Annotated in this window: 54 protein-coding genes (1 of these 54 cut by a window edge); 41 read left to right on the top strand and 13 right to left on the bottom strand. The window is 71.4% G+C overall.

Annotated elements, in window-relative coordinates; genetic code table 11:
- A protein-coding gene (locus tag ACIA47_RS27850) for an alkaline phosphatase D family protein (RefSeq protein ID WP_396711347.1) crosses the window boundary here: on the bottom strand, nucleotides 1–575 show its 5' end (the start). Its footprint begins 1153 nt before the window's first position; only the first 575 of its 1728 coding nucleotides appear in the window; its start codon is at nucleotides 573–575; the stop codon falls past the left edge of the window.
- A gap of 161 nt (nucleotides 576–736) precedes the next feature.
- On the opposite strand from ACIA47_RS27850, the gene ftsY reads away from it, so the two are divergent.
- From ftsY to ACIA47_RS27800, 10 genes are all read left to right on the top strand, one after another.
- A complete protein-coding gene (gene ftsY / locus ACIA47_RS27845) occupies nucleotides 737–1918 on the top strand; it encodes a signal recognition particle-docking protein FtsY (RefSeq protein ID WP_203125942.1) in 1182 nt (393 codons plus the stop codon).
- A gap of 6 nt (nucleotides 1919–1924) precedes the next feature.
- Complete coding sequence (locus tag ACIA47_RS27840; RefSeq protein ID WP_181539524.1) at nucleotides 1925–2788, top strand: aminoglycoside phosphotransferase family protein; 864 nt, start codon at nucleotides 1925–1927, stop codon at nucleotides 2786–2788.
- A gap of 275 nt (nucleotides 2789–3063) precedes the next feature.
- Complete coding sequence (locus tag ACIA47_RS27835; protein WP_396711346.1) at nucleotides 3064–4476, top strand: ammonium transporter; 1413 nt, start codon at nucleotides 3064–3066, stop codon at nucleotides 4474–4476.
- 25 nt (nucleotides 4477–4501) lie between these two features.
- A complete protein-coding gene (locus ACIA47_RS27830; protein WP_172862163.1) occupies nucleotides 4502–4840 on the top strand; it encodes a P-II family nitrogen regulator in 339 nt (112 codons plus the stop codon).
- Nucleotides 4841–4856: 16 nt separating this feature from the next.
- On the top strand, nucleotides 4857–7187 hold the full coding sequence (locus ACIA47_RS27825; protein ID WP_396711345.1) for a [protein-PII] uridylyltransferase: 2331 nt from the start codon (nucleotides 4857–4859) through the stop codon (nucleotides 7185–7187).
- Nucleotides 7188–7430: 243 nt separating this feature from the next.
- Entirely contained in the window at nucleotides 7431–8588 is a 1158-nt protein-coding gene (locus ACIA47_RS27820; RefSeq protein ID WP_396711344.1) for a sensor histidine kinase, read from the top strand.
- Nucleotides 8585–9241, top strand: a complete 657-nt coding sequence (locus ACIA47_RS27815) for a response regulator (RefSeq protein WP_396711343.1) — start codon at nucleotides 8585–8587, stop codon at nucleotides 9239–9241. Before ACIA47_RS27820 ends, ACIA47_RS27815 begins: the two co-directional genes overlap by 4 nt.
- Before the next feature lie 114 nt (nucleotides 9242–9355).
- Entirely contained in the window at nucleotides 9356–10915 is a 1560-nt protein-coding gene (ffh, locus tag ACIA47_RS27810) for a signal recognition particle protein (protein ID WP_396711342.1), read from the top strand.
- A gap of 68 nt (nucleotides 10916–10983) precedes the next feature.
- Nucleotides 10984–11562 carry a Uma2 family endonuclease gene (locus ACIA47_RS27805; RefSeq protein ID WP_396711341.1) on the top strand — a complete coding sequence of 193 codons (579 nt, stop codon included), beginning with the start codon at nucleotides 10984–10986 and terminating at the stop codon, nucleotides 11560–11562.
- Nucleotides 11563–11580: 18 nt separating this feature from the next.
- Complete coding sequence (locus ACIA47_RS27800) at nucleotides 11581–12660, top strand: amidohydrolase family protein (RefSeq protein WP_396711340.1); 1080 nt, start codon at nucleotides 11581–11583, stop codon at nucleotides 12658–12660.
- A 202-nt stretch (nucleotides 12661–12862) separates the two neighbouring features.
- On the opposite strand, the gene ACIA47_RS27795 is transcribed toward ACIA47_RS27800, so the two are convergent.
- Nucleotides 12863–13465, bottom strand: a complete 603-nt coding sequence (locus ACIA47_RS27795) for a TetR family transcriptional regulator (protein WP_396711339.1) — start codon at nucleotides 13463–13465, stop codon at nucleotides 12863–12865.
- A 220-nt stretch (nucleotides 13466–13685) separates the two neighbouring features.
- Here ACIA47_RS27795 and proS point away from each other — a divergent pair, with 220 nt between their 5' ends.
- The 12 genes from proS (at nucleotide 13686) to ACIA47_RS27735 (ending at nucleotide 21953) form a co-directional block, all read left to right on the top strand.
- Nucleotides 13686–15092 carry a proline--tRNA ligase gene (gene proS / locus ACIA47_RS27790; RefSeq protein WP_203126574.1) on the top strand — a complete coding sequence of 469 codons (1407 nt, stop codon included), beginning with the start codon at nucleotides 13686–13688 and terminating at the stop codon, nucleotides 15090–15092.
- A gap of 49 nt (nucleotides 15093–15141) precedes the next feature.
- Entirely contained in the window at nucleotides 15142–15762 is a 621-nt protein-coding gene (locus ACIA47_RS27785) for a DUF402 domain-containing protein (RefSeq protein ID WP_203126583.1), read from the top strand.
- A gap of 229 nt (nucleotides 15763–15991) precedes the next feature.
- Nucleotides 15992–16492: a 30S ribosomal protein S16 gene (gene rpsP / locus ACIA47_RS27780; RefSeq protein WP_112588420.1), complete on the top strand. Its 501-nt coding sequence runs from the start codon at nucleotides 15992–15994 to the stop codon at nucleotides 16490–16492.
- A complete protein-coding gene (locus tag ACIA47_RS27775; protein ID WP_172862164.1) occupies nucleotides 16467–16727 on the top strand; it encodes an RNA-binding protein in 261 nt (86 codons plus the stop codon). The genes rpsP and ACIA47_RS27775 overlap by 26 nt, the downstream gene beginning before the upstream one ends.
- Nucleotides 16727–17317 (top strand): ribosome maturation factor RimM, encoded by a 591-nt coding sequence (rimM, locus tag ACIA47_RS27770; protein WP_396711338.1) that lies wholly within the window; start codon nucleotides 16727–16729, stop codon nucleotides 17315–17317. Before ACIA47_RS27775 ends, rimM begins: the two co-directional genes overlap by 1 nt.
- A gap of 11 nt (nucleotides 17318–17328) precedes the next feature.
- Nucleotides 17329–18102 (top strand): tRNA (guanosine(37)-N1)-methyltransferase TrmD, encoded by a 774-nt coding sequence (gene trmD / locus ACIA47_RS27765; protein WP_112588424.1) that lies wholly within the window; start codon nucleotides 17329–17331, stop codon nucleotides 18100–18102.
- A gap of 143 nt (nucleotides 18103–18245) precedes the next feature.
- Entirely contained in the window at nucleotides 18246–18602 is a 357-nt protein-coding gene (gene rplS, locus ACIA47_RS27760) for a 50S ribosomal protein L19 (protein WP_030335223.1), read from the top strand.
- 182 nt (nucleotides 18603–18784) lie between these two features.
- A complete protein-coding gene (gene lepB, locus ACIA47_RS27755) occupies nucleotides 18785–19654 on the top strand; it encodes a signal peptidase I (RefSeq protein ID WP_203126576.1) in 870 nt (289 codons plus the stop codon).
- A gap of 10 nt (nucleotides 19655–19664) precedes the next feature.
- Nucleotides 19665–20300, top strand: a complete 636-nt coding sequence (lepB, locus tag ACIA47_RS27750; RefSeq protein WP_112588428.1) for a signal peptidase I — start codon at nucleotides 19665–19667, stop codon at nucleotides 20298–20300.
- An 11-nt stretch (nucleotides 20301–20311) separates the two neighbouring features.
- The gene (locus ACIA47_RS27745; protein ID WP_396711337.1) at nucleotides 20312–20827 is read left to right on the top strand and encodes an NUDIX hydrolase; all 516 of its coding nucleotides are present in this window, start codon (nucleotides 20312–20314) and stop codon (nucleotides 20825–20827) included.
- Nucleotides 20821–21633, top strand: a complete 813-nt coding sequence (locus tag ACIA47_RS27740) for a ribonuclease HII (protein WP_203126578.1) — start codon at nucleotides 20821–20823, stop codon at nucleotides 21631–21633. The genes ACIA47_RS27745 and ACIA47_RS27740 overlap by 7 nt, the downstream gene beginning before the upstream one ends.
- On the top strand, nucleotides 21630–21953 hold the full coding sequence (locus ACIA47_RS27735; protein WP_007075222.1) for a DUF2469 domain-containing protein: 324 nt from the start codon (nucleotides 21630–21632) through the stop codon (nucleotides 21951–21953). Before ACIA47_RS27740 ends, ACIA47_RS27735 begins: the two co-directional genes overlap by 4 nt.
- 62 nt (nucleotides 21954–22015) lie before the next feature.
- Here the strand turns inward: ACIA47_RS27735 and ACIA47_RS27730 are convergent, their stop codons facing one another.
- Nucleotides 22016–23158 carry a sulfite oxidase gene (locus ACIA47_RS27730; RefSeq protein ID WP_396711336.1) on the bottom strand — a complete coding sequence of 381 codons (1143 nt, stop codon included), beginning with the start codon at nucleotides 23156–23158 and terminating at the stop codon, nucleotides 22016–22018.
- Nucleotides 23159–23402: 244 nt separating this feature from the next.
- Between ACIA47_RS27730 and ACIA47_RS27725 the strand changes: the two genes are divergently transcribed.
- Nucleotides 23403–24092, top strand: coding sequence for a M23 family metallopeptidase (locus tag ACIA47_RS27725; protein WP_396711335.1), 690 nt, complete (start codon nucleotides 23403–23405; stop codon nucleotides 24090–24092).
- Here the strand turns inward: ACIA47_RS27725 and ACIA47_RS27720 are convergent.
- From ACIA47_RS27720 to ACIA47_RS27700, 5 genes are all read right to left on the bottom strand, one after another.
- Nucleotides 24026–25207 carry an aminotransferase class V-fold PLP-dependent enzyme gene (locus ACIA47_RS27720; protein WP_396711334.1) on the bottom strand — a complete coding sequence of 394 codons (1182 nt, stop codon included), beginning with the start codon at nucleotides 25205–25207 and terminating at the stop codon, nucleotides 24026–24028. The two genes, ACIA47_RS27725 and ACIA47_RS27720, sit on opposite strands and share 67 nt — an antisense overlap.
- Before the next feature lie 44 nt (nucleotides 25208–25251).
- On the bottom strand, nucleotides 25252–26247 hold the full coding sequence (locus ACIA47_RS27715) for a tyrosine recombinase XerC (RefSeq protein ID WP_396711333.1): 996 nt from the start codon (nucleotides 26245–26247) through the stop codon (nucleotides 25252–25254).
- A 340-nt stretch (nucleotides 26248–26587) separates the two neighbouring features.
- Complete coding sequence (dprA, locus tag ACIA47_RS27710; protein WP_396711332.1) at nucleotides 26588–27805, bottom strand: DNA-processing protein DprA; 1218 nt, start codon at nucleotides 27803–27805, stop codon at nucleotides 26588–26590.
- Nucleotides 27802–29322 carry a YifB family Mg chelatase-like AAA ATPase gene (locus ACIA47_RS27705; RefSeq protein WP_396711330.1) on the bottom strand — a complete coding sequence of 507 codons (1521 nt, stop codon included), beginning with the start codon at nucleotides 29320–29322 and terminating at the stop codon, nucleotides 27802–27804. Before ACIA47_RS27705 ends, dprA begins: the two co-directional genes overlap by 4 nt.
- A 30-nt stretch (nucleotides 29323–29352) precedes the next feature.
- A complete protein-coding gene (locus tag ACIA47_RS27700; protein WP_396711329.1) occupies nucleotides 29353–29712 on the bottom strand; it encodes a YraN family protein in 360 nt (119 codons plus the stop codon).
- Between the two features lie 204 nt (nucleotides 29713–29916).
- Here ACIA47_RS27700 and ACIA47_RS27695 point away from each other — a divergent pair, with 204 nt between their 5' ends.
- The 5 genes from ACIA47_RS27695 to frr all read left to right on the top strand — a co-directional run bounded on the left by ACIA47_RS27695 (nucleotide 29917) and on the right by frr (nucleotide 34816).
- The gene (locus tag ACIA47_RS27695; protein ID WP_396711328.1) at nucleotides 29917–30981 is read left to right on the top strand and encodes a hypothetical protein; all 1065 of its coding nucleotides are present in this window, start codon (nucleotides 29917–29919) and stop codon (nucleotides 30979–30981) included.
- Nucleotides 30982–31382: 401 nt separating this feature from the next.
- Entirely contained in the window at nucleotides 31383–32294 is a 912-nt protein-coding gene (gene rpsB, locus ACIA47_RS27690; protein WP_396711327.1) for a 30S ribosomal protein S2, read from the top strand.
- Nucleotides 32295–32428: 134 nt separating this feature from the next.
- A complete protein-coding gene (gene tsf, locus ACIA47_RS27685; protein WP_112588474.1) occupies nucleotides 32429–33256 on the top strand; it encodes a translation elongation factor Ts in 828 nt (275 codons plus the stop codon).
- 161 nt (nucleotides 33257–33417) lie between these two features.
- Complete coding sequence (gene pyrH / locus ACIA47_RS27680) at nucleotides 33418–34185, top strand: UMP kinase (protein WP_030487501.1); 768 nt, start codon at nucleotides 33418–33420, stop codon at nucleotides 34183–34185.
- A 73-nt stretch (nucleotides 34186–34258) separates the two neighbouring features.
- The gene (gene frr / locus ACIA47_RS27675; protein ID WP_088946658.1) at nucleotides 34259–34816 is read left to right on the top strand and encodes a ribosome recycling factor; all 558 of its coding nucleotides are present in this window, start codon (nucleotides 34259–34261) and stop codon (nucleotides 34814–34816) included.
- Between the two features lie 52 nt (nucleotides 34817–34868).
- Here the strand turns inward: frr and ACIA47_RS27670 are convergent, their stop codons facing one another.
- On the bottom strand, nucleotides 34869–35312 hold the full coding sequence (locus ACIA47_RS27670) for a hypothetical protein (protein WP_203122900.1): 444 nt from the start codon (nucleotides 35310–35312) through the stop codon (nucleotides 34869–34871).
- 382 nt (nucleotides 35313–35694) lie between these two features.
- Here ACIA47_RS27670 and ACIA47_RS27665 point away from each other — a divergent pair, with 382 nt between their 5' ends.
- The 3 genes from ACIA47_RS27665 (at nucleotide 35695) to ACIA47_RS27655 (ending at nucleotide 39384) form a co-directional block, all read left to right on the top strand.
- Nucleotides 35695–36927, top strand: a complete 1233-nt coding sequence (locus tag ACIA47_RS27665; protein ID WP_396711326.1) for a phosphatidate cytidylyltransferase — start codon at nucleotides 35695–35697, stop codon at nucleotides 36925–36927.
- Between the two features lie 104 nt (nucleotides 36928–37031).
- Complete coding sequence (gene rlmN / locus ACIA47_RS27660) at nucleotides 37032–38189, top strand: 23S rRNA (adenine(2503)-C(2))-methyltransferase RlmN (protein ID WP_091400305.1); 1158 nt, start codon at nucleotides 37032–37034, stop codon at nucleotides 38187–38189.
- Nucleotides 38190–38220: 31 nt separating this feature from the next.
- On the top strand, nucleotides 38221–39384 hold the full coding sequence (locus ACIA47_RS27655; protein ID WP_396711325.1) for a DivIVA domain-containing protein: 1164 nt from the start codon (nucleotides 38221–38223) through the stop codon (nucleotides 39382–39384).
- 87 nt (nucleotides 39385–39471) lie between these two features.
- On the opposite strand, the gene ACIA47_RS27650 is transcribed toward ACIA47_RS27655, so the two are convergent.
- Nucleotides 39472–39693: a DUF2631 domain-containing protein gene (locus ACIA47_RS27650; RefSeq protein ID WP_036412111.1), complete on the bottom strand. Its 222-nt coding sequence runs from the start codon at nucleotides 39691–39693 to the stop codon at nucleotides 39472–39474.
- 198 nt (nucleotides 39694–39891) lie between these two features.
- Between ACIA47_RS27650 and ACIA47_RS27645 the strand changes: the two genes are divergently transcribed.
- The gene (locus tag ACIA47_RS27645; RefSeq protein ID WP_396711324.1) at nucleotides 39892–41472 is read left to right on the top strand and encodes a Rieske 2Fe-2S domain-containing protein; all 1581 of its coding nucleotides are present in this window, start codon (nucleotides 39892–39894) and stop codon (nucleotides 41470–41472) included.
- A 118-nt stretch (nucleotides 41473–41590) separates the two neighbouring features.
- On the opposite strand, the gene ACIA47_RS27640 is transcribed toward ACIA47_RS27645, so the two are convergent.
- Entirely contained in the window at nucleotides 41591–43186 is a 1596-nt protein-coding gene (locus ACIA47_RS27640; protein ID WP_396711323.1) for a phytoene desaturase family protein, read from the bottom strand.
- Between the two features lie 47 nt (nucleotides 43187–43233).
- Nucleotides 43234–44097, bottom strand: a complete 864-nt coding sequence (locus ACIA47_RS27635) for a YhjD/YihY/BrkB family envelope integrity protein (RefSeq protein ID WP_396711322.1) — start codon at nucleotides 44095–44097, stop codon at nucleotides 43234–43236.
- 51 nt (nucleotides 44098–44148) lie between these two features.
- Here ACIA47_RS27635 and ACIA47_RS27630 point away from each other — a divergent pair, with 51 nt between their 5' ends.
- The 7 genes from ACIA47_RS27630 to ispG all read left to right on the top strand — a co-directional run bounded on the left by ACIA47_RS27630 (nucleotide 44149) and on the right by ispG (nucleotide 54113).
- A complete protein-coding gene (locus tag ACIA47_RS27630; RefSeq protein ID WP_396711321.1) occupies nucleotides 44149–44700 on the top strand; it encodes a GNAT family N-acetyltransferase in 552 nt (183 codons plus the stop codon).
- A gap of 449 nt (nucleotides 44701–45149) precedes the next feature.
- Complete coding sequence (locus ACIA47_RS27625; protein ID WP_396711320.1) at nucleotides 45150–48842, top strand: CARDB domain-containing protein; 3693 nt, start codon at nucleotides 45150–45152, stop codon at nucleotides 48840–48842.
- A 355-nt stretch (nucleotides 48843–49197) separates the two neighbouring features.
- Nucleotides 49198–49650 carry a hypothetical protein gene (locus ACIA47_RS27620; RefSeq protein WP_396711319.1) on the top strand — a complete coding sequence of 151 codons (453 nt, stop codon included), beginning with the start codon at nucleotides 49198–49200 and terminating at the stop codon, nucleotides 49648–49650.
- 128 nt (nucleotides 49651–49778) lie between these two features.
- Nucleotides 49779–50426, top strand: coding sequence for a Uma2 family endonuclease (locus ACIA47_RS27615; protein ID WP_396711318.1), 648 nt, complete (start codon nucleotides 49779–49781; stop codon nucleotides 50424–50426).
- A gap of 43 nt (nucleotides 50427–50469) precedes the next feature.
- Nucleotides 50470–51681 carry a 1-deoxy-D-xylulose-5-phosphate reductoisomerase gene (dxr, locus tag ACIA47_RS27610; protein ID WP_396711317.1) on the top strand — a complete coding sequence of 404 codons (1212 nt, stop codon included), beginning with the start codon at nucleotides 50470–50472 and terminating at the stop codon, nucleotides 51679–51681.
- Nucleotides 51681–52931, top strand: a complete 1251-nt coding sequence (locus ACIA47_RS27605; protein ID WP_203125912.1) for a site-2 protease family protein — start codon at nucleotides 51681–51683, stop codon at nucleotides 52929–52931. Before dxr ends, ACIA47_RS27605 begins: the two co-directional genes overlap by 1 nt.
- 9 nt (nucleotides 52932–52940) lie before the next feature.
- A complete protein-coding gene (ispG, locus tag ACIA47_RS27600) occupies nucleotides 52941–54113 on the top strand; it encodes a flavodoxin-dependent (E)-4-hydroxy-3-methylbut-2-enyl-diphosphate synthase (protein WP_278123724.1) in 1173 nt (390 codons plus the stop codon).
- Nucleotides 54114–54246: 133 nt separating this feature from the next.
- Here the strand turns inward: ispG and ACIA47_RS27595 are convergent, their stop codons facing one another.
- Entirely contained in the window at nucleotides 54247–54834 is a 588-nt protein-coding gene (locus ACIA47_RS27595) for a PadR family transcriptional regulator (protein ID WP_396711316.1), read from the bottom strand.
- Nucleotides 54835–54946: 112 nt separating this feature from the next.
- Here ACIA47_RS27595 and ACIA47_RS27590 point away from each other — a divergent pair, with 112 nt between their 5' ends.
- A complete protein-coding gene (locus tag ACIA47_RS27590; protein ID WP_396711315.1) occupies nucleotides 54947–56200 on the top strand; it encodes an MFS transporter in 1254 nt (417 codons plus the stop codon).
- Between the two features lie 5 nt (nucleotides 56201–56205).
- Nucleotides 56206–57045 carry a DUF4081 domain-containing GNAT family N-acetyltransferase gene (locus ACIA47_RS27585; protein ID WP_196921561.1) on the top strand — a complete coding sequence of 280 codons (840 nt, stop codon included), beginning with the start codon at nucleotides 56206–56208 and terminating at the stop codon, nucleotides 57043–57045.
- Nucleotides 57046–57208: the final 163 nt, after the last annotated feature.

Below are 57208 nucleotides of genomic sequence, written 5' to 3'. Positions count from 1 at the left end.
AGCTTGGTGTACTCGTCGAAGCTCACCACCTGGTCGGCCGGAGCGCCCTTCGGCCGCCGCCGCCGTCGGCGCAGCAGTCGGCGCACGGTGGGAGAGGTGACGTCGGCGTAGACCTGGTCGCCGAGCAGCACCAGCAGGTCGGGCAGCGGGTTTGACTCCGGGTCGGCCATCAACCGCCGGGCGTACGCGTCCAACGCGTCCGGTGGCAGCTTGCGGGTGGTGGCGTGCTGGGTGGTCTCGCGACACGAGCCGAAGATCAGATTTACCGGCTGGTCCCGATCGTCGGCGGCCCGGGTGCGGATCACGCTCGGCGGGAACCCGCTGCTCGGCACCGGCCAGACGATCTCGTCGTCGACCAGCACCTCGTAGGTGGTCTCGCTGTCCGGGCCAAGGCCCTCCACCACCACCAGGGCGTAGTGGTGGTCGTACGCCGAAAAGGTGGGCGCGGTGCCGGTGGCGCCGCTGGCGGTGCGGACGGTGACCACGGCGGGCGCCGCCGTCTCCACCCAGATCGTCGCCCGGGTGTCCACCACTCGCCGCAGAAGTGGGCCGATGAGGAGGTGTGCGGCGGGCATGCGGCCGAGCCTACCGCCGGTTCGCTGGTGCCGGCCGGCTGCGGTGGCTGAGGCTCCGAGCACCGCTCGGAGTCCGGTGCTGAGGCTCCGAGCACCGCTTCGGGCGCGGCTCGGGGTGCGGTGGCTGGGACGCCGCCGCCGGCATCTGACAGGATTCCGGCATGGCCGAATATCTCGTCCTCGCTCTGGTCCTGCTCGGTGTGCTGATCGCCGGCACAGTCGGGCTGGTCGTGCCGCGATTGCGGCGACGGCCCGAGCCCCCGCTGCCACGCACGGAGGTCGACACCAGGGCCGAGGAGGATCTCGCCGGCCCGCCGGTCGAGGCACCGGAGTCCGATCTGTCCACCGGCATCCTGGTCGAGCCGCCGCCGGTGCTCGAACCGCAGGTCGAGGTCCCCGAGCCGACCGCCGGGCGGCTGGTCCGGCTCCGCTCGCGGCTGTCCCGTTCACAGAACGTGTTCGGCAAGGGCCTGCTCGGCCTGCTCGCCCGCGACCACCTCGACGAGGACGTCTGGGAGGAGATCGAGGACAGCCTGATCACCGCCGACGTCGGCGTCGACGCCACCCGTGACATCGTCGACCGGCTCCGCGAGCGCACCCGGGTGCTCGGCACCCGCTCGGCCTCCGAGCTGCGGGCCTTGCTCGCCGCCGAGCTGGTCAACGCGCTCGACCCGAGCCTGGACCGCTCGTTGCGGACCGCACCCAAGGACGGCGTGCCGGCGGTGGTCCTGGTCGTCGGCGTCAACGGCGCCGGCAAGACCACCACCTGCGGCAAGATCGCCCGGGTGCTGGTGGCCGATGGTCGCAGCGTGCTACTCGGCGCGGCGGACACCTTCCGGGCCGCCGCGGCCGACCAACTGGAGACCTGGGGCTCGCGCGTCGGAGCGGAGACCGTGCGGGGGCCCGAGGCCGCCGACCCGGCCAGCGTCGCCTTCGACGCCGTCAAGCGCGGCATCGACACCGGCGTGGACACCGTGCTCATCGACACCGCCGGCCGCCTGCAGAACAAGGTCGGCCTGATGGACGAGCTGGGCAAGGTCAAGCGTGTGGTGGAGAAGCAGGGCCCGATCGACGAGACACTGCTCATCCTGGACGCCACCACCGGGCAGAACGGCCTGGAGCAGGCCCGGGTCTTCACCGAGGTGGTCAACGTGACCGGTGTGGTGCTGACCAAGCTCGACGGCACCGCCAAGGGCGGCATCGTGATCGCCGTGCAGCGCAAGCTCGGCATCCCGGTGAAGCTGGTCGGCCTCGGCGAAGGCAAGGACGACCTGGCCCCGTTCGACCCGGCGCAGTTCGTCGACGCGTTGCTGGGGACCGAGGCCACCGGCCGGGACGCGTAGTCTCGGGTGACCACTGACGATCGCGCGTACGCGGGCTGGCGCGACCCCGGCCATCCCTCGCAGCGCCTCGGGAGACCGTACGTGACTTCGCAGGAGATCCCGCTGCACGGCGGCAACGTGAGCACCGTTGTCCGCGTGGGTGACACGGTCCGGCGCAACGCCGGACCGTGGACCCCGTCCGTGCACGCGCTGCTGCGCCACCTGGAGTACGTGGGGTTCACCGGCGCCCCCCGGGCGCTCGGGATGGACGAGCGCAACCGTGAGGTGCTGTCGTACCTGGAGGGGGAGTGCGGAGAATATCCGCTCGCCCCGCACTGGGTGACCGACGAGGCCCTGGTCACCGTCGCCACCATGCTGCGGATGTTCCACGACGCGCAGTACGGCTTCACCCCTCCGCAGGCGGCGGTCTGGCGCTCGTTCGGGCCCCCACCACCGGACACCGAGGTGATCTGCCACCACGACGCCGCGCCGCACAACGTGATCTGGCGTCCGGACGGCACCCTCGGGCTGATCGACTTCGACCTCGCCTCGCCCGGAGCGCGGATCTACGACGTGGCGTACGCGGCCTGGACCTGGGTGCCGATCTTCGCGGACCGGGACTCGATCACGCTGGGCTGGAAGCACCCGGACCGCCCGCGCCGCCTCCGGCTCTTCGCCGACGCGTACGGGCTGATCCCCCGGGACCGGCACCGGTTGATCCGGACCATCCGTAAACGGATCGTGGACCACGTCGAGGGGATCCGGCGGATGGCCGCCGCCGGTGAGCCGGCGTTCGTCCGGATCGTGCACAAGGGCCACCTGCGTCGGCCGATGCGCGATCTGCGGCTGCTCGACTACGAGCGGCACGCCCTGGAGAACGCCCTCCGCTGAGCGCCGGTCGGGCGATGCTCGGCCGGGCCGGTCACGCGCACCGGTCGATGCCGCTGACCGGTCAGCCATCGACGATCGCCGTCCGGTCGATACACAGTCGTCCATGCCGATGACTGTGCGGAGTTCGTGACACGTCCGAAACAACCCGTCACGAAACGGAAACCCGCACGGGACCCAAAGTGAAACAGCCGGCCGCGAAGCTTCCGCGCAACCGGCCTACGGGCGACGCTGCCCCGGAAAGCCGCGAAGGAGGACTTCACCTTTAGGAGGCCAGCGTGCCTGAAGCACCGACGATCGACGGCGCCAATACCACGTGGCTGCTGGTTTCGACCGCGCTCGTGCTGCTCATGACCCCCGGACTGGCGCTGTTCTACGGCGGCCTCAACCGGGCCAAGGGCGTACTCAACATGATGATGATGAGCTTCTCGGCTATCGGGCTCATCTCTATTCTGTGGTGGTTCTACGGATTCAGCGTCGCCTTCGGGGCTGACGTGAACGGCTTCTGGGGCGACCCGGGCGCGTACCTCGGCACCAAGACCTTCCTTGCCGAAACCGACCTGTGGGGCGCCACGGCGGAGAACCCCAGCGGCATCGGCGTTCCGCTCTACGTGTTCATGGCCTTCCAGATGGTCTTCGCCGTGATCACCGTCGCGCTGATCAGCGGTGCCATCGCCGACCGGGCCAAGTTCGCCGGTTGGCTGCTGTTCGCCTTCGGCTGGGCCACCCTGGTCTACTTCCCGGTCGCCCACTGGGTGTGGGGCGGCGGCATCATCGGCGGCGACATCCACGCACTGGACTTCGCCGGTGGCACCGCGGTGCACATCAACGCCGGTGCGGCGGCCCTGGCCGTGGTCCTGGTCCTCGGTAAGCGGCTCGGTTGGCCGCGTGAGGGCATGAAGCCGCACAACATCCCGTTGGTCGCGCTCGGTGCTGGTCTGCTGTGGTTCGGCTGGTTCGGGTTCAACGCCGGCTCGGAGCTGACCGTCGACTCGGTCGCCGGCCTCGCCTTCATCAACACCCAGCTCGCCACGGCGGCGGCGGTGCTCGGCTGGATCGCGGTCGAGTGGGTCAAGACCCGGAAGCCGACGATGGTCGGTGCCTCGTCCGGCGCCGTCGCCGGCCTGGTCGCCATCACACCGGCCTGTGGCTTCATCGCACCGTGGGCGTCCGTCCTGCTCGGCATCGTCGCCGGCGCGGTGTGCGCGCTCGCCGTCAGCCTCAAGTACAAGCTCGGCTACGACGACTCGCTCGACGTGGTCGGCGTGCACTTCGTCGGTGGTTGGATCGGGTCGCTCTGGCTCGGCCTCTTCGCCACCAACTCGGTCAACGCCGCGATCACCGACGTGGTGGGGGCCTCCGACGGCCTCTTCTACGGCGGTGGCGCGACCCAGCTCGGGCGGCAGGCCCTCGCCGGCCTGATCGTCACCGCCTGGTCGTTCGGCATCGCCTGGGTGCTCGCCTTCGTGATCGAGAAGACGATCGGCTTCCGCCTCAAGGGCGAGGCGGAGGTCGAGGGCATCGACATCGCCGAGCACGCCGAGAGCAGCTACGACCTGTCCCCGGCCGGCGGCGGCACGGGCAGCGCGTTCGCGATGGCCGGCATCGGCACCCCCGGTGGCGGCGCGACGAGTGGTGCCAAGCCGGAGGCGGAGCCCGCCGAGCCGGTCAGCGAAAAGGTCGCCGGTTAACGTTCCTGGGATGGAGGGGTTGGACATGAAGCTGGTGACCGCAGTCATCAAGCCGTACCAACTGGACGCGGTGAAGGAGGCCCTGCACGCCCTCGGGGTGGCCGGGCTGACCGTCAGCGAGGTTCAGGGGTACGGGCGGCAGAAGGGGCACACCGAGGTCTACCGGGGTGCCGAGTACACGGTCGAGTTCCTGCCCAAGATCCGGGTCGAGGTGCTCACCGACGAGATCGACGTCGACAAGGTGGTGGACGCCATCGTCGGAGCGGCCCGCACGGGCAAGATCGGTGACGGCAAGGTCTGGGTCACCGGTGTCGAAGAGGTCGTCCGGGTACGTACCGGCGAACGCGGCCTCGACGCACTCTGACGCGGCCACTACTGACATGACCTCGTTGATCAAGAAGAACGCGTCAGGACCCGCCGATGACGGCGACGCGAACCTCTTGATCAACGAGGTCGTCGGTGTTCCCGGGGGGATCGGGGAAGCGGCTCGGCGGGGGCGGGCCGCCGCCTACGACTCGTTCCTGCGGGGGTTGCTGCCGGCGCGGGACGGGGTGGCACTGCTGGCCGTCGGGGGCTTGGGTCGGCGGCAGTGTGCTCCGTACAGCGACCTCGACCTGGTGCTGCTGCACGCCGGGGTGCCCGGCACTGACGAGTTGGCCGCCTCGGTCTGGTACCCGGTCTGGGACGCGGGCCTGCGGCTCGACCATTCCGTACGCACCGTCGCCGAGGCGCTCTCGGTGGCCCAGGACGACGTCAAGGTCGCCCTCGGGCTGCTCGACGCCCGGTTGATCGTGGGGGACCAGGCGCTGGCCGACGCGCTGATCCGCACCGCCGCCGATCACTGGCGGCGCACCGCCGTCCGGCACCTGCCCGGCCTGCGGGAGGTCACCGAAGCCCGTTGGCAGTCCCACGGTGAGCTGGCGTTCCTGCTGGAGGGCGACCTCAAGGAGGCCGCCGGTGGTCTGCGTGACGTGGGGCTGCTGCGGGCGATCTCCGCCGCCGGCATCACCGACGCGCTGCGTCCCGCCGTACGCGCCGCCCACCTGCGCCTGTTGGACACCCGCGACGCGCTGCACCAGCAGGTCGGCCGACGGGTCGACCGGCTGGTCGCCCAGGAGCGCGACGGAGTGGCCACCCTGCTCGGCCTGCGACAACTCCAGCCTGGCGCGTCTGACGGCGCGCGGCGGCCTGGAGCCGTCGTGGAGGACGGCGACGCGTTGCTGCGTCGGGTCGCCGGTGACGCCCGCACGGTCAGCCACGCCCTGGACGACGCCTTCCGGGCCGCCGACAGGCTGCGCTCCGGCCGCTCCCGGGGTGGCAACGGCCGCCCGGCCCGCCGCCCGGTCGCGCGCGACGTGGTCGAACACGACGGCGAGTTGGTGCTCGCCCGCACGGCGATCGGGGCGCGCCCCGACCCGAGCCTCTCGCTGCGGGTGGCCGCCGCGTCGGCCACCACCCGGATCCCCATCGCGCGGGCCACCTGCGAGTGGCTGGCGGCGTACTGCCCGCCCCTGCCGGCTCCCTGGCCGGCCGAGGCCCGGGCCGCGCTGATCACTCTGCTCGGCGCCGGTGCCGGCCTGGTGCCGGCCTGGGAGACCTGCGACCGGTACGGGCTGGTCGACGGCTGGCTGCCCGAGTGGACCCGGCTGCGCAGCCTGCCCCAGCACAACCCGGTGCACCGCTTCACCCTCGACCGGCACCTCGTGCAGACCGCGTACGAGGCCAGCCGGCACGCCCGCGAGGTGGAACGCCCCGACCTGCTGCTCCTCGGCGCTCTCCTGCACGACATCGGCAAGGGCCTCCCTGGTGACCACAGCACCGTCGGTGTGCCGGTTGCCCAGGCGGTGGCCACCACTGTCGGTCTGCCCACCGCGGAGGTCGAGCTGATCGGCAAGCTGGTCCGGCTGCACCTGCTGCTGCCCGACGTGGCCACCCGCCGGGACCTGGGCGACCCGGTCACCATCGCCTCGGTGGCCGAGGCGGTCGGTGACACCGGCACCCTCGACGTGCTCCACGCGTTGGTCCGCGCCGACGCGGCGGCGACCGGGCCGGCGGCCTGGTCCGACTGGAAGGGCCGACTCGTCGCCGAGCTGGTCGCCCGGGTTCGCACCGCGCTGGACACCGGCGTACTCCCCGAGCCACCCGCCCCGGACCCGGAGCTGCTGGCCGGGCCACTGCCGGTCGTCCACCTGACCGGCGACCGGGTGTCGGTCGCGGCGGCCGACCGGCGGGGTCTGCTCGCCACGGTGGCCGGCTGCCTGGCGCTGCACCGGCTGGAGGTGATCTCCGCGGACGCCTCCGCCGTCGACGGCCGGGCCCTGGTCGAGTGCCGGGTGCAGCCCCGCTACGGTCTTCCGCCGGACCCGGTCCCCCTCCGCGCCGACCTGCGCCGGGCGGTCGCCGGCGACGTGTCGGTCACCCAACGGCTGCGCGGCCGTGCGCTCGCCAGCCGTGGCGGTGGCGCGGCTCCACGAGTGGTCTGGCACCGCGAGGCGGCCACCGACGCCGTACTGCTGGAACTGCGCGCCGCCGACGCCGCCGGGTTGCTCTACCGGGTCGCCTGCGCGCTCGACGAGGCCGGCGCCCTGGTTCGCGCGGCCCGCATCTCCACCCTCGGCGCCGACGTGGTCGACGCCTTCTATCTGGTCGGCGGTTGGCCGGACGACGCCACCCGTGCCCGCCTGGAGGCCGCAGTCCTCGCCGCCGTCTGACCCGCCCCGCCGCACTCCCACCCCGCCCTCGCACTCCCGCGTCGATCTTGCACTCCCGCGTCGATCTTGCACTTAGTGTCCCCGCGTACCGCGCAAAAGCCGCACAGTGGCGACACAAAGTGCAAGATCGCGGGGGTGAGGGCGGGATGGGGTGGGGTGGGGTGGGGGTACGTCCGGGGGCGTAGTGGCGGTGCCGCTCGTGGACGCACGTCGAGCGGCACCTGCGCGGGCAGAATGACGGCCATGCGACGGAGCGGGCAGTGGCGGTGGCCGGAGGTGGCGGCGGATGCCGCGCTCGCCCTGGTGCTGCTCGGGTTCGGGCTGCTCGCCACCGGTCTGGCCGGGGACAACCAGCCGGGGTCGAGGCCGGTGGACGCCGCCAGTCGGGTGCTGATCGCCGTCGCCGCGCTCGCCCTGCTGGTCCGGCGGCGTGCTCCGGTCGCCGCCCTCGCAGTGGTCACCGTGGCCACCTCGACGTACCTGCTGATCGGCTACCCGTACGGGCCGATCCTGGTCACGTTCCTGGTCGCGGTCTACACCGTGGCCGTGTGGCTGCCGGTGCGACCGGCGGCGCTCGCCACCGGCGGCGCGTTCGTTCTGTTGTTGGCGCACGTCTTCTCCGGGCGGGGGCCCGCGCCGGGTTGGACGGGAGTGCTGCCCGCGGCGGCCTGGGTGGTCGTACCGTTCGCGGTGGGGGTGGTGGTGCGGGTGAGCCGTGAGGCGACCGCGCGTACCCGTGCGGAAGAGGCCCGCAGCCGAGTTGAGCAGGCGCGACGGCAGGCCGACGAGGAGCGGCTGCGCATCGCGCAGGAGGTGCACGACGTGGTGGGGCACGGGCTGGCCGCGATCAGCATGCAGGCGGAGATCGCCCTGCACCTGCTGCCGAAGCGGCCGGAGCAGGCGGAGGTGGCCCTGACCGCGATCAGCCGGACCAGCCGCGAGGCGCTGGACGAGCTGCGGGTGACCCTGGGCGCGGTGCGGCGGGGTGCCGAGCGTGAGCCGGTACCCGGCCTGGCCCGCCTCCCCGCGCTGCGCGACCGGCTCGCCGGGGCGGGGCTCGCGGTCGAGGTCCGCGTGGTCGGTGACCCCCGGGAGTTGCCGGCCGCGGTCGATTTGGCCGCGTACCGGGTGGTGCAGGAGGCGTTGACCAACGTGCTGCGTCACGCGGGGGTGGCGAGCGCGGAGGTGACCGTGGACTACCGCGCCGACGAGCTGACCGTCGAGGTCACCGACCGGGGGACGGGCCGCGCCGGAACGGCTCCGGCCGACGACGAGGGTGGTCACGGTCTGGCCGGGATGCGCGAGCGGGTCGCTGCGCTGGGCGGTCGGTTGACCACCGGGCCGCGCGCCGGGGGCGGGTTCCGGGTGTACGCCGCGCTGCCCGTGGAGCCGCCGACGTGATCCGGGTGCTGATCGCCGACGACCAGGACCTGGTCCGGCTCGGGCTGCGCGCGCTGGTGGAGAGCGAGGAGGACCTGGCGCTGGCCGGCGAGGCGTCCGACGGGCTGCGGGCGGTCGAGTTGGCCCGTCAGGTACGGCCGGACGTGGTGCTGATGGACATCCGGATGCCCGGCATCGACGGCATCGAGGCGACCCGTCGTATCGTCGCCGACCCCGACCTGACCAGTACGCGGGTGGTGGTGCTCACCACCTTCGAGCTGGACGAGTACGTCTTCGACGCGCTGCGGCACGGTGCGAGCGGGTTCCTCACCAAGGACACCAGGCCGGCTGAGCTGCTGCGGGCGATCCGGCTCGTCGCCGAGGGGGAGGCGCTGCTGTCGCCGTCGGTGACCCGTCGGGTGGTGCGGGAGTTCGCCACCCGGCCGTCCCGGGTGCTTCGTCCGCACCCCCGGCTGGAGGCGCTGACCGATCGGGAGCGTCAGGTCGTCGGCCTGGTCGGTGAGGGCCTGAACAACGAGGAGATCGCCGCACAGCTGGTGGTCAGCCCGGCGACCGCGCGGACCCACGTCAGCCGGGCGATGGGCAAGCTGGGAGCCCGGGATCGGGCCCAGCTCGTCGTGTTCGCGTACCAGTCGGGGTTGGTGTCGGGGTGAGGCCCGGGCCGGGCGACAGCGGCCCCACGGCCGGGCGGTTACCCTAGCGGTGGCCGGACTCCGCAGTGCCGGCCGCGTTGTGCCCGCCGGAACACTGACAAACGGGATGTTCGCGTGTTTGACACCTTGAGTGACCGCCTGTCCGGGATCTTCACCAAGCTCCGCGGCAAGGGGCGGCTCACCGACGCCGACATCGACGCCACCGCGCGCGAGATCCGCCTCGCGCTGCTGGAGGCGGACGTCGCGCTGCCGGTGGTCAAGGGCTTCATCGCGGCCGTCAAGGAGCGGGCCCGCAGCTCCGAGGTCTCCCAGGCGCTCAACCCGGCCCAGCAGATCATCAAGATCGTCAACGAAGAGCTGATCAACGTGCTCGGTGGCGAGGGGCGACGGCTCCAGTTCGCCAAGCAGCCGCCGACCGTGATCATGCTGGCCGGCCTCCAGGGTTCCGGCAAGACGACCCTCGCCGGCAAGCTGGCCCGCTGGCTCAAGGGCCAGGGGCACCAGCCGCTGCTCGTCGCCGCCGACCTCCAGCGCCCCAACGCCGTCGGGCAGCTCCAGGTGCTCGGTGGCCGGGCCGGTGTCGAGGTGTACGCCCCGGAGCCCGGCAACGGCACCGGTGACCCGGTGCAGGTGGCCCGCGCGTCGATCGAGCACGCGAAGCGCGCCGCACGCGACATCGTCATCGTCGACACCGCCGGCCGGCTCGGCATCGACGCCGAGATGATGCAGCAGGCCGCCGACATCCGCGACGCCGTCTCGCCGGACGAGGTCATCTTCGTCATCGACGCGATGGTCGGTCAGGACGCCGTCCGCACCGCCGAGGCGTTCCGCGACGGCGTCGGCATCACCGGTGTGGTGCTCTCCAAGCTCGACGGCGACGCCCGCGGTGGTGCCGCGCTGTCGGTCCGCGAGGTCACCGGGCAGCCGATCCTGTTCGCCTCCACCGGTGAGAAGCTGGAGGACTTCGACGTCTTCCACCCCGACCGGATGGCCAGCCGGATCCTCGGCATGGGCGACGTCCTCACTCTGATCGAGCAGGCCGAGCAGGCCTTCGACTCCGATCAGAAGGAGAAGATGACCGCCAAGCTGATGGGCGGTGAGCAGTTCACCCTGGACGACTTCCTCGACCAGCTCATCGCGGTGCGGCGGATGGGCCCGATCGCCAACGTGCTGGCCATGATGCCTGGCATGGGGCAGATGAAGGACCAGCTCGCCGACCTGGACGACAGCCACTTCGACCGGGTCACCGCGATCATCCGGTCGATGACCCCGGGCGAACGCAACAACCCGAAGATCATCAACGGTTCCCGCCGGGCGCGCATCGCCAACGGCTCCGGGGTCACCGTGATGGACGTCAACCAGCTGCTCAACCGCTTCGCCGACGCGCAGAAGATGATGAAGCAGATGGGCGGCATGATGGGCCTGCCCGGCGGTGGTCGCCGCAAGGCGACCAAGTCGCCGAAGAACAAGCGCAAGGGCACCAAGGGTGGGGGTCGTCCGCGTACCGGCGCCGGCACCGGGATGCCCGCCGGCTTCCCGGGTGGCATGCCGCAGCTCCCGCCGGGGATGGACCCGAACGACCTCGCTGGCGGTCAGGGCCTGCCGCCCGGCTTCAAGCTTCCGAAGATCGACTTCAACAAGCTCGGCAAGGGCGGCGACAAGGGCCCGCGCTGACGCGTGTCGTGACGGCGGGCGACTGATCCAGCGCTTAGGGTGATGTCGCCTCCCGGGAAAGAGATGTCATGACCGCAGCCCCGATCCTGCCGGAGCGGCACGAGTGGACGGTCGACGACCTCGGTGATCTGCCGAAGGACCTTCCGTACGAACTGATCAACGGAAGGTTGATCGTGCCGTCGCCTACTGCCGTGCACCAAGATCTCTGCGTCCGACTGCTGCTGGCTGTCGAAGTCAACTGCCCGCCGGAGTACCTGGTCAGCATCGACCTGTCGATGCGGGTCGACAGGCGCAACGAGCCGCGCCCCGACGTGGTGGTCATCCGCCGTACGCACGCCAACCGGTCACCCGTCCCGGTCGAGGACGCCCTGCTCGCCGTGGAGGTCGTCCCGCCGACCTCCACCTTCCGCGACATGTACGACAAGGCGAAGGTCTACGCGCACGCCGGGATCCGGTCCTACTGGGTGGTGGACCCGTTGCAGGAGCGCGTCACGCTCACCGAGTACGCCCTCGGCGCCAACCGGGAGTACGAGCAGGTCGCCCACACCGAGGACCTGTTCGTCACCGAGCGGCCCTGGAAGGTCTCCGTGGACCTGCCGGCGCTGACCACCCGGAAGAACCACCTGCTCGCCCCCGGCGGGGAGTGATCGGGTAGGACTGTGCGCATGGCTCTTCATGTGCGCGGCGTGCTGCTCCCCGACGACGAGGTACGTGATCTCTGGCTGGTCGGCGACCGGGTGACCTTCACCCCGGTGCCCGGCGCGGAGACCGTCGTGGACGGTGGTTTCGTGCTGCCAGGACTTGTCGACGCGCACTGCCACATCGGCATCGCCCGAGGTGGCGCCCCGATCACCTCGCTCGACCAGGCCCGCGCGTTGGCCCACGTCGACCGGGACGCCGGGGTGTTGGCGATCCGCGACGCCGGCTCGCCGTACCCGTACCCCGAACTGGACGACGAGCCGGACCTGCCGCGACTGGCCCGCGCGGGCCAGCATGTCGCCCCGCCGAAGCGCTACCTGCGCGACATCGGCGTGGAGGTCGACGCGACCGAGGTGGCCGCCACTGTGGCCGCGCAGGCGCGGGCCGGCAACGGCTGGGTCAAGCTGGTCGGCGACTGGATCGACCGGGGCGTCGGTGACCTGGCACCGGCCTGGGACGCGGACACCCTGACCGCCGCAGTGCGGGCGGCACACTACGCCGGGGTACGCGCCGCGGTGCACACCTTCTCCGAGTCGGCCGTCGAGATCATGGTGCGGGCCGGGGTCGATTCGGTGGAGCACGGCACCGGGCTCAGCCTCGACCTGATCGACGAGATGGCCCGCCAGGGCACCGCCCTGATCCCCACAATGATCAACATCGCCACCTTCGGGGGCATCGCCGAGCAGGCGCGGGGCAAGTTCCCCGGGTACGCCGACCACATGCTCGCGCTGCGCGACGGCTTCCCCGAGGTGGTGCGTGCCGCGTACGAGGCTGGGGTGCCCATCTACGTGGGCACCGACGCCGGTGGCGGCATCGATCACGGGCTGGCCGCCGAGGAGATGATGCTGCTGCACGAACGGGCCGGCATGGCACCCATCGACGTACTCGCCGCCGCCTCCTGGGGCGCCCGCGCCTGGCTCGGCTTCGCCGGCCTGGTCGAAGGCGGCCTCGCCGACCTGACCGTCTACCCCGAAGACCCCCGTCGTGACCTGCGCATCGTCCGCGCCCCGTCCCGCACGATCCTCCGCGGCCGCGTCATCCGCTGACCCCGGCGCCTCCGCGCCGCGCCGTGCGGCGCCGGGCCGCGCTGTGTGCGCCGCAAGATCAATGAGAAAGATCCGCGCAACATCAGGGATGTTGCTGCCTCCCGCGAGCCCGAAGCAGCAACATTCGGGAAGTTGCTCGGATCTTGGTGCGGGGTGCGGGGTGCGGGGTGCGGGGTGCGGGGTGCGGGGTGCGGGGTGCAGGTCAGGGGGCTGGGCGGGCGGCGGCGCTGAAGAGGTGCACGGCAAGGTCGGCGAGGGCCGTGGCGGTCTGCTCGATCGGTTCGCGGGGCAGCACGATGTGGCTGACCACCAGGCGGACGATGGTGTCGGCGGCGAAGGCCAGCGCGGCCTGGTCCGCTCCGGGCAGGTGGTCGCCGGCCCAGTCGATCAGCGCGCCGGACGCCTCGGTGAGCACCACCTCGGCCCGGGTGGTGAGGTACGGAAGTAGCTCGTCCGAGCCGCCTCGGGCGCTGGTCAGGATCGCCTTGACCAGCGGGTTGTCCGACGCTGTGGAGAGGGTGCGCGCGATGGCGGCGTAAGCGCCGGCCCGTACGTCGGAGCCGTGTGCGATCAGCGCGTCGCGAACGTCGCCGACGAACCGGTCCACCTCGGCGCGGGCGAGCGCTTCGGCGAGGCCCGCCTTGCTACCGAACTCGTTGTAGACGGTCTGCCGGCTCACCCCGGCCGTGGTGGCCACTCCGCCCATCCGGACCGCGTCCCACCCGGCGGCGATGGTCCGCGCGCGGGCGGCGTCCACGATCGTGTCCCGCAGCCGCTGGCGGGTGGAGTCCGTCGATGTAGCCATGGTGGTCGAATTCTACGGCCGCACCCTCGGCCCGCCCAGCGTCGTCGTCGCCCGCCGGTTACCGTCGGTCCGTCCGGCTTCGTCGCTCGTCCCGGCACGTCGGTCCGTCCGGCTCCGTCGACCTGCCCGGCGTCGTCGCGGCCGTTGGCGGAGGGGCACGGCACGGCGTGGCGACTCCCGGACGCGGTGTCCGACCGCGCGGCGCATAGGATGTGCGGTCATGGCACGCGTGCTCACTCCCCGTGCGGAGGATTTCCCCCGCTGGTACCAGGACCTGATCGCCAAGGCGAAGCTGGCCGACAACGGCCCGGTTCGCGGCACCATGGTCATCCGACCGGCCGGCTACGCCATCTGGGAGCGTATGCAGGCTGAGATGGACGCTCGGATCAAGGCGGCGGGTGCGGAGAACGCGTACTTCCCGTTGTTCATCCCCGAGAGCTACCTCAAGCGCGAGGCGCAGCACGTCGAGGGCTTCTCGCCGGAGCTGGCGGTCGTCACCCACGGTGGTGGCAAGCCCCTGGCCGAGCCGGTGGTGGTGCGTCCGACCAGCGAGACGGTCATCGGCGAGTTCATGGCCAAGTGGATCGACTCGTACCGGGACCTGCCGCTGCTGCTCAACCAGTGGGCGAACGTGGTCCGGTGGGAGCTCCGTCCGCGGATCTTCCTGCGTACCAGCGAGTTCCTCTGGCAGGAGGGGCACACCGCGCACGCCACCCGTGAGGACGCCCGGGCGTACGCGCGGCGGATCCTGCACGAGGCGTACGAGGATCTGATGGTCAACGTGATCGGCATTCCGGTGGTGGTCGGCCTCAAGACGACGCGTGAGCGGTTCGCCGGCGCGACGGCCACGTACACCTGCGAAGGCATGATGGGCGACGGCAAGGCGTTGCAGCTGGGCACCAGCCACGAGCTGGGCCAGAACTTCGCCAAGGCGTTCGACATCAGCTACTCCTCCAAGGAGGGCGGCCGGGAGCACGCCTGGACCACCTCCTGGGGCACGTCCACCCGGATGCTCGGCGGCCTGATCATGGCGCACGGCGACGACAACGGCCTGCGAGTGCCGCCGAGGCTCGCGCCGATCCAGGCGTACGTCATGATCGTCAAGGACGGCGACGGCGTCGGCGAGGCGGCGGCCAAGCTGCGCGACGGCCTGCGCGACGCCGGTGTCCGGGTCGCGCTCGACGACCGGACCGACACCCCGTTCGGCCGCCGGGCCGTCGACGCCGAGCTGCGCGGCTATCCGGTACGCGTCGAGGTCGGCCCCCGTGACCTGGCCGTGGGCAACGCGACGGTGGTGCGTCGGACCGACGGCTCGAAGACCCCGACGCCGGTGGCTGACGTGGTCACCGCGGTGCTGGCCGCCCTGGAGACCGATCAGCAGGTGCTGCACGACCAGGCGCTGGCCAACCGCGAGTCCCGCACCGTGGAGGTGGCCACTCTGGCCGAGGCGATCGAGGCCGCCGCGACCGGCTGGGCGCGGGTGCCGTGGTCGGCGGTCGGCGTGGCCGGCGAGGCGGAGGCGAACGGTCAGGGCGTCACGGTGCGCTGCCTGCTGCGCGCCGACGGTTCGGTACCGGACTCGGAGGACGAGCCGGATCTGATCGCCATCCTCGCCCGCGCCTACTGAAGTGCGGCCGGGCAACCCCGTCGACCGGTTCGAGCCGGGTCGGCTGATCATGCATCGGAACGTGCGGCACGGCCGGATCGGGTGGGCCCGGCCGGCCCGCGTGGTCACCGACGACGATCGAGGGTTGCTGGTCTGGATCGCCCGGGACTCGCCGGTGGCCCACGAGGTGACCGAGGCCGGGCTGGGGATGCGGGCGATGCCGTTCGCCGAGTGGATCTCGTCGACGTACCGGTTGGCGCAGGGGCGTTGGAACGGCCCGCCGCTGTTGAAGTTCCTGCCTACGGGGGCGGCGCACTCCGTCTGGTGGTTCTCCGACGCCCAGGGCCGGTTCGCCCACTGGTACGTCAACCTCGAGGAACCCGGCGTCCGCTGGGACGACGGCCCGGTGGCCGGCGTCGACGTGGTGGACCAGGACCTGGACGTGGTGGTGTGGCCGGACCGCAGCTGGGAGTGGAAGGACGAGGGCGAGTTCGTCGAGCGGCTCGCCTTCGGCGCCGACTACTGGGTGACCGACGAGAAGGCGGTCCGCGCCGAGGGGGAGCGGGTGATCGCGCTCGCCGAGGCCGGCGAGTTCCCGTTCGATGGCACCTGGTGTGACTTCACACCCCCTCCGGAGTGGGGCATACCAGACAAACTGCCACCGGGGTGGGATCGTCCGCCGGTGCGCTGAGCGGTATCCCAGGTCACCGACAACGCGGTGTACGGGTCCGATGCGGGAGATCGGCATCGGATCTGGCAGAATAGGTCGCTGGTATCCGGCGCGCGTCCGGCGCCCTCTAACCCGGGCGCGTCGCCAGTCCACCGAGTAGTCTCCGGCCCAACCCCACTGTGCCGGTCGGCGCTCACCCATGCACACCGCCCGCTTGGGCCGGTGAGATCGCAACAGGAGCGAAACAACTGTGGCCGTAAAGATCCGGCTCCTGCGGATGGGCAAGATCCGCAACCCGCAGTACCGCATCGTCATCGCCGACTCGCGCACCAAGCGCGACGGCCGGGCGATCGAGTTCGTCGGGGTTTACCAGCCCAAGGAAGACCCCTCGATCATCGAGGTCAAGTCGGAGCGGGTCCAGTACTGGCTGTCCGTCGGCGCTCAGCCGAGCGAGGCGGTGCAGCGGCTGCTGGAGCTGACCGGTGACTGGCAGAAGTACAAGGGCCTGCCGGCCCCGCCGCCGCTCCTGGTCGCCCCCGAGCGGGCCGACCGCAAGGCGGCGTACGAGGCTGAGGCGAAGGCCGCCGCCGGGCTCGCCCCGGAGACCCCGGCCAAGCCGGCCAAGAAGGCCGCCAAGGCTGCCGAGGCTCCGAAGACCGAGGCTCCGGCTGAGGCTCCGACGGCCGAGGCGCCGAAGACCGAGGCTCCGGCCGAGGCCCCGGCCGCTGCCGACGCCGGTGAGCAGGCCTGACATGCCACTGCGTCCGGCGTTGGAGCACCTGGTCAAGGGCATCGTCGACCACCCGGACGACGTCCGGGTGCGGATGGTCGATTCCCGTCGGGGCAAGCGGCTCGAAGTCCGCGTGCACCCCGAGGACCTCGGCACTGTGATCGGGCGGTCCGGCCGGACCGCCAAGGCGCTGCGCCAGGTGATCGGCTCCATCGGCGGGCGCGGGGTTCGCGTCGACATCGTCGACTCGTACTGATGCAGCTCGTCGTCGGCAGGATCGGCAAGCCGCACGGTGTCCGCGGTGAGGTCACCGTGGAAGTGCGGACCGACGAGCCCGAGGCACGGTTCGCCCCCGGCACAGTGCTGCGCACTGAGCCGGGGGCGACACCCCCGCCTGCGCGCAGCGCTGAGCCGGGGGCGACACCCCCTCCATCCACCGATGAACCTGGCGTGCCGTTCCGGGTTCCGGCGGAGCTGACCATCGAGGAATCCCGATTCCACCAGGGTCGGGTGCTGATCGCGTTCGAGGGCATCCTGGACCGCAACACCGCCGAGGCGCTGCGCGGGACGCTGCTCGTGGTGGACAGCGCCGACGTGACCCCACCGGACGACCCGGAGGAGTTCCACGACCACCAGCTGGTCGGGTTGGCCGTGGTGACCCCGGCCGGCGAACGCCTGGGCGAGGTCGCTCGCATCGACCACGCGCCCTCGTCCGACCTGCTGGTGCTGCGGCGCCCCGAGGGGCGTACCGCGTTGATCCCGTTCGTCCGGGCGATCGTCCCGGAGGTCGACCTGGCCGGCGGACGTGTGATCGTCGACCCGCCAGCCGGACTGCTCGACCTTTAGGACCAGCCCGAATGCGCGTCGACGTCGTGTCGATCTTTCCGGAGTACTTCGCCCCGCTGGACCTGTCGCTGATCGGGCGGGCGCGGGCCAACGGCGTACTCCAGCTCGCCGTGCACGACCTGCGGACCTGGACCCACGACGTGCACCGCACGGTCGACGACACCCCCTACGGTGGCGGGCCGGGAATGGTGATGCGCCCCGAGCCGTGGGGTGAGGCACTGGACGCTCTCGCGCCGCTCGACGCCCCGCCGCCAAGGCTGCTGGTGCCGTCGCCGGCCGGTGCTCCCTTCACCCAGGCCATGGCGTACGAGTTGGCGGCCGAGTCGCATCTGCTCTTCGCCTGCGGTCGTTACGAGGGGATCGACCAGCGGGTCCTGGCGCACGCCGCCACCCGGATGCCGGTCACCGAGGTGTCGCTCGGTGACTACGTGCTCTTCGGCGGCGAGGTCGCGGTCCTGGTGATGCTGGAGGCGGTCACCCGGCTGCTGCCGGGGGTGCTGGGCAATGCGGGCTCGTTGGACGAGGAGTCGCACGCGCACGGGCTGCTGGAGGCGCCGATCTACACCAAGCCGCCGAGTTGGCGTGGGCACGACGTGCCGGAGGTGCTCCGCTCCGGTGACCACGGCAAGATCGCCCGCTGGCGGCGCGAGGAGGGTCTGCTGCGCACGGCCGCCCGCCGGCCGGACCTGCTGGCCGCGTTGCCGGCCGATCGGCTCGACAAACGGGACATCGCGGCCCTGGACCAGGCCGGATTTCAGCCTCCACCGGGGGATGTGGCAAAGTAGGGGGGTTGCCGCATCCGTCCGCGCCCGCGGTCGGCTGCGAGGATCCCCGACCGGGGTCGGTCCGCCGACCACCACCCGGGAATCAGAATCACCCACCCGCGCACCGAGTGACGGTGCGCCGTGAGCCTTACGAGGACGCAGCGATGAACATCCTGGACGCCCTTGACGCCCAGTCGAAGCGGACCGACCTTCCCGACTTCCGGGCCGGTGACACCGTCAAGGTGCACGCCCGCGTCGTCGAGGGCAACCGGTCCCGTGTCCAGATCTTCCAGGGCGTCGTGATCCGCCGCCAGGGTGACGGTCTGCGCGAGACCTTCTCGGTCCGCAAGGTCAGCTTCGGTGTCGGCGTCGAGCGGACCTACCCGCTCAACGGCCCCGGCATCGACCGGATCGAGGTCGTGACCCGCGGTGACGTGCGCCGCGCCAAGCTCTACTACCTGCGCGAGCTGCGCGGCAAGAAGGCCAAGATCAAGGAGAAGCGGGAGAAGCAGCCCAGCTGACTTCCCGCTCGCCACGCCGCCTGAGCTGCGCGTATGCCGTACCGACCAGAGCGCACTACCCTGGTCGGTACGGGCGCAGCGAGGCGGCGGTCCCGCCCAGGTGGCGGGCAGTTGTCCACTACCGCCCGTGGAGCCTCGACGAGGCTCCCGGGCGGTGGTGTTTCTGCGGACCGGGGAGTGGCGTGGTGCAGACGCTTGACGAGGACGGCACCGTCGATCCGTGGCGCCGACGGGCTCGCCGCACCCGCCGGCAGATGCCTCTCTGGCAGGAGCTGCCGCTGCTGCTGGTGGTCGCGTTCTGCCTCGCGGTGCTGATCCGCACCTTCCTGCTCCAGGCGTTCTTCATTCCGTCCGGCTCGATGGAGGACACCCTCCTCGTCGGTGACCGGGTGCTGGTCAACAAGGTCGTCTACGACGTTCGTGACCCGCTGCGCGGCGAGGTGGTGGTCTTCCGGGGCACCGACCGCTGGGCGCCGCAGGTCGACGAGCAGCCGAAGCCCGGCGTCGCCGGCCGGCTCGCCCGCACCGTCGGCGACCTGGTCGGGGTGAGCCGCCCCGGTGAGAAGGACTTCATCAAGCGGGTGATCGGTCTCCCCGGTGACCGGGTCAAATGCTGCGACAGTCAGGGCCGGGTGACAGTCAACGGCACGCCGCTCAACGAGTCGTACGTCCTGCGGGACTCCCCCCTGGACCTGCCACCCAACCCGGCGGAGTGTCGCTCCCGGCGCTTCGACGAGATCGTCGTGCCGCCCGGTCAGATCTTCGTGATGGGTGACCACCGCGAGGTCTCCCAGGACGCGCGTTGCCAGGGGCCGGTGCCGATCGACAACGTGGTCGGCCGGGCCTTCATGGTGGTCTGGCCGTCGTCGCGGTGGAGTGCGCTGTCGGTGCCGTCCACGTTCGAGGACGTCTCCGGGCCGGCCACGGCGTCGCCCGGTGCGACTCCGGCGCGACCGACTCCGCAGGGCGGTGTGCTGCTGATGCTTCCGTTGGCAGCCGCGCTACGTGGTTCCCGCGCGTTCCGGACGGTGCCGTCCAGTCGGGCAACGTAGGCTCCTTGGCGTGATTGACGAGCAGACCGACAAGCCGCGCAGCTCCTTCTGGAAGGAGCTGCCGATCCTGCTGGGTGTGGCGATCCTGGTCGCGGTGCTGGTCCGCGCCTTCGTGCTGCAGACCTTCTTCATCCCCTCCCCGTCCATGGAAAACACTCTCAAGATCGATGACCGTGTGCTGGTCAACAAGTTGGTCTACGACTTCCGGTCACCGCACCGCGGCGAGGTGATCGTGTTCAAGGCTCCGACCGCGTGGAGCGGCAACCCCGACGGTGAGGACTTCATCAAGCGGGTGATCGGCATCCCCGGCGACCACGTGGTCTGCTGCGACCCCGAGGAACGGCTGATGATCAACGGCAAGTCGCTGGACGAGCCGTACATCTTCTCCATGGACGGGATTCGCGACAAGCCCGCCGACCAGGAGTTCGACATCACAGTGCCGGAGGGCCGGCTGTGGGTGATGGGCGACCACCGGTCGGCATCCGGCGACTCACTGGAGCACTGGCAGCAGTCCCAGCAGAACATCACCGAGGCCACGATCCCCGAGGACGACGTGGTCGGGCGGGCGTTCACCGTCTTCTGGCCGGTCAGCCGGGCCACCTGGCTGACGGTGCCCGACGGGTTCGACGGCATTCCCAAGCCGTAGGACGACGGGGCGTGGGCGATCCGTCCTCGGTCTGGCAGGCTGGTGCGGTGACCGTCTACACCCCTCGACGCGCGGCCCGCGTGCTGCTCGTCGACGCGGCCGGCCGGGTCCTGCTGTTCGAGGGCTTCGACCCGGCCCGACCCGGGCACCGATACTGGTTCACCCCCGGCGGTGGGCTCGATCCGGGGGAGGCGCCGGCAGTGGCCGCCGCCCGGGAGTTGGCCGAGGAGACCGGGCTGCGGGTTGACCCGGCCGAGTTGGGCGAGCCGGTCTGGTCCGACACGAACGAGTTCCCGTTCGACGGCGGGTGGTATCGCCAGGTGCAGGATTTCTTCGCCCTCCGGGTGCCGTCCTTGCAGGTGGACACGGCCGGCTTCAGCGACATCGAGCAGCGCAGCATCGCGGGTCACCGCTGGTGGCTGCCGGACGCCCTCGTGGCCAGCGGCGACCGCTTCTACCCCGCCGAACTGCCCGCGTTGCTGACCCGGTTCCTGCCACCGACCTCCGGGGTGGAGGCGTCGTGCTGACCCCGCCACGTACCGTGGTGCGCCGCGAGGCCGGCCTGTACGCCCTGGAGCGGGCGTTGCAGCGGCGTGGCTTCCGGCACGTCGCCGGTGCCGACGAGGCGGGCCGGGGGGCTTGCGCCGGTCCGCTGGTCGCCGCCGCGGCGGTGCTGCCCGAGGGGCGGCGCGGCGAGATCGAGGGGCTGGCCGACTCGAAGCTGCTAACCCCGGCCAGCCGGGAACGGGTGTACGCGGAGGTCGTGGACCGCGCGCTCGCGTACGCGGTGGTGGTCATCCCGGCCGAGGAGGTCGACGCCCGGGGTCTGCACGTGTGCAACCTGGCCGCGATGCGCCGGGCGCTCGCCTCGCTCACCACCCGCCCGGAGTACGTGCTGACCGACGGGTTCGGCGTGGACGGCCTCGGTGTGCCCGGGCTGGCCGTGTGGAAGGGCGACCGGGTGGCCGCGTGCGTGGCGGCGGCCAGTGTGCTGGCCAAGGTCACCCGGGACCGGCTCATGGTGGAGTTGGACGGGGTGTTCCCGGCGTACGGCTTCGCCGAGCACAAGGGCTACATCACCCCGGAGCACTCGGCGGCCTTGCGGGAGCACGGGCCGTGCCGGGAGCACCGGTTCTCGTACGTCAATGTCGCCGCGGTCTCCGGCCGCGACGGCCGGCCGCCGCGCGCCCGACGGCCCGGCGGCCACGGCCCGGATGAGCCGATGAAGCGCTCGTGGGCGTCAGGGGGTACCGTCGGCGTGGCGTTGGGCGAGCAGCCTCGGCCTCCGACGCCGGTGGGGGAAGATGTGGCCATGGAAGGCGGAGTGCGATGAGCGCGGAAGATCTCGAGAAGTACGAGACCGAGATGGAGCTGCAGCTCTACCGGGAGTACCGCGACATTGTCCGCCAATTCTCCTACGTGGTGGAGACAGAGCGCCGGTTCTACCTGGCCAACCAGGTCGACCTGCACGTGCGTAACTCCGACGGCGAGGTCTACTTCGAGGTCGAGATGCACGACGCCTGGGTGTGGGACATGTACCGTCCTGCCCGCTTCGTGAAGAACGTCCGGGTGATGACCTTCAAGGACGTCAACGTCGAGGAGCTGGAGAAGCCCGACATCTCACTGCCCGCCGACTCCGGCTTCGGCGGCTGAGCGCACCCGAGCCGCAGGGCCGTGCCACGGGCCCCCACCCGTGGCGTGACACCCGCCGCCGATCACTCGGCCGGCACCACGACCTCGACCCGCTGCACCATGTTGTTGGCGAAGCCGCCACGGTTCCACTGTTGCTCGACCGGCTGTGTCCGCCCGGACGCGTCGGTCGCCCGCGCGCCGAGCACGTACCGGCCGGGGGTGGCGACCCACTCGTGCCGCCAGCGCCGCCAGGCGAAGTCCCCCGCGTCCGCCGGGTCCAACTCGGCCGGCGCCCAGCTCTGCCCTCCGTCGGTGGTCACCTCCACGGCGACCACCGGGGCGTGCCCCGACCAGGCCCGACCATCCAGCGTGCACGGGCCGGGTCGCACAACCCGACGGCGGGACATGAAGTCGGGGAAGCCGGGCGGGCGGACCAGCGCCCGCGGCTCGATCCGGGTGACCGGCACGCCCGGGTCGTCGGCGTCGCGGCGTACCCGGTAGGCCACAGCGTTCTGGTACCCCTCGAACGGCTCGGTCCGCAGCTCGATCGAGTTGACCCACTTCACGTGCGCCATGCCGTACCAGCCCGGCACGATCAGCCGCAGCGGCGCACCGTGCTGCGGCAGCAGGGGAGCACCGTTCATCTCGTACGCCAGCAGCACCTCCTCGCGCAGCGCGTCAGCGACCGGAAGCGCCCGCTGGTAGTCCTGCTCGACCCCGCGCTCCACACCGTGATCGGCGCCGGTGAAGACCACATGCACCGCGTCCGGGTCGACGCCCGCCTCCCGCAGCAGCGGAGCGAGGGGGGTGCCGGTCCACTCCGCGTTCCCGACCGCCTCGACCAGCCAGGGCTGGCTGACCGGCCGGGGGTGCAGCAGGGCCCGCCCGTTACCGGCGCACTCCAGTGTCACCTGCCGGGTGACGCGGGGGCGTTCGCGCAGGTCGGCGAGGGTGACAGTGAACGGACGGTCCACCGCGCCGCCGATGGTCAACGTGTGCGTCGCCGGGTCGAGCTCCGGGATGTCGTAGTGGATCAGCAGGTAGTGCAACCCGGCCGGGGTGACGTCGTAGCGCAGCGCCTCCAGCGGGATGCCGTGGTTGCGGGCCGCGAGCTGCAACTCCTCGGCGCTGATCGTCTCGTCCGGCTCCGCGAGCCGGGACGGCCCGCTCACGTCGGCCACCGTCGGCGCGGTGGGGTACGACGTCCGGTCATCGAGAGTGGTCATGCGGCCTCCCCGGTACAGACGGCGGCACCCGCCGTACGCGGCCCAGCCTAGGCCCTCCGTGGCGGCCCGAATACGGCACCGAGGGTACGGCTGGGTTCGCGCAGCGGGTCGTGGACAGCGTCCCGCCGTCCCGGGCATAGCAGATCATCGAGGGCGTTGGGTGGTCGTCCACAGCACCTCCGGTTGTCCACAGCCCCGTCGGCCGGGCCGGCGGATGACCCGGTGTCGGGCGGAGGCTGCCGTCATGCGACCGCCACCCGCCCGTTCGATCCGCCGCACACTGCTGCTCTGCACCGCGCTCCCGCTCGCACTGACCGTGCAGCTCTGCGGGCTGGCGGTGCTGGTCGCGGCGGTGCCCCGCCAACCACCGACACCGACCGTCCCCGTCGCGGCCGTGGCGGAGCCGGTCGTCGCCGCAGCACCCGCCGGGTGGTTCCGCTGGCCGGTCGACGGGCCACCCCGTCCGGTGCGCCGGTTCGACCCGCCGCCGCGACCGTGGCTGCCCGGTCATCGCGGTGTGGACCTGGCGGCCCCGGCCGGAGCGGTGGTCCGCAGTGCCGGGCCGGGCACCGTGCTCTTCGCCGGCCTGGTGGCCGGTCGACCGGTGGTCACCGTGGGGCACGTCGACGGGCTGCGGACCACCCACGAGCCGGTCCAACCCGCCGTGCGTCCTGGCCAGCCGGTCACCGCCGGCGCACTGCTGGGCGAGCTGCTGCCCGGGCATCCAGGGTGCCCGGCCGAGGCGTGCCTGCACTGGGGCCTGCGCCGGGGCGAGGAGTATCTCGACCCGCTGGCACTGCTCGGCCTCGGCCCGGTACGCCTGCTCCCGGTCGGTCCGGTCCCGGTGTCCGCTCCCGGCCGCGCCGCTCAGCGCTGGGCGAGGAGTGCCGGCAGCCGTGCGCCCAGCCGCTCGTACTCGTCGGCGGAGTTGTAGACCTGGCCGGTGAGCCGCAACCACCCTCGGCCGTTCCAGCTCATCACCGCCACCTCGGCGGCGAGCCGCTCACCGATCCGCGCCTGCAACGCCCGCGCCGCGTCGATCGTGGTGCCCGTGCCGGGCGGCAGCGGGATGAGGCGCAGCGCCACCCCCGGTCCGCCGGGGTCGGGCAGATCGGCGGGGGCCACCCCCAGGGCGTCCCCCACCACCCGCTGGCCGTACGCGGCGAGCGCGGCGTTGTGCTCCCGCACCCGATCGACGCCGAGGCTGCGCATCGTGAACACGCCCGCCGGGGCGGCCAGCCAAGGCGTGTAGTCGAGCGTCGCCTGCCACTCGAGTCGGGCCGGGAAACCCGACTCCTGCTCCCAGGACACCACCAGTGGCTCGATCCGGTCCCGCCACTGCGGTGCCACCGCCAGCAGGGCGGTCCCGCGTGGGGCGTACGCCCACTTGTGCAGGTTGCCCACCCAGAAGTCCGCCCCGATGCCGGCCACCGGTGTGGGCAGCATGCCTGGGGCGTGCGCTGCGTCCACCAGGACCGGCACGTCGTGTTCGCGGGCCACCCCGACGATGGCGGTGGTCGGAAAGAGCTTGGCGGTGGCCGAGGTGAGCTGGTCGACGACGAGCAGCCGGGTCCGCCCGGGGCGCAGGCCGGCGCGGATGCTCTGCACGATCTGCTCGTCGGTGGCGGCCAGGGGGATCGGCAGGACCCGGCTGACCGCGCCGGTGCGGCGGCACTCGCGCTGGATGGCCAGGCTCACCGCCCCGTACCCGTGGTCGGTGCTCAGCACCTCGTCGCCGGCCTTGAGGCCCACCGACTGGAGCACCACGGCGACGCCGGTGGTGGTGTTGCCCACCAGGGCGCTGCCGTCCGGGTCGGCGCCCAGGAACCCGGCGAGGTGCCGGCGGGTGTGCGCGATCCGGTCGACCAGCCCCTGGGTGAAGAAGCGCAGCGGGTTCGCCTCCATCTCGTCGCGCAGCCGCTGCTGGGCGCGCTGCACGCCGATCGGCACCGCGCCGAACGAGCCATGGTTGAGGTGGCTGACCGCCGGGTCCAGGGAGAACAGCAGGCGGGCGCCCGGGATCGGCTCAGGGGGGTTCGGGACGCTCACTTGATGATCGTAACCGCCACGCGTGCGCGCCCTCCGGCCCTTGATCAGGCGCGCGGGTGCGCCTGGCGGTAGGCGGCACGCAGCCGCTCGACCGAGACGTGGGTGTAGATCTGCGTGCTCGCCAGCGACGAGTGGCCGAGCAGCTCCTGCACGGCGCGTAGGTCCGCGCCACCCTCCAGGAGGTGGGTGGCCGCGGAGTGGCGCAGATCGTGCGGGCTGGTCCGGGGCAGCCCGGCGGTCTCGGCGTACACACCGACGATCTGACGTGCGGTCGTCGGGTTGAGCCGACCACCCCGGGCGCCCAGCAGCAGCGCGTCGCCGGAGCGGGCGCCCACCATCGCCGGGCGGCCCCGGCGCAGCCAGTCGTCCAACGCCCGATGGGCGGGCACCCCGTACGGCACCGAGCGCTCCCGCCCGCCCTTGCCGAACACCCGGATCACCCGCCGGCCGTGGTCGACATCCCCGACGTCCAACCCGCACGCCTCGCTGACCCGTACGCCGGTGGCGTAGAGCAGCTCCAGCAGCACCCGGTCCCGTAGCGGCACCGCCTCGGCCCCTACCACAGCGCCCGACGCCGGCCCGGCCAGTGGTGTTTCCGTGGGCGGTGCCTGCCGGGACGGTGCCTCGACCAGGGCGGCGGCCTGGTCGGCGCGCAGCACGCTGGGCAACTCCCGGTGCGCGCGAGGGCTGGCCAGCGCGGCGCCCACGTCGGCGGGGAGCAACCCGGCCCGGTGTGCCCAGGCGCTGAATGCCCGCGCCGACGCGGCCCGCCGGGCCAACGACGTGCGGGCCGCACCCGTGGTGCGCTGCCGCGCCAGCCAACTGCGCAGCACCGACAGGTCCAGCTCGGCGAGGTCGACGCAGCCCATCCGGACGGCGTGGTCGAGCAGCGAGACCAAATCCGTGACGTAGGCGCGGACGGTGTGCGTCGACCGGTTACGGACCCGGGACAGGTGCTCGGCGAAGTCGTCGACCGCGTCGCGCAACGCTGGCGGGAGTGCCTGGTGCATGGCCCGGGTGCCCCGGTCCGGTCGGCTCATCGTGGCCGCGCCGACGTGTTGGCCGGTTCCTCGGCCCCGGCACCCTCACTGACGGCTGACACGGCACCAGCCTACGGCCGGTCCGCCTCCGCCACCGGACACGACGGTGTCGGTGTCCACCCCCGACTACCGGCGGTTGCTCCTCTTGGTCAGGAACACGACCAAGCCGACAACGAGCACGGCGGTCACGACGAGACAGCAGAGCACGCTGATGTGCCACGGCTTGATTGCACCCATGACCGGGCACGGTACCGGCAGTGTCGGCTGGCTGGGATCCCGAGCGCGAGGGGGTGCGGGCGTCCGGACGACCACCCCGATCGGCGGGCTGTGTCGCACCTGCTCAGGTACCAGGCAGACCGGACGTCTCCGCCGCCGCCGCTCGCTTGGGCTTGGCGGGCGGGGCGAGGGCGTAGCCGTCGTCGCGACGGACCACCATCGACAGCTCCTCCAGCAGCGACAGCTTGCGCAGCGCGGTCCGTAGGTCGACGCCGGCGCGGGCGGAGAGCCGGTCCACGCCCATCGCGCCTCGGCGGGGCAGCGCCTCCAGCAGCGACCGCGCCTCGTCGTCCAGCGCGTCGGTGGCCCGCTGCCGTCCACGGGCCAGCGGGGCCAGGTCCGCGCCGATCCGACCCACCTCCTCCAGCACGTGCGCCACCCCGGTGACCAGCCGGGCCTTGGGTTGCTCGCGCAGGAACTCGTGCGCGCCGACGGACATCGCCGAGGTCACCGGCCCCGGCACCACCATGGCCATCCGATTGGAGTGGATGGCTCGCCGCGCGGTCTGCGTCGCGCCACTGCGCGCCGACGCTTCCACCACGACGGTGCCCCGGGTGCCTGCGGCGATCACCCGGTTGCGGATCAGGAACCGGGGCCGCAGCGGCTCGGCACCGGGCGGCCACTCGCTGACCAGCAACCCCGTCTCGGCGATCCGGTCGAAGAGTGCCGCGTTGCCCATCGGGTACGGACGGTCCAGCCCGCAGGCGAGCACCGCGACGGTCAGACCGCCAGCGGTGAGCGCGCCCCGGTGGGCGGCGGCGTCGATGCCGAACGCGCCACCGGACACGACAGTCCAGTCCCGCTCCGCCAAGCCGTACCCCAGCTCGGTCGCGACGTGCTGCCCGTAGCTGGTGGCCGCCCGCGCCCCGACCACCGCCACCGAACGATCCAGCGCCTCGCCGAGCGGCCAGCTCCCGCGCACCCAGAAGCAGAGCGGCGGGGCGGTCTCACAGTCCACCCGGCGGCTGACGTCCGGCAGCCGCAACGCGGCCAGGCTGGCGACCTGGGCCGGCCACTCCTCGTCGTCCGGCGTGACCAGCCGGGCACCCAGTCGGTCCGCCCGCTCCAGGGCCTCCGCGGCCACCGCCCGCGCGTCGCCGGCCGCCGAGCGTGCGGCGACAGTGGTGTGCAGCCAGCCGTCCGGGCTGCCGCCGTTGAGCAGCAGATCCACTGTCGCCACCGGGCCGTGTCGTTCGACCAGGTGATGCACCGCGCGCGTGCCCGGCTCCGCCAACCAGGTCAGGGCGACCCGGGCCAGCCTTCGTTCCTCCTCGGCGCTCACGTCGCCTCCCCCGTCCGTAGTTGCAGTGCTTCCCGGACGTCGTCCCGGTCAGGTCGGTCGCGACCGTCCAGATCGGCGATGGTCCAGGCCATCCGGATCACCCGGTCGAAGCCGCGCGCCGACAGCGAGCCGGAGTCGAGCCGGCCCCGCAGCTCGACGGTGACCCGGGCTGGCAGCCGCCACGGCGGTCGGCGTAGGTGTGGGCCTTCCACCTCGGCGTTGAGTCGCCGGCCGAGGTCGGCCCAGCGGGTGGCCGCCGCCTGCCGGGCCGCCGCCACTCGGGCGGCGACCGTCGCCGAGGGCTCGACATCGCCGTCGGTCGCCATCAGCTCGGCCGCCCGCACCGGCATCAGCCGCACCTGGACGTCGATCCGGTCGAGCAGCGGCCCGGAGAGCCTGCCCAGGTAGCGGCGGCGCACCAGCGGCGAACACTCGCAGTGCGCGTCGCCAGCCGGTTTCGCGCACGGACACGGGTTGGCCGCCAGCACCAACTGGGTGCGGGCCGGGTACACGGTGCCGCCGCCGCTGCGGCTCAGCTGGATGCGGCCGTGCTCCAGCGGCTGGCGCAGCGCCTCCAGCGCGCCCTTGCTGAACTCGGGAGCCTCGTCCAGGAAGAGCACCCCGCGATGCGCCAGCGACACCGCACCGGGTCGGGCCAGCCCCGACCCGCCCCCGACCAGCGACGGCACTGTCGCGGTGTGGTGCGGCGCCTGGAACGGCGGGCGACGCAGCAGCCGGCCACCCGGCGGCAGCAGCCCGGCGACCGAGTGCAGCGCGGTGACCTCCAGCGCCGCGTCGTCGTCCAGCTCGGGCAGGATCGACGGCAGTCGTTCGGCGAGCATCGTCTTGCCGGCGCCCGGTGGGCCGAGCAGTGCCACGTGGTGCCCGCCGGCCGCGGCGACCTCCAGGGCGCGCCGACCCATCTGCTGCCCGGCGACGTCGGCGAGATCCGGCCCACCCGCCAGCGGCTCCGGGATGTCCGCCGGTGGTTCGATCAGCGGGGTGCCGTCCCGAACGAAGGCGACGAGCCGGTGCAGGGTGTCCACCGCTCGCACCCGTACCCGGGGGATGACGGCCGCCTCGGCGGCGTTGCCGACCGGGACGATCACCCGCGCGATGCCGGCCTGGGCTGCGGCGGCGACCATCGGGAGCACGCCGCGCACCGGCCGGACCGTCCCGTCGAGCCCCAGCTCGCCGAGGACCACCACCCCCTCCAGAGGGAGCAGCGGCAGCTCGCCCGAGCCACCCAGCAGCGCTGCGGCGATTGCCAGATCGAAGGCCGACCCGAACTTCGGCAGCGTGGCGGGCAGCAGGTTGAGGGTGATCCGCCGGTTGGGCCAGCGCTGGCCGGAGTTGACCACGGCGGCGCGGACCCGGTCGCGGGCCTCGTGCAGGGCGGTGTCCGGCAGACCGGAGATCACCACCGCCGGCAGACCGGCGGCCAGGTCGGCCTCCACCTCGACGAGGTGGCCGGTCACTCCGACCAGCCCCACGCAGAGCACCTTCGCGTAGCTCACGGCGCGTCACCGATCCCCCGGGTACGCATGTCAGAACGCGCCCTTGAGGTGGTCGACCTGCGCCGGACCGGAGTCGGGCAGCCGCACCGACAGCACGTCGAAGCGCACCTCCTCGGCGGTCGTCCCGGTCTCGGTCAGCCACCGCGCGGCGAGCCCTCGCAGCCGGCGGGCCTTGGCCGGTACGACAGCCTCGGCCGGGGTGCCGAAGCCCTCACCCCGGCGGGTCTTCACCTCGCAGAAGGCGAGCACCGGCCCGTCCCACGCGATGATGTCGATCTCGCCGGCCGGGCAGCGCCAGTTTCGGGCGATCGGGCGCAGCCCCGCCTCGGTCAGGTGCCGGGCCGCGCATTGCTCGCCGTACGCGCCAACCGCCTGGTTCCGCTTCGTCATGGCCGGCACGGTGCCCCCCGGAGGGTGACCGCCGCGACCCCGGCCGCAGCCCAACTGTGGACAACGGGGGTGCTGTGGACAATCGGATGATCATGCCCGCGCTGTGCTAGGGCGCGACTCGTGTCCGCGCTGCCCGGACGATCGGCGGCGCGGTCGGCCGGGTTGAAATGGCGTGGGCGTGGCCGGTCGCATACGGTGCCTGACGTGGACGGACGACGGAGTTTTCCGGAAGATCAGGAGTCGCGCTGGTACCCCGACGAGCGGGGTCGCGGTTACGGCGAGTCGGAGTGGCGCGGCGCGGGCGAACCCCGGTACCGGGACAGCGAGATCCCCGAGCAGCGTGGCGCGGAAGACGGCCGCTCCGTCGAGGACACCGGCGTCGGCCGCCGCCGCGAGCCGGACTCGGGACGCTTCGGCGCCGTCGACGCGGGTCGCTTCGGTACGCCGGAGTCGGACTCGGGTCGTCTGAGCGCTGTGGACGCGGGTCGCTTCGGTACGCCGGAGTCGGACTCGGGTCGCTTCGGCGCCCTGGACGCTCAGACCGGTCGGTTCGGGGGGAGCGAGGCTGATTCGGGGCGTTTCGGCGCGGTCGACCCGTTGGGTGCCGCCCGGCCGGAGGTGGACGGTTACCGGGTCACCCGATCGCGGCGGGCGGACCGGGACCCCTCGGAGACCTCCGGTGAGCTGCCCGGACGCCGGGCCGCCCGCGAGACGACCACGGCGGGATCTCCGGTGAGCAGCGCCCCGCCGGAGACGTCCGGCGACAGCACGTCGACAGCGCCGGCGACCGTGCTCGCTGACCAGGCTCGGCCTGCTCCGCTCGCTGGGTACCCGATCATCGAGCCGACCCGTGGCGGCGGCGACACGCCGCACCCGCTGGAGATGCCGACCGGCCCGATGCCCGGGATCGGCCCGCGACCCGACCTGCCCGCAGGCGAGCCGCCGGTGTATCCGCCGGCCGCCGACGGGGTCTATCGGACCCGTCGACCGGTGCTGGCCGTACTCTTCGCTCTGCTGGTGTTGGTCTTCGAGGTTCCCGCGTTGCGGGTGCTGCTGGCGGGCGTGACCGGCGACCCGGTGGACGCCGGGAACGTGGTGGTGGGTATCGCCCTGGTCGCCGGCCTGCCGATCTTCGCGACCGGGCTGTACGGGCTACGAACCGGGGGTCTGGCGCTCGCCGACAACGGTCGGGGCTGGCTGCGCCCACCGACGGCCTACCTGACCGTCGGTCTGGTGCTCTTCGTGGCCGCCGCGCTCGCCGCCGGCTGACCCTGATCCCCCCGGGGGCCTGACCCGCCGCCGGCCTGTCGCGCGCTGACGGTTCGGACAACAACCAGGAAATAGTGGCCTTGGGCGACGCGGAGGCCACTATTTCCACGAACCAGCGCGATCTTCCCAGCGACTCGCGCGAGTGAGCAGGCGAGCGGGGGGCGGCGGAGCAGCACCCCACACGCACCCCGGAGCGGCTGAACGGGTGAGGGGCGTACACTGGCCAACTGGCGACCGCCTCGTGCGGTCGACCTCGCGCGCCCTCTTCACGAATCGTCGTGGAGCGACGGCCTCCCTGGTCCCGATCTTGATCGGGTCCACCATGGGTCGGCGACCAGGCGCCAGGACGCCCGGCCACCGGCCGGGCGTGACAACCAGGGACCTTGAGGAGTACCCCAACCATGGCCGTCGTGACCATGCGTCAGCTGCTGGAGAGCGGTGTCCACTTCGGGCACCAGACCCGGCGCTGGAACCCGAAGATGAAGCGCTTCATCATGACCGAGCGCAACGGCATCTACATCATCGACCTGCGCCAGACCCTCGAGTACATCGAGAAGGCGTACGAGTTCGTGCGTGGGACCGTCGCCGAGGGTGGCAGCATCCTGTTCGTCGGCACCAAGAAGCAGGCCCAGGAGGCGATCGCCGAGCAGGCGACCCGGGTCGGCCAGCCGTACGTCAACCACCGCTGGCTCGGTGGCATGTTGACCAACTTCCAGACCGTTTACAAGCGGCTCCAGCGGATGAAGGAGCTGGAGGGCCTGGGTGACCTCAGCGGCACCGCCGCCGGTTACACCAAGAAGGAGACCCTGCAGCTCTCCCGCGAGAAGATCAAGCTGACCCGCACCCTCGGTGGCCTGCGGGACATGCAGAAGCTTCCCGCCGCGGTCTGGATCGTCGACACCAAGAAGGAGCACATCGCCGTCGACGAGGCCCGCAAGCTGGGCATCCCGGTGATCGCGGTGCTGGACACCAACTGTGACCCCGACGAGGTCGACTTCCCGATCCCGGGTAACGACGACGCGATCCGGTCGGCGGAGCTGCTGACCAAGGTCGTCGCCGCCGCCGTCGCGGATGGTCTGATCGCGCGTTCCGGCCGTCGCCGGGGCAACGACGAGAAGCCCGAGGGTGTCGCGAGCGACGAGCCGCTGACCGAGTGGGAGCGCGAGCTGCTCGAGCCGAAGAAGGCCGACGAGTCGGCCGCTCCGGCCGCTCCGGCCGAGCAGCCCGCCGCCGCTGCCGCCGAGCAGCCCGCCACCCCGGAGCAGCCGGCGCAGGCCGCCACCGAGCAGCCGGCGGCCGCCACCGCGGAGTGATCGCACCGTCGCTGCCCCGCCGTCCGTTTTCACGAACGGCGGGCAGCGACGGTACGCCGGGCACGATCCGCCCGGATCCGGGTAACCGGCACCTCTGACCATCCACACGCCGTCTCAACACCGAAGAGAGAGCCATGTCCCAAATCACCGCCGCGGACGTCAAGAAGCTCCGCGACCTCACCGGCGCCGGCATGATGGACAGCAAGAAGGCGCTGACCGAGGCCGAGGGCGACTTCGACAAGGCCGTCGAGATCCTGCGCGTCAAGGGCGCCAAGGACGTCGGCAAGCGGGCTGGCCGTACGGCCGCGAACGGCCTGGTCGCCCACTCCGGCAAGGCGCTGCTCGAGCTCAACTGCGAGACCGACTTCGTCGCCAAGACCGAGTCGTTCATCGCGCTGGGCCAGCAGCTGGTCGAGCACGGTGAGCGCGCCGGCGTGAACTCCGCCGAGGAGCTGCTCGCCACCGAGCTCGACGGCAAGGTCGTCGCGGACCTGATCCAGGAGCAGTCCGCCAAGATCGGCGAGAAGCTGGTCCTCAACCGGTTCGCCCGGGTCGAGGGCACCACCGCCGTATACCTGCACCGCAAGGCCCAGGACCTGCCGCCGGCCGTTGGCGTGCTGGTGTCGTACACCGGCAAGACCGACGAGGCCGGCGACGCCGACGCCCGTGGTGTGGCCATGCAGATCGCCGCGATGCGGCCGAAGTACCTCACCCGGGACGAGGTTCCGGCTGAGGTCGTCGAGTCCGAGCGGCGCATCGCCGAGCAGACCGCCCGCGAGGAGAACAAGCCCGAAGCGGCTCTGCCGAAGATCATTGAGGGTCGGGTCAACTCCTTCTTCAAGGACTTCGTCCTGATCGAGCAGTCGTCCGTCTCTGACAACAAGAAGTCGGTGAAGCAGCTGCTGGCCGAGGCCGGCATCGAGGTCACCCGCTTCGTGCGGTTCGAGGTCGGCCAGGCCTGAGCCGCCGCCGGGCGCCGCTGGCGCCCGTGGGCAGGAGACATCAACGAGGAGGCCGCCGGTGTACGTGACAGGCACCGCGGCCTCCTCGTCACATAGGGTCGGCAGCGGCAGGTTCGCGGTACGCGCCGCACGGGGCGTGCGCGTGGGGAAGGGCGGGGCGGATGACGCAGGTTGTGAGTGACCGGACGCTGGAGCTGGACGATCCGACGGCACCGCCGCCGGGGCGTGCCCGCCGGGTGGTGCTGAAGCTTTCCGGTGAGGTCTTCGGTGGCGGCGCGATCGGCGTCGACCCGGACGTCGTCCAGGCCATCGCCCGGCAGATCGCCACAGTGGTCCGCCGCGGGGTGCAGGTCTCCGTGGTGGTCGGCGGAGGCAACTTCTTCCGCGGCGCGGAGCTGCAGAAGCGTGGAATGGACCGGGCCCGCGCCGACTACATGGGCATGCTCGGCACCGTGATGAACTGCCTCGCGCTCCAGGACTTCCTGGAGAAGGAGGGCATTGAGACCCGGGTGCAGAGCGCCATCACCATGGCCCAGGTCGCCGAGCCGTACATCCCGCTGCGGGCCATCAGGCACCTGGAGAAGGGCCGCGTGGTCATCTTCGGCGCCGGCGCCGGAATGCCGTACTTCTCCACTGACACCGTGGCCGCCCAGCGGGCGCTGGAGATCCGGGCCGACGTGGTGCTGATGAGCAAGAACGGCGTGGACGGCGTCTACACCGCCGACCCGCGGATCGACCCCACCGCCAGTAAGCTCGACTCGATCACCTTCTCGGAGGCGCTGCGCCGCAACCTGCGGGTGGCCGACGCGGCAGCGTTCAGCCTCTGCATGGAGAACGGCCTGCCGATGCTGGTCTTTGGCGCGCAGGGTGACGACACCATCATCCGCGCGGTGGGTGGCGACAAGATCGGCACCCTGATCACCGCCTGAGTCCCGCCGACGGCGACGGTCTGACGACTTTCAGCAGAGCCCACCACGAGCACAGAAGGAGGCGAGGAGACCGGTGATCGACGACACCCTCCTCGAGGCCGAGGAGAAGATGGAGCGTGCGGTTGAGCACGCCAAGGAGGAGTTCGGCGCCATCCGTACCGGTCGCGCCAACGCCGCCATGTTCTCCAAGGTCATCATCGACTACTACGGCACCCCCACGCCGCTGACGCAGATGGCGTCCATCGCGGTCCCCGAGCCGCGGATGGCCATCATCAAGCCGTACGACAACTCGCAGATCAACGCGATGGAGAAGGCGATCCGCGACTCGGACCTCGGGGTGAACCCGAACAACGAGGGCAACCAGCTGCGCATCCTGCTCCCGCAGATGACCGAGGAACGCCGCCGCGACATGATCAAGGTGGCTCGGCACAAGGGCGAGGAGGCCAAGGTGGCGATCCGCAACGTCCGCCGCCGTGGCAAGGAAGAGCTGGACCGGATCGTCAAGGACGGCGAGGCCGGCGAGGACGACGGTCGCCGCGCCGAGAAGGAACTCGACGACCTGACCCAGCGGTACGTGGCCAGCATCGACGACCTGGTGAAGCACAAGGAAACCGAGCTGCTCGAGGTGTGACCCATGCTTCGAGGCCCGTTCCCGACGTCGGGGACGGGCCTCGTTCCGTAGGTCAGCAGGGGATCCAGACGGTCCTGGTGCTCTCGGCGAACTGCTCGCCGGTGTCCCAGTCGCGCAGCGAGAAGTGGGCCGTGGCCCGCCCGGGGTGCAGCGCCGGAGCGATCCGGGCGAACGCCATCCCGAGTTCGACAGTGCCGCCGTCGCAGAGGATCTCGCCGGCGCCGTGTCCCCCGGTGGCCCAGAGGGTCGGCAGGCCGTCCTGCACCAGCGAGGCCGACATGAGGACGATGCCGGCCGGGCAGTTCCGGGCGGTGGCGGTGACCCCTGCTGCCGGGTACGTCACTCCCGGCTCGCCGACGGGCGGCTCGAACGGGAACAGCTCGCTGGTGTGGCGGTCGATGCTGATCCTGGTCCGTGCCGCGGTGGCGGCGGCCGGCGACCCTGCTCCCAGGACCATGGCGGCCACCGTCAACACCGCGAGACCGAACTTGTACATGTGAGTGTCCTTCCCCCGTTGCGGAGCGCGGGCTGGCGCCGGCGCGGCACCAGCGGACCACGCCGGGCGGGTTTCGCTCAGTACTCGATCGTGCACCGGACGAGTCGGATCGACGGCTGCGGATTGCCTGCGGTCTGTCGTACCGAAGGGGTGTGCGTCGCGGGCCGGCGGGCCGGCGGCGCGGGTGGCGTCCGTGGGCGTGCCTCGTCCGCCGTGCCGATCCGGCGTGTGCAGTAGGCTCGGCAGGATTCCCGGCCACCGGGTGGTGAACACCGGGGATCGACCGACCGTCGGGGCGGTCAATCGGAGGAACATCGCACGTGTAGGGGATGCTTGTGGTCTTGCGTCATGTGGTGGTTCTCGTGCCGCGTCGCGGTGCGTGATGTCCCACCCCGACCCCTACGGCAGCGAGCCTCGCGGCTGGGACCGGCCGGAGCGCCCGGTGGTGCTGCCCTGGCCGGAGCAGGAGCTGGAGGCCGGCCAGTGGAGCCGCCGTCCGGCCGCCGGCCCTGAGCTGTACGCCGACCCGCACGCCCGGCCGTACGCCGACCCGCACCCAGCGGACCCGTACGACGAGCGTGGCCGCCCGGTCCGCCCGGACGACCGTTTCGACGACCGCGACCGGCACGTCGACGACCGCAACCAGCCCGACCGGTACGACGACCCGGGGTACCCGACCGAGCAGCTCGCGCCCATCCGGGCGGAGGTGGTGCCGGACGAGACTCCGACGACCGCTCGACGCTCGAAGGGGCGACGCCGGGCCAGCCTCGACCGACCCGCCACCCAGCAGGTGGGCACCGGGCGGGCCGGGCGCAACCTTCCCGCCGCGATCGGGGTCGGGCTCGGCCTCGGCGCGCTGATCGTGGTGCCGCTGGCCTTCTATCCGTTGGCCTTCCTGCCGGTGATCGCCGCCGCGGTCGCCATCGGCATCTGGGAGATGGCCCGCGCGGTACGACGCAGCGGTGCGCACCCGCCGCTGGTGCCACTGATCGCCGGTGGCGTGTTGACAGTGGGTCTGGCCTGGTACGCCGGCCCGGACGCGCTCAGCCTGGGGCTGCTGGTCACCGTGCTGGGCACCATGATCTGGCGGTTGGGTGACGGGCCGGCCGGCTTCCAGCGGGATCTCACCGCGGCCACCCTGATCGCCGTCTACGTGCCGTTCCTCGCCGGTTTCGCGGCGTTGCTGGCGGCGGCCCCCGACGACGGGCACCTGCGCATCCTGGCCACGCTGATCGGGGTGGTTCTCTCCGACACCGGCGGGTACGCGGCTGGTGTCTCCTTCGGCCGTCACCCGATGGCCCCGTCGATCAGCCCGAAGAAGTCCTGGGAGGGCTTCGCCGGCTCGGTCGCCGCGGCGGCCCTCGGCAGCGCGGTGCTGCTGTGGCTGATGTTCGAGGTGGCCCCCTGGTGGGGCGCGCTGTTCGGGGTGGCCGTCTCCTGCGCGGCGGTCCTCGGTGACCTGGCCGAGTCGATGATCAAGCGGGATCTCGGCGTGAAGGACATGAGCAACCTGCTGCCCGGTCACGGCGGTCTGATGGACCGACTGGACTCGATCCTGTTCGCGGTGCCGACGGCCTACCTGCTGTTGGCGGTCCTGGTGCCGGTGGTGAACTGAGGTATGAATCACGGCTTCCTGGCCATCCGGCTCCGGCGGTCGCGGCCCGTTCGACACCTCCGGACCGGCAGCCGCCGCCGACGGCGTGACACACTGGACAAGCCATGACGAGCCTGCCCCTGATCCCCGCCATCTCGGTCGCCCCCGCCGCGCGCCGGGCCTCCATGCCCCCTCAGCACCTCGCTGACCTGGACCTGGCCGGCCGCCAGGCGTTGGTCACCGGGCTGGGTGAGCCGGCCTTCCGCGCCAAGCAGGTCTCCAACCACTACTTCGGGCGGTTGGTCCGCGACCCGCAGGCGATGACCGATCTGCCCGCGGCGACCCGGGAGCGGCTGGCCGACCAGTTGCTGCCGACGTTGCTCAACCCGGTGCGCGAGCTGGCCTGCGACGACGGCGCGACCCGCAAGGCGCTCTGGCGGCTGCACGACGGTGCGCTGGTGGAGAGCGTGCTGATGGGCTACCCGGACCGGGTGACCGTCTGCATCTCCAGCCAGGCGGGCTGCGGCATGGCCTGTCCGTTCTGCGCGACCGGCCAGGCCGGGTTGACCCGCAACCTGTCGACGGCGGAGATCGTCGACCAGGCGGTGTACATGGCCGGGGTGGCGGCCTCCGGCGTGGTCGCGGGTTCCCCGCCGAGGCTGTCGCGCGTCGTCTTCATGGGCATGGGCGAGCCGCTGGCCAACTACAACCGGGTGATCGCGGCGATCCGTCGGCTGGTCAGCCCGGCTCCGGAGGGGCTCGGCCTGTCCCAGCGGCACATCACTGTTTCCACGGTCGGCCTGGTTCCGGCCATCCACCGACTGGCCAGCGAAGACCTCTCAGTGACCCTTGCGCTGTCGTTGCACGCGCCCGATGATGATCTGCGCGACGAACTCGTGCCGGTAAACCAGCGCTGGAAGGTAGCCGAGGTGCTGGACGCAGCGTGGGACTACGCCGCCCGGACGGGCCGTCGCGTGTCGATCGAGTACGCGATGATCAAGGACGTGAACGACCAGCCGTGGCGAGCCGACCTGCTCGGGCGGCTGCTGGCCGGCAAATTGGCCCACGTGAACCTCATTCCGCTCAATCCGACGCCGGGCAGTCGGTGGGACGCCAGCCCGAAGCCGGTCGAGCGGGAGTTCGTCCGGCGGTTGCGCGACGCCGGGGTGTCCACCACAGTTCGGGACACCCGGGGTCGCGAGATCGACGGCGCGTGTGGCCAACTCGCCGCCGCCGAAGACAACGACACCAACACCGACCGCGCCGGAGAGGCACCGGCGTGACCGGGCGTGGCGAACGAGACCAGGAGACATAGTGGCGAGTCAGGGTCAGCGTTTCCGGCGCAAGGCGCTCCGCCGGGGATACAAGGTCGACGAGGTGGATGCCTTCCTCGACCGGGTCGAGGCGACGCTCGACGGCCGACAGGTCGGTGCCCCGGTGGCCTCCCAGGAGGTTCATGACGTCGTCTTCCGGGTCCGCTTCAACGGCTACGACGAGTGGCAGGTCGACCTGCACCTGGACCGGGTCGAGCGGCAGCTGGCCGAGCTGGAGGAGCGCAACAGCGCCGGGCGCGGTGGCGACCCCCGGATGGGTGACCGGATGGGCCCACCGGACCGGATGGGTCCGCCCATGCGTGACGACCGGGGCATGGTTCCGCAGCCGATGCCGCCCCGGCCGATGCCCGCGCAGCCCGGCCCGCCCTACGGTCGCTACGACGAGCCGACCGGTGCCTTCGCCGGTGGGTACGACGCCCCCCGCGGCGGTGGTTACGACGCGCCACGTGGCCCGGCCGGTCCCCCGATGGGTCCCGGTGGCCCGATGGGCCCCGGCCCGATGGGTGGCCACGGCATGCCGCAGCGCGGCCTGCCCGCCGGCCCCAGCGGGTACGGCCCCCCGGACGACCAGCGCTCACCCGGTGGCTACGGCCCGGATGATCAGCGCGGCGGGTACGGCCCCGACGACCAGCGCGCGCCCGGCGGTTATCCGCCGCCGCCGGAGGAGCCGCGCTTTGACGGCTTCGAGGCCGGGCGGCACGGCCGCGCCGACATGACGGCCGAGATCCGGATGCCGGAGCGGGATCTGCGCGACATGCGCCGTGGTCCGGCCGGTCCGCCTCCGATGCCGCAGCAGGGCATGGGCGGCCCGCCGATGGCCGGTCCGCCCGCGGTGGCCGGCCCCCCGATGGGTGGCCCGCCGATGGGTGGGCCGCCGATGGCCGGTCCGCCCGGCAGCGACCTGTACCGGGTCGACCAGATCCGTCGTAGCTTCCAGGTGCGCCGGTTCGGCAGCGGGTACGACCCCGACCAGGTGGACCGGTTCTTCGACACCCTGCTCGGTGGCATGCAGCGCCGCAACCCGATGCCGGTCGACCCGAAGGACCTGGACACGCTCCGGTTCGGCCTGGTGCCGGGTGGCTACTTCGAGGCCGAGGTCGACGCCGCGCTCAAGGACGTGCAGGACATCCTCTTCGGGCGCTGAGCCCGACGCGACACGGACGAGGGCCCGTCCCCCGGGTGGGGGCGGGCCCTCGGCGTACGTCGGCCGGCCGTCCGGCGGTGGGTCGGGTCAGGAGCGCAGACCGCTGCGCCGCAACACGATGTCGCCGATCACGATGATCAGCAGCAGCGCGGCCAGGCCGATCAGCCAGATGTCCTCGACCCTGCCCTCGTGGTTGCCGCAGATCATCGCCAGCAGCGCCAGTGCGGACAGCACGGCGCCGATCTGCCCGGCCTTGCGGTGCCCGGGCTTGTGCTGGTCTGGCGACGTTACCGGCTCGCTTCCTGCCACTGTCGGTCCTTCCCTCGCGATCGGATCTTTGGTTAGTCTGGCACGCCTCGTACGCGGTGCGGTGGGGTGGGGGTTTCCTGGCCATCGGCCCTGCCCCACCCGGGCTGGACGGCACTACCGGCGTCGCGGGGCGGCGGTCAGACTCGCTCCGGTAGCGTTTGGCGTACACCTGATTGTCTGTTTGAGGGGGACTGTGCGGTGCGAGTGACCGGAACCGGGCACGCCAGCATGCGGATCGACACGGCCGCGGGCAGCATCCTGTGCGACCCGTGGGTCAACCCGGCCTACTTCGCGTCGTGGTTTCCTTTCCCGGACAATTCACTGCTGGACTGGGAGAGCCTGGGTCAGGTCGACTACCTGTACGTCTCCCACCTGCACCGGGACCACTTCGACGCGAAGCACCTGCGCGACTTCGTCTCCAAGGACGCCACGGTCCTGCTCCCCGAGTTCCCCACCTCGGAGATGGAGGACGAGTTCCGGGCGCTGGGCTTCACCAAGTTTCTGAAGGCGCCCAACGAGCAGGTGGTGGAGCTGCCCGGCGGCCTGAAGATCATGATTCAGGCGTTGACCAGCCCGACCGACGGACCGATCGGCGACTCCTCGCTCTGGGTCGAGTACGGCGGTGTGCGGCTGCTCAACCAGAACGACGCCCGCCCCACCGACCTGAGCGTCTTCGCCGAGCTGGGGCACGTGCACGCGCACCTGCTCCAGTTCTCCGGTGCGATCTGGTATCCGATGGTCTACGAGCTGCCGCAGGCGGCGAAGACCGCGTTCGGTAAGCAGAAGCGTGACCGGCAGTTCGACCGGACCTGGCGGTACATCGACGACCTGAAGGCCTCGCACGTCTTCCCGATCGCCGGCCCGCCGTGCTTCCTCGACGACGCCCTGTGGCAGTTCAACGACATCCACGGCGACGAGGGCAACATCTTCCCCGACCAGTCCGTCTTTCTGTCGGAGTACGCCAAGGTCGGCGGCACCAACGGGATCGTGCTGCTGCCGGGCAGCGTCGCCGAGGTCACCACCGAGGGCGCGAGCACCACCCACCCGGTGCCGGTGCAGGAGTTCTTCGCGAACAAGGTCGCGCACCTGGAGGAGATGCGGGAGCGCAAGCGCCCGATCATCGAGGCGGAGAAGGCGTCCTGGCGGCACCCCGAGGTGGACGTGCTCGGCGAGATGAAGCGTCGGATCGAGCCCTTGCTCGACGAGTCGATCTACCTGGCCAAGGGGGTTGGCGGCCCGGTCCGTTTCGACCTGGTGGGGTATGACGGCGAGAGCGTCGAGTCGATCGTGGTGGACTTCCCCGGCAAGGAGGTCCGGCCGTACGCGGACGAGAAGGTGCGCTACCGGTTCCGGACCGAGCGGTCGCTGATCGAGCACCTGCTCTTCATCGACGAGGTGGACTGGGTCAACTCGCTCTTCCTGTCCTGCCGGTTCTCGGCGGCCCGGATCGGCCAGTACAACGAGTTCGTCTACGCGTTCTTCAAGTGCCTGTCCGAGGAGCGGCTCCAGTACGCCGAGGGCTGGTACGACGAGCACGAACGCAGCACCGACGCCGAGGACATCACGTTGGGCGACTGGGTGGTGCAGCGGCGGTGCCCGCACCTGAAGGCGGACCTGACCCGCTTCGGCATCGTCGACGGTGACCAGCTCACCTGCCAGTTGCACGGCTGGCGCTTCGACCTGCCCAGCGGCCGCTGCCTGACCAGCGTCGGCCACAAGGTGCGAGCCCACCGGGTGGACGCGGAGACTCCGGCTCCCGCCGGCGAGGCGGTGATCTGACCCGCCTTTCGTCCCAGCGCGCGTCGATCATGGAGTTTTGGGGGGGGCAAAAGCCTTGAAATGCACTGAATCGGGCACCACAAGTCCATGATCGACGCGGCTCAAGGGGCGGGGCGGGTTAGGCCGACAGGTCGGTGAGGATGCGACGGGCGGCGTTGTGGCCGGCTGCGCCGATGACGCTGCCGGCCGGGTGGCAGCCGGCGCTGCCGGCGTACACGCCGTCGATGCCGGTGGCGTAGGGCATCCGGTCGGTGAACGAGACGGTGTTGTCAACGTGGTGGATGTGCCCGCCGGTGATGCCGAAGTGCTCCTCGATGCCGGGCGGCGGCAGCGGTACCGCGTCGGCGATCAGGTCGACGGTGCCGGGGGCGTACCGCTCGACGATCCCGATCAGCCGGTCGACGTAGCCGGGCAGTTCCGCGTCCCAGGTCGTGCCGGCGAGCTGGTAGGGGACGGACTGGACGAAGAGGGCCGACGAGTGGTGCCCGGCGGCGTCGGAGAGCGACGGGTCGACGGTGGTGTGCAGGTACCACTCGATGGTGGGCTCCGCCGGCAGCAGCCCGGCCTGCACGTCCGCCCACATCGCGCGCAGCGCGGTCATCGGCGAGGTGGCCGCCCCGCCGACCAGCGACGCCGACCCGGGCAGCAGGTGGATGGTCGAGCCGAACGGACTCGGCGTGCCGTCCGGCAGGCAGGAGAACCGCGGCAACCCGGTGAGCGCCAGGTTGAGCTTGAGGGTGGTGCCGGGCCGGCGGACCGCCGCCATCCGTGCGCCGAGCGGCGCCGGGAGCGCGCCGTCGGGCAACAGGTCCATCAACCGGTACGGGTCACACGCACCGAGCACCACCCGGGCGGCGACCTGCCTGCCGTCGGCCAGCACGACTCCGCTGGCCGCGCCGCCGTCCACTGTCACCGCGCTCACCGGCGTACCGGTCAGGATCGTCGCCCCGGCGGCGCGCGCGGCCTCGGCGAACGTCCGCGAGACGGTGCCCATCCCACCCTCGGCGATCATCCAGGTGCCGCCGGAGCCGGGCAGCCTGCACATGTTGTGCACGAGGAAGTTGTGCCCGGTGCCGGGGTCGTCCGGGCCGGCGTTGAGCCCGGACAGGCCGTCGGTGACCGCGTACATGCTGACCAGCAGTTCGGAGCGGAACTCGAACCGGGCCAGATAGTCGGCGACGGAGCCCTGCACCAGGTCGACGAAGACCTGACGCAGCGCCGGGCGGACGTGCCGCTCGGCGGTCTCCGGCACGCTCAGCGGCTCGGCCAACCAGGCCGGCGCGAGGTCTTCGCGCAGCGCGGCCAGCTCGGCCTGCATGGCGTCGTCGGCGGCCACGTCGGCGGGGGAGAAGAACTCGGCGAGCTGCGCCCGGGTGGCGGCGGTGTCACTGCCGAAGAGCAGGTACGGCGAGCCGAGGCCGCCCGGGGTGGGGAGAAAGTAGTGCGGGTCGCGGCGTAGCACCGGGATTCGTACGTCGAGCGTGGCGAGCAGCTCCGGCGGCATCAGCCCGAGCAGGTACGACCCGGTGGAGTGGCGCAGCCCCGGCACCTTCGGGAACGGGTTCTCGGTGCGGGTCGCGCCGCCGATCACGTCGGCGGCCTCCAACACGAGGACGTCCAGGCCGGCTCGGGCCAGCAGGACCGCGGAGACCAGACCGTTGTGCCCGGCACCGACGATCACGACGTCGGCGCGGGCCGGAATCTCACTGCTCATGCCGCCGCAGCCTAGTCCGCCGACACGCCGCGCGAGTGGCAGTAACTTCATGATCGACCAGGCCCCGGGGTGCGGGGGGTGCGGGGGGTGCGGGTGGTGCGCCAGTGGGAGAGGGCCAGGGTGGCGGAGTAGCCAGCCAGGACGATCACGTGGAACAGGTAGAGCCAGAGGAGTACGGCCACGCCGGCGCCGATGTCGTCGAAGCCGCCGAAGGGCACTCCCAGGTCCAGCGGGAGCGAAGCGAAGAGCACGAAGCCGTGCAGGAAACCGGAGAGGTTCGCCGCGGTGAACGACCCGACCCCGAGGGTGGAGAGCCAGTCCGGTGAGGCTGGCCCGACGACCCGGAACACCCACACCAGCACCGGCGTCAGCACCAGCCAGACCCCCAGGAACGACAGCACCACGCCGAGCACACCGAGCCAACCGCCCTGGCGTACGAGGCGGGTGGTGAGCGGGAGCGCCAGCAGGATCGACAGCAGCAGCGCGGGTGCCGGCGCGAGCAGTGGCAGTAGCAGGAGCCGGCCCCGCCAGCCGACCAGGTGCTCGTCGGAGCGGGGCGCGGCCACCGAGACGAACGCCCGGCGCAGGCCCTCGCCGTACAGCGAGGCGGGCAGCAGGGAGGCCAGCGCCAGCAGCGGGGTCAACTCCACCCCGGCGTCGACCAGTGCCTCCACCGCCCGGGGCGCGCCGATCGCGGTGGGCAGGGCCTCCACGGCGTACGAGGTGAGCCGGCGTACCCGATCGGCCCCGGCCGCCAGTGCGGTGAGCCAGATCGCCAGCAGGGCGACCGGCACCACGGCGATCGCCCCGTAGAAGGTGATCGCGGCGGCGTGCAGCGACAGGTCCCGTCCGCGCACCGGACGGAACGCGGCAGTGGTGATTCGTTTCGCGCGCTGCCATCCGTTGCCCATCGGATCCTCCTTCCCCGTCGCCGGGGCCGTCACTCCTTAAGATCGCCGGTCATGACTGTTCTCACCACCGAACGCCTGATCCTGCGCGATTGGACCGACGATCCGGCCGATCTGGCCCGGATCTACGACATCTACTCGCGTCCCGAGGTCAGCCGATATCTGGGCATGGCGTCGGGTCTGCCGATGACCAACCCGGCCCAGGCCGTCGAGCGGCTGCGGATCTGGCAGGAGCGGCACGCCGACGACGGCGGCCGGTACGGCACCTGGGCGATCGAGGTACGCGAGACGGGTCAGGTGGTGGGCACCGTGTTGCTCAAGCCGCTGCCGGGGCGCGACGAGTCGCGCCGGACCGACGACATCGAGGTGGGCTGGCACCTGCACCCGGACGCGTGGGGTCACGGCTACGCCACCGAAGCGGCCCGCGCGGCGGTGGCCCGGGAGTTCGCCGCCGGTACCGGGGAGATCTACGCGGTCGTGTCGCCGAGCAACGAGCCGTCGATGGCGGTTGCTCGGAGGCTGGGCATGACCCATGTCGGTCAGCGCACCGACTGGTACGGCGGGGAGCTGCTGGAGACCTTCGTGCTGACCGCACCAGATGCCTGATCGTTCCCGCACGACCTGACGCAAGATCCGTGCAACTTCGGGGAAGGTGTGGCCTCCACTCGTCGGGAGGCGGCACCTTCCCCGAAATTGTGGGCCGGTCGGGCAGGGCAGTGACCCCCAGGGCAGACAAGTCCGTCAATAGTCACGGTGGTCGAAGTGTTGACGCTCCCGTAGCACGTCAGTAACCTTTGGGTCAAAGTAACGCAAGATTTTGACAAAGAAGTGCACGGTTCTGTGCATGCTCTCGGAAGATTCAACGGGCCTCCTGGGGAGGCCCGTTGATGGTCGTACCCATCTGGTGTTTCCAGGACGAGCGGCGCCCTCGCACCGCCCGTGCCATCCCGTCTCTCTCCACACCGGCTCACGCATCGGCCGGCGCTGCACCGCCGCACCCCCACCCCCGTGGTCCAGCCACCGCGGCAACCGTCCCCCCGACGACAAGGACAGTGATGAGACGAACGAATCTGTTCAGGATGGTGGCGGCCACGGCCGCCGCCGCGCTGATCGCGACGGCCGGGGCGACCGCCGTCGCGAACCCGGCCGCCGCCGCCCGCCCGGCCGACCCGGCCGCCGCACCGAGCACCGGCTTCGCCCCGGCGGCCACCAACCTCGCCCAGGGCCGTCCCACCCAGGAGAGCGGCCACGCCGACGTCTACGACTCGTCGAAGGTCGTCGACGGCAACGCGGGCAGCTACTGGGAGAGCGTCAACAACGCGTTCCCGCAGTGGGTGCAGGTCGATCTCGGCTCGTCGCAGAGCGTCAACCAGGTCGTGCTGAAGCTGCCGACCTCCGGTTGGGGGACCCGGACACAGACGCTGAGCGTACGAGGCAGTGCCAACGGTTCGTCCTTCACCGACCTGGTCGGGTCACAGACGTACACCTTCAACCCCGCCAGCGGCAGCACTGCCACGATCAACTTCAGCTCGACCTCCACCCGCTACGTCCGGATCACCATCACCGCCAACAGCGGTTGGCCGGCCGGGCAGCTCTCCGAGCTGGAGGTGTACGGCAGCGGCGGCACCACCCCCGACACCACCGCGCCGAGCGTGCCGGGCACGCTGTCGCAGAGCACGTCGGGCAGCACGATCACGCTCAGCTGGGGGGCCTCCACCGACTCCGGCGGCAGCGGGCTCGCCGGCTACAACGTCTACCGGGGCGACAACCTGATCGCCACGCTGGGCACCGTCCTCACCTATCAGGACACCCAACCGGCCACGGCGACCGTGTCGTACCACGTCCGGGCCCGCGACGGCGCCGGCAACCTCTCCGGCAACAGCAACACCGTCACCCGCACCGGCAGCAACCCGCCGGCCTGCACCAACGTGGCGCAGGGCAAGAGCATGACGGCGAGCGGCTCGACCTTCAGCTTCACCCCGGACAAGGCGAACGACGGGCAGCTCACCACCTACTGGGAGGGCGCGGCGAGCTACCCGCAGAACCTGACCGTGGCGCTGGGCGCCAACCACTCCATCTCCGGTGTCACGGTGAAGCTCAACCCGGACCCGGCCTGGGGCACCCGTACCCAGACCATCCAGGTCCTCGGTCGCGACCAGGCGTCGTCCTCGTACACCAGTCTGGTGTCGGCGGCGGCCTACCAGTTCGCCCAGGGCAGCAACGTGGTGACCATCCCGGTCAGCGCGACCACCGCGGACGTGCAGTTGCGGTTCACCGGCAACACCGGCGCCCCGTCCGGCCAGGTCGCCGAGCTCGAGGTGTGCGGCACGCCGGCGCCCAACCCGGACCTGGTCGTCAGCTCGGTGACCTGGTCACCCTCGTCGCCCAGCGAGGTCTCGCCGGTCACGCTCTCCGCCGTGGTGCAGAACATCGGGTCGGCCGCCGCCGGTGCGACCACTGTGAACTTCAGCCTGGCCGGCGCGGTCGTCGGCAGCGCCTCGGTGGGCGCGCTCGCCGCGGGCGCCTCGACCACCGTGTCGTTCAACGCCGGTACGCGGCCGATGGGCAGCTACGCCGTCTCGGCGGTGGTCGACCCGGCGAACACGATCGTCGAGCAGAACAACGGCAACAACAGCCGCACCGCCGCGTCGCCGCTGGTGGTGGCGCAGGCCCCGGGCCCCGACCTCCAGGTGCTCAGCATCGCCTCGAACCCGCCGAACCCGGCCGTCGGGGCGTCCGTCACCTTCACCGTGACGGTCCGCAACCGGGGCACCGCCGCGACCGGCGCGACCACTGTCACCCGTCTGGTGGCGGGCAGCACCACGCTCAACACCAACACCGCCTCGATCGCCGCCGGCGCGACGGTCACCGTGGCCGTCAGCGGCAGCTGGACCGCCACCAGCGGCGGCGCCACCATCACCGCCACCGCCGACGCCACCAACGTGGTCACCGAGACCAACGAGACCAACAACGCGTTCAGCCGGTCGATCGTGGTCGGTCGTGGGGCCGCCGTCCCGTACGTCTCCTACGAGGCGGAGGCCGGCCGTTACCAGGGCACGCTGCTGGAGGCCGACCCGCTGCGTACCTTCGGGCACACCAACTTCGCCAGCGAGTCCTCGGGTCGCAAGTCGGTACGACTCACCAACACCGGCCAGTTCGTCGAGTTCACCTCGGCCAACCAGGCCAACTCCATAGTGGTGCGCAACTCCATCCCGGACGCGCCCGGTGGTGGCGGCATCGAGGCGACCATCAGCCTCTACGTCAACGACGTCTTCTCCCGGAAGTTGACACTGTCGTCGAAGCACAGCTGGCTCTACGGCAACACCGACGGGCCGGAGGCGCTGACCAACTCCCCGCAGGCCGACGCCCGACGGCTCTTCGACGAGTCGAACGCGCTGTTGGCGCAGTCGTACCCGGCCGGCACCCGGTTCAAGTTGCAGCGCGACTCGGGTGACACCGCCTCCTTCTACGTCATCGACATGATCGACCTGGAGCAGGTCGCGCCGGCGGCCAGCCAGCCGGCCGGCTGCACCTCGATCACGTCGTACGGTGCGGTCCCCAACGACGGGCTCGACGACACCGCCGCCATCCAGCGCGCGGTGACCGACGACCAGAACGGCGTGATCGGTTGCGTCTGGATCCCCGCCGGGCAGTGGCGGCAGGAGCAGAAGATCCTGACCGACGACCCGCTGAACCGGGGCACGCACAACCAGGTCGGCATCAGCAACGTCACGATCCGGGGCGCCGGGATGTGGCACTCGCAGCTCTACACGCTGACCGAGCCGCAGAACGTGGTGGGCGGCATCAACCACCCGCACGAGGGCAACTTCGGCTTCGACATCGACAAGAACACCCAGATCTCCGACATCGCCATCTTCGGCTCGGGTCGGATCCGGGGCGGTGACGGCAACGCTGAGGGTGGCGTTGGTCTGAACGGTCGCTTCGGCACCGGCACGAAGATCAGCAATGTCTGGATCGAGCACGCCAACGTGGGCGTCTGGGTGGGCCGCGACTACGACAACATCCCCGACCTGTGGGGGCCGGCCGACGGGCTGGAGTTCACCGGCATGCGGATCCGCAACACGTACGCCGACGGCATCAACTTCAGCAACGGCACGCGTAACTCGCGGGTGTTCAACTCGTCCTTCCGCACCACCGGTGACGACGCGCTCGCCGTCTGGGCCAACCCGTACGTCAAGGACCGCAACGTCGACATCGCCCACGACAACCACTTCGTCAACAACACCATCCAACTGCCCTGGCGGGCCAACGGCATCGCCATCTACGGCGGCTACGACAACTCGATCGAGAACAACCTGATCTACGACACCGCCAACTACCCGGGCATCATGCTGGCGACCGACCATGATCCGCTGCCGTTCTCCGGCACGACGCTGATCGCCAACAACGGGCTCTACCGCACCGGCGGCGCCTTCTGGAACGAGGACCAGGAGTTCGGTGCCATCACCCTCTTCCCGGCCACCAGGGACATCGTCGGAGTCACCATCCGCGACACCGACATCATCGACTCCACCTACGACGGCATCCAGTTCAAGAACGGTGGCGGCAACATGCCGAACGTCGCCATCACCAACGTGCGGATCGACAGGTCGAACAACGGTGCCGGCATCCTCGCGATGAGCGGCGCGCGCGGCAACGCCAACCTGACGAACGTGACAATCACCAACTCGGCCGACGGCAACATCGTCATCCAGCCGGGCTCGCAGTTCGTCATCAACGGCGGCTAGCCCTGCCCGGGGGGCCGCTCCGGCGGCCCCCCGGTCGACGATCGCGCTTGATCAACACGATTTCAGCGAAGTCGGGGTGTCCGCACGCTGCGGACACCCCGACTTCCGTAAACCCGAGTCGATCATGCCGGGTAGTGGCGATAGTCGGACATCCGACGCCGCCGCCGACGGGTAGAACCGGTCATGACCGTCGAGGACGGCAGTTGACCTGGTTCGACAGGGTGGGCAGCGGAAGTTGTGCTGCCTCTGGCGGCGATCCAGGGTGCGTGACGTGCCTCGTGCCGACCTGTCAATGTGGAAAGTGGATCGGCGCCGCGATCGCGGTGGCTGCCCGGCAGCAGGGTCGGAGGCGAGCATGGATGACGAAACCGGGTCCACCACAAGCCGGCCGCTGCGGGCCCTCCTGCGCTGGTTGGGTGCCGCTGCCGCGATCGCCGGCATCGTGGGCGTGGTGTTCCAGGTGATCGAATGGGCCGGTTCCCGCGGCACGCCAGAGGCGCGGAGCAGCGCGGGAGCGAGCCCGACCTCGGCCACGCCCACCGCCACGGCGAGCGGCGACGAGCAGTTCGTGCAGGCCGGCCAGTGCGTGCGCAACGTCGGTGGCGCGGCCACCGTGGTGTACGAGATTTCCCCGTGTGGTCCCGGGACGTGGCGGGTGCTGGCTCGCGTCGAACAGGCCGTCGCCGACGAGGCGCAGGCCGATGCGGTGTGCGAGGCCCAGGCACCCGGCTTCATGGACTACCACTACTCGAACTGGACAAAACGCTCCGACTACCTCGACGTCGTGTTCTGCGTCGCCCCGGTCTGAACGCCGCCGGAACCTGGGGGACCAGGCCGATATCCCAATCTGTCGCACCGTGTGTGCGATGCCGTACCGGGTGGGGCGGCGCGACTAGGCTGAGCTGAGCAGGATGTCCGCTGAGGGGGTGAGCCCGGATGGCCCAGGCAGCGTTCGCGCCGGAGCCGGCGCCGCAGCACACCGAGCCGTCGTTCGACGTGCTGCGGTGGCACGACGAGCCGTGGACCGCGCAGCTCGCCCTCGACCTGTTGCCGGAGACCAACGGCCCCAAGGTTGAGATCCTGAGCGGAAGCGTGATCGTGACACCGCATGCCGGGTACGACCATCAGGACGCGGAGCTGGGTCTCGCCTATCTCCTCAAGCAGGCGGCTCGTCGGGCGAAGCTGTGGCTCTATCTTGAGACGAACATCGTCTCGGGCCAGGATCTCTTCATCCCGGACATCGTCATTCTCGACGCTCCCGGCGGCGGTCGAACGACGATGGACATCAGGCACGCTGTGCTTCTCGGGGAGATCGTCTCGCCCGGAAACCGGCGCAAGGACATCATCGACCGGCCGCGTGAGTACGCTGCCGCCCGCGTACCTTTCTTCCTCCGGGTTGACCTGCGCAATCGGGTGCCCACCATCGCGTTGTACGAGCTGGCCGAGGGGGAATACCGGCCGGTGGCTGCCGCTGCGGCCGGGACGCGCTTCGTCATGCGGGAGCCGTTCGAGTTCTCCATTGATCCGGCCGACCTGCTGGGCGAGGAGGCGCTGCCCGAGGCGTCGGCGGAGGGGGAGGGCTGAGGCTCCCAGCGGGCGTGCAGCGGAGGTGGGGAAGAATGGCCATGTGACTTCCCCCCGCGACCTTGTTCTGCTCGGGTCAACCGGTTCGATCGGCACCCAGGCCATCGACATCGTCCGGCGCAACCCGGACCGGTTCCGGGTGGTCGCCGTGGGCGCCGGCGGCGGCAACGTCGAGCTGCTCGCCGCGCAGGCCCTCGAACTGGGCGTCGAGGCGGTCGGGGTGGCGAAGGCCTCCGCCGCGCAGGATCTGCAACTCGCGTTCTACGCCGAGGCGAGTCGGCGCGGGTGGGCCACCGGGGACTTCAAGCTTCCCAAGATCGTGGCCGGTCCGGACGCCATGACCGAGCTGGCCCACTGGCCGTGCGACGTCGTGCTCAACGGGGTGGTCGGCTCGCTGGGCCTCGCTCCTACGCTGGCCGCGCTGCGCGGTGGTCGTACCCTCGCGTTGGCCAACAAGGAGTCGCTCGTGGCCGGCGGCCCGCTGGTCAAGGCCGCGGTGACGCGGCCGGGGCAGATCGTTCCGGTCGACTCGGAGCACTCGGCGCTGGCCCAGTGTCTGCGCTCCGGCACGCGCGGTGAGGTGCGCCGGCTGATCGTCACGGCCAGCGGCGGCCCGTTCCGGGGTCGACGGCGCGACGAGTTGACGCAGGTCACACCCGAGCAGGCCCTCGCACACCCGACCTGGAACATGGGGCCGGTCGTCACGATCAACTCGGCGACCATGGTCAACAAGGCGCTTGAGGTGATCGAGGCGCACGAGCTGTTCGACGTGCCGTATGCCGACATCGTCGTGATGGTGCACCCCCAGTCGGTGATCCACTCGATGGTCGAGTTCGTCGACGGGTCGACGATCGCCCAGGCCAGCCCACCGGACATGCGGCTGCCGATCGCGCTCGGTATCGGCTGGCCGGACCGGGTGCCCGAGGCCGCCTCCGCCGTCGACTGGACGGCCGCGCACACCTGGGAGTTCGCGCCGCTCGACGACGAGGCGTTCCCGGCCGTCGCCCTGGCCAAGGCCGCCGGGGAGACCGGGCGCTGCCGCCCGGCGATCTACAACGCGGCGAACGAGGAGTGCGTGGCCGCGTTCGTGGCGGGCCGGCTGCCGTTCCTCGGCATCGTCGACACCCTCGAACGCGTGTTGGAGGAGGCTCCGGACTTCGACGAACCAGGTACCGTCGAGGACGTGCTCGCGGCCGAGTCGTGGGCACGCGCGCACGCGCAGGAGATCATCGCGGGTTCGGTGGAAGGAGCTTGATGTCGTACCTGCTCGGGGTGGTCCTCTTCGCCCTGGCCATTCTCATCTCGGTGAGCCTGCACGAGGCGGGTCACCTGCTGACCGCCAAGGCGTTCGGGATGAAGGTCACCAAGTACTTCGTCGGTTTCGGCCCCACCATCTGGTCGTTCCGGCGGGGTGAGACCGAGTACGGCCTCAAGGGCATCCCGCTCGGCGGCTTCTGCAAGATCGTCGGGATGACCCCGCAGGACGACGACGTCGAGCCGGGCGACGAGTCGCGGGTGATGTGGCGCTACCCGGTCTGGAAGCGGACGATCGTGATGGCCGCCGGGTCGATCACGCACTTCGCGCTCGCCCTGGTCACGATCTGGATCCTCGCCGTCTCCGCCGGCCTGCCCAACCCCGACTTCCCGACCACCGACGCGCAGGCCCGCCAGGAGCCCGCCGTCATCCGGCTCAGTGAGTGCGTGGTCCCGGAAAACTCGCTGCGGGCGTGCACCCCCGCCGACGCGGCCAGCCCGGCCGCCCAGGCACAACTGCGCAACGGTGACCGGATCACCTCGGTCAACGGCACCCCGATCAACTCCTACGGCGACCTGCTCACCACGCTGCGCACGCTCAAGCCGGGGGAGACCGCGCAGATCGCGTACGTCCGCGACGGGCAGCCGGGCACCACCAGCACGGTGCTCGCGCAGACTGAGCGTCCGCCGCTGGACGACCCCAAGGGCGCCGCCGCGCCGGTGGCCGCGCTCGGCGTCGGGCTCGTCCCCAGCACGCCCACGCGCGTGACGTACGGCCCGGTCGGCGCCTTCGGCGCCACCGCCGACTTCACCGGTCAGCTGGCCGTCGGCACCGCCCAGGCGCTCCAGCGCCTCCCGCAGAAGGTCCCCGCCCTGTGGACCGCCCTCACCGGCGGCGAGCGGGACGTCGACACCCCGATCAGTGTGGTCGGCGCCAGCCGACTCGGCGGCGAGGCGGTGGAGAACAACGCCTGGCTGGTCTTCTTCATGCTCTTCGTGTCACTGAACTTCTTCATCGGCGTGTTCAACCTGCTGCCGCTGCTCCCGGTGGACGGCGGCCACATCGCCATCGCCTGGTTCGAACGGGCCCGCTCCTGGGTCTACGGTCGGATCGGCCGGGCCGACCCCGGCCGGGTGGACTACCTCAAACTGATGCCCTTCACGTACGCGGTGATCCTGATCGGTGGCGCGTTCACGCTGCTGACCATCGCCGCGGACGTGGTCAACCCGATCACGCTCTTCTCAAGGTGAGTGCCTGAAGTGACAGCTATCAGTCTCGGTATGCCCGCGGTGCCGCCCCCGCCGCTCGCTCCCCGTCGCGCCAGCCGCCAGATCATGGTTGGTTCGGTGCCGGTCGGTGGCGGCGCGCCGGTGTCCGTGCAGTCGATGACCACGACCCTCACCTCCGACGTCAACGCCACGCTCCAGCAGATCGCCGAGCTGACCGCGTCCGGCTGCCAGATCGTCCGGGTGGCCGTGCCCTCGCAGGACGACGTCGAAGCGCTGCCCGCGATCGCCAAGAAGTCGCAGATCCCGGTGATCGCCGACATCCACTTCCAGCCCAAGTACGTCTTCGCCGCGATCGACGCCGGCTGCGCGGCGGTCCGGGTCAACCCGGGCAACATCCGGCAGTTCGACGACAAGGTCAAGGAGATCGCCCGGGCCGCGGGAGCGGCGGGGGTGCCGATCCGGATCGGCGTCAACGCCGGGTCGCTGGACAAGCGGCTGCTGAGCAAGTACGGCAAGGCCACCGCCGAAGCGCTTGTCGAGTCGGCGCTGTGGGAGTGCTCGCTGTTCGAGGAGCACGGCTTCCGCGACATCAAGATCTCGGTCAAGCACAACGACCCGGTCGTGATGATCCGGGCGTACCGGCAGCTCGCCGAGCAGTGCGACTACCCGCTGCACCTCGGCGTCACCGAGGCCGGGCCCGCGTTCCAGGGCACCATCAAGTCGGCGGTCGCCTTCGGCGCACTGCTGGCCGAGGGGATCGGCGACACGATCCGGGTGTCGCTGTCCGCCCCGCCGGTCGAGGAGATCAAGGTCGGCAACCAGATCCTGGAGTCCCTCGGTCTGCGCGAGCGGGGCCTGGAGATCGTCTCGTGCCCGTCCTGCGGGCGGGCCCAGGTGGACGTCTACAAGCTCGCCGAGGAGGTCACCGCCGGCCTGGAAGGGCTGCCGGTGCCGCTGCGGGTCGCCGTCATGGGCTGCGTGGTCAACGGTCCGGGCGAGGCGCGGGAAGCCGACCTCGGTGTCGCCTCCGGCAACGGCAAGGGCCAGATCTTCGTCAAGGGGCAGGTCGTCAAGACGGTGCCCGAGGCGCAGATCGTAGAGACGCTGATCGAGGAGGCGCTGCGGATCGCCGACGAGATGGGCGCTGAGCTCCCCGAGGAGCTGCGCGGGCTGGTCACCGGCCCTACCGTCACCGTGCACTGATTTTCCATTTGGAAAAGCGGCCGTTCCCCGTGCGGGGAACGGCCGCTGTGCGTTCGTGCTGATCCTGCGCTCTCGCGCTGTGGTGCCGCGCCTTGCTGTGCCGTGCCCTGCTGTGCCGTGGTGCGGCCTGGCGTCACTCGGATTCGGCGAGGATCGCGTACAGCTTGCGTCGGGTCTCGTCGAGCACCTGGGCGGCACGCTCACGCTGGTCGTCGGTGCCGTTCATCATCACCTGGCGCAGCGCGTTCATCGCCTGTGCGCCGGAGTCACGGATGTCGTGCCAGCTGCTCACCGTGCCCTGGGCGACGTCCGCCCACGGCGGGGTCTGCGCGGCCTCGGTGGCCTCCGCCTGACCGGCATCGGTGACCGTGAACCGCTTCCGCCCACCACCGGACTCCTCGGTGCTGGCGACAATCACGCCCTCGTCCTCCAGCAGCTGGAGGGTGGGGTAGATCGAGCCGGGGCTCGGCCGCCACGCACCGCCGGTGCGGGAGTCGATCTCCTGGATCATCTCGTAGCCGTGCATCGGCCGCTCGGTGAGCAGGGCCAACACGGAGGCTCGGACATTGGGGCGTCGGCCCCGACCCCGCCCACGGCCCCGGCCGCCCCAGGGGCCGCCGTGTCCGTGCTCGTGGCCGTGCGGACCGGGCGGGACCGGCGGGAAGCCGAACCCCCGCATCCGGGCATCGTGCGTCGGGTGGTGCTGTCGGTGGAACCTCATCGGGTTCTCCCTTCCGTAGGACTATCGCTGATGCATCGACGATATATCGGCAATGCATCAGCGACAACCCCGATCTACCAAACCGTACGTACGTCTTGTTAGGGTGTCGGTCATGCGCCTGCTTCCCCCGCCGGGCCCGGCCCGGGTCCTCACCCTCGGCACTCTGGTCAAGACCGTCGGGCGGGGCCTCTGGCTCGTCGCCAGCGCGCTCTTCCTCACCCGGTCGGTCGGCCTGTCGGCCACCCAGGTGGGCATCGGGCTGACCATCTCTGCCCTGGTCGGTGTCCTGGCCAGCGCCCCGAGCGGCTACCTGGCCGACCGCGTCGGCCCACGCGGTGTGCAGGTCGGCGCGCTGTTCGTCGCCGGCACCCTGACCATCGGCCTGATCGCCGTGCGGTCGTTCCCCACGTTCGTGCTGGTGGGAGCGGCCACCGCGCTCGCCGACGCGGTCGAGCGCGGTGCCCGCGGCGCGCTGATCGCCGGAGCGATCCCAGCCGACCAGCGGGTACGCACCCGCGCCTACCTACGAGCCACCACCAACGTCGGGATCTCCGTCGGCGCCGTCCTCGGCGGCTTCGCCATCGCCGCCGACACCCGAACCGGGTACGTCGCGCTGATCCTGGCCTCGACGGCGACATCACTGGCCGCGGCGGTGGTCTTCCTTCGACTGCCCGCCGTCGCCCAGGTCGCCGCCCCGACCCACGGTCCTCGGCTGGTCGCCCTACGGGACCGCCCGTTCCTCGCCTTCACACTGGTCGACGGGCTGATGTCGATGCACTTCAGCCTGCTCACCATCGCGCTGCCGCTGTGGATCGCCGGCCACACCCGGGCCCCCGCCTGGATGATCTCCGCGTTGACGCTGGTCAACACCGTGCTGGTCGTGCTCCTCCAGGTACGCGCCGCTGGCACCGCCGCCACCCTGTCCGGAGCCGCCCGCGCCGCCCGCCGAGCGGGCGTGGCCATCGCCCTGGCCTGCGTACTCTTCGCCGCCAGCGGTGCGCTGCCCGCCGCCGGCGCGGTGGGCCTGCTCGGCTTAGGGTCACTCGCGCACGTCACCGGGGAGCTGTGGCACTCCGCCGCCGGCTGGGGGATCTCCTTCGGGCTGGCACCAGCGGACGCCCAAGGGCAGTACCAGGGGGCGTACGGCATGGGCTACGAACTGGGCAAGATGCTCGCACCGGTCGTGGTGACCACCCTCGCACTCGGCTGGGGCGTACCTGGCTGGCTCGTGCTCGGTGCCCTGTTTCTCCTGCTCGGAGCCCTCGTGCCCCCGGTCGTCCGGTGGGCCGGGCGGACCCGGCCTGGTGGAGACGGTGCCGGCCTTGTCACTCGACCGGCGAAGCAGGGTGCCGATCTGGCAGGCTGATAGTCGTGCTGACGGTGCCGGTACGCCAACTGGGGGAATCGGAGCGCCGCGCGGTTGAGCGACTGCTCGACCATGACCCGTTCGCGGGCGCGCAGGTCGCCGAGCGGATCGCCGCGCGCGGACTCTCCTGGTGGCGGGCCGAGGGCAGAATCCTGGGGTACGGGGCTCGCCGCAACCTGGAGTCACTCTGCTGGCTCGGCGGCAACCTGACCCCGGTGCTGGCCAGTGACGCCGCTGTGGCTGCCTTCGCCGACCTGCTCGCTGGCGAGGAGCGGCTCTGCTCCTCCATCGTCGGCCGCGCCGACGCCGTCCTCGGGCTGTGGGACCGCCTCTCCGACACGTGGGGGCCAGCGCGAGACGTCCGCCCCAATCAGCCACTGCTGGTCACCGACACGCTGCCACCCGTACCGGCCGACCCGGAGGTACGCCAGGTTCGCTCCGGCGAGGTCGACCGGCTCTTCCCGGCGGCGGTCGCCATGTACACCGAAGAGGTCGGAGTGTCCCCGCTTGCCGAGGACGGCGGCCGCAGCTACCGCCGGCGGGTCAACGATCTGGTCCGGACCGGTCGCGCGTACGCCCGCATCATCGACGGCAAGGTCGTGTTCAAGGCCGAGTTGGCCGTGGTCACCAAGCGGACGGCGCAGATCCAGGGCGTCTGGGTGGCACCGGAGTGGCGAGGCCGGGGGATCGCCACCGCCGCCATGGCAGCCGTGGTCCGCGACGCGCTGCTGCGGGTCGCCCCCACCGTCAGCCTGTACGTCAACGATTTCAACCTCCCGGCCCGCCGCGTCTACGAGCGCTGCGGCTTCCAGCCGATCGGCACCCTGGCCACCGTCCTCTTCTGACGGGTTGCCTGCGGGTCGGCCCCGCGGGTTGGTGTTTCCCCGGAGATCTTGGACAGTTTCCGTCAGCGGCTGACTGTGCTGTCCCGAGACATGTGTCAAGGGGAAGTCCCGATAGTTGTGTCATGAGTTGTTGATCAAGTTGTGTGGATGAGGCTGATGTAGG

Origin of the sequence: Micromonospora sp. NPDC051227, assembly GCF_044455385.1 — a bacterium.
In the GTDB taxonomy this organism is placed as follows: domain Bacteria; phylum Actinomycetota; class Actinomycetes; order Mycobacteriales; family Micromonosporaceae; genus Micromonospora.
This window is presented reverse-complemented; position numbering and strand designations above follow the sequence as displayed.

Excerpts from the sequence above, each read along its gene's own strand:
- ftsY (WP_203125942.1), top strand. The coding sequence starts at position 737 with ATGGCCGAATATCTCGTCCTCGCTCTGGTCCTGCTCGGTGTGCTGATC.
- ACIA47_RS27830 (WP_172862163.1), top strand. The coding sequence starts at position 4,502 with ATGAAGCTGGTGACCGCAGTCATCAAGCCGTACCAACTGGACGCGGTG.
- ACIA47_RS27825 (WP_396711345.1), top strand. The coding sequence starts at position 4,857 with ATGACCTCGTTGATCAAGAAGAACGCGTCAGGACCCGCCGATGACGGC.
- ACIA47_RS27820 (WP_396711344.1), top strand. The coding sequence starts at position 7,431 with ATGCGACGGAGCGGGCAGTGGCGGTGGCCGGAGGTGGCGGCGGATGCC.
- ACIA47_RS27805 (WP_396711341.1), top strand. The coding sequence starts at position 10,984 with ATGACCGCAGCCCCGATCCTGCCGGAGCGGCACGAGTGGACGGTCGAC.
- ACIA47_RS27800 (WP_396711340.1), top strand. The coding sequence starts at position 11,581 with ATGGCTCTTCATGTGCGCGGCGTGCTGCTCCCCGACGACGAGGTACGT.
- ACIA47_RS27795 (WP_396711339.1), bottom strand. The coding sequence starts at position 13,465 with ATGGCTACATCGACGGACTCCACCCGCCAGCGGCTGCGGGACACGATC.
- proS (WP_203126574.1), top strand. The coding sequence starts at position 13,686 with ATGGCACGCGTGCTCACTCCCCGTGCGGAGGATTTCCCCCGCTGGTAC.
- ACIA47_RS27785 (WP_203126583.1), top strand. The coding sequence starts at position 15,142 with ATGCATCGGAACGTGCGGCACGGCCGGATCGGGTGGGCCCGGCCGGCC.
- rimM (WP_396711338.1), top strand. The coding sequence starts at position 16,727 with ATGCAGCTCGTCGTCGGCAGGATCGGCAAGCCGCACGGTGTCCGCGGT.
- trmD (WP_112588424.1), top strand. The coding sequence starts at position 17,329 with ATGCGCGTCGACGTCGTGTCGATCTTTCCGGAGTACTTCGCCCCGCTG.
- rplS (WP_030335223.1), top strand. The coding sequence starts at position 18,246 with ATGAACATCCTGGACGCCCTTGACGCCCAGTCGAAGCGGACCGACCTT.
- ACIA47_RS27735 (WP_007075222.1), top strand. The coding sequence starts at position 21,630 with ATGAGCGCGGAAGATCTCGAGAAGTACGAGACCGAGATGGAGCTGCAG.
- ACIA47_RS27730 (WP_396711336.1), bottom strand. The coding sequence starts at position 23,158 with ATGACCACTCTCGATGACCGGACGTCGTACCCCACCGCGCCGACGGTG.
- ACIA47_RS27725 (WP_396711335.1), top strand. The coding sequence starts at position 23,403 with ATGCGACCGCCACCCGCCCGTTCGATCCGCCGCACACTGCTGCTCTGC.
- ACIA47_RS27715 (WP_396711333.1), bottom strand. The coding sequence starts at position 26,247 with ATGAGCCGACCGGACCGGGGCACCCGGGCCATGCACCAGGCACTCCCG.
- ACIA47_RS27700 (WP_396711329.1), bottom strand. The coding sequence starts at position 29,712 with ATGACGAAGCGGAACCAGGCGGTTGGCGCGTACGGCGAGCAATGCGCG.
- rpsB (WP_396711327.1), top strand. The coding sequence starts at position 31,383 with ATGGCCGTCGTGACCATGCGTCAGCTGCTGGAGAGCGGTGTCCACTTC.
- tsf (WP_112588474.1), top strand. The coding sequence starts at position 32,429 with ATGTCCCAAATCACCGCCGCGGACGTCAAGAAGCTCCGCGACCTCACC.
- pyrH (WP_030487501.1), top strand. The coding sequence starts at position 33,418 with ATGACGCAGGTTGTGAGTGACCGGACGCTGGAGCTGGACGATCCGACG.
- ACIA47_RS27670 (WP_203122900.1), bottom strand. The coding sequence starts at position 35,312 with ATGTACAAGTTCGGTCTCGCGGTGTTGACGGTGGCCGCCATGGTCCTG.
- ACIA47_RS27665 (WP_396711326.1), top strand. The coding sequence starts at position 35,695 with ATGTCCCACCCCGACCCCTACGGCAGCGAGCCTCGCGGCTGGGACCGG.
- rlmN (WP_091400305.1), top strand. The coding sequence starts at position 37,032 with ATGACGAGCCTGCCCCTGATCCCCGCCATCTCGGTCGCCCCCGCCGCG.
- ACIA47_RS27640 (WP_396711323.1), bottom strand. The coding sequence starts at position 43,186 with ATGAGCAGTGAGATTCCGGCCCGCGCCGACGTCGTGATCGTCGGTGCC.
- ACIA47_RS27635 (WP_396711322.1), bottom strand. The coding sequence starts at position 44,097 with ATGGGCAACGGATGGCAGCGCGCGAAACGAATCACCACTGCCGCGTTC.
- ACIA47_RS27630 (WP_396711321.1), top strand. The coding sequence starts at position 44,149 with ATGACTGTTCTCACCACCGAACGCCTGATCCTGCGCGATTGGACCGAC.
- ACIA47_RS27625 (WP_396711320.1), top strand. The coding sequence starts at position 45,150 with ATGAGACGAACGAATCTGTTCAGGATGGTGGCGGCCACGGCCGCCGCC.
- ACIA47_RS27620 (WP_396711319.1), top strand. The coding sequence starts at position 49,198 with ATGGATGACGAAACCGGGTCCACCACAAGCCGGCCGCTGCGGGCCCTC.
- ACIA47_RS27615 (WP_396711318.1), top strand. The coding sequence starts at position 49,779 with ATGGCCCAGGCAGCGTTCGCGCCGGAGCCGGCGCCGCAGCACACCGAG.
- ACIA47_RS27605 (WP_203125912.1), top strand. The coding sequence starts at position 51,681 with ATGTCGTACCTGCTCGGGGTGGTCCTCTTCGCCCTGGCCATTCTCATC.
- ACIA47_RS27595 (WP_396711316.1), bottom strand. The coding sequence starts at position 54,834 with ATGAGGTTCCACCGACAGCACCACCCGACGCACGATGCCCGGATGCGG.
- ACIA47_RS27590 (WP_396711315.1), top strand. The coding sequence starts at position 54,947 with ATGCGCCTGCTTCCCCCGCCGGGCCCGGCCCGGGTCCTCACCCTCGGC.